We start from the raw sequence: 56,168 nt of genomic DNA, 5'->3' as shown, positions 1-56,168 counted from the left end.
GGATATATCAAGGCGTTTAGCCTCCTCTTCAAGCCAGGTGGGGAGGGGCATGCTCCAGACCTGCAGATATCTTCCGTTGGCGATAAAACTATCAATTTTTTTCTCAATATTGTCTTTTTGCTCAGCAGTCAGTGAGTCCAAAACACTATCTGGCTGATATAGGTCATCATCGAACAGTTGTAACAACCCTCGATCTTTTTCTGGTAAATCAATCCGATAGTAGTCTCTGACAAAGATACGGCGCAGAAGCGGCCGGTATTGGTTCGGGTCCAATTTTTTCCATTCCGGCCGTCGGAATGATTTTGCCTGCGGGAGTACCTGGTAAATGGCGCATGCTGTTTCAGACTTTGTCTTTGAGAAATCATGGCGCTTAAGCTCTTTGAACATGGCGTCACACATCAGGTATCCCTTGCCGGTATGCTGCTGCCAGCGTCCTTTTCCGGCCTGCGCAGGAAGCACCGTCAGGCTGAGTGCGACTAATGTGAGCAGCAATGGTTTGTAGGGTGAAGATGTTTTCATCAGACCTCCGGTGTCCTGTTTAGATTGATTAAATAAATATATTAAATGCGTTATTTCTGTCGGCCTTAATTTATGGGTGAAATATTATTGTTTTTATAAATATTGCTATCCTAAGTTTGTTTTTAGATTATGAATTAGTGTTTTTTAACTGTTGATATGATCTTATATTCCATGTCAGGGTGAAAAAATGTGGGGCGTCTCTGTTTTCTCATTTATGCATAATATGCATGATTGATGTCCTATGAAATAATAGAGCGCTTTATAAGTGGTGTTTATGAATAACATTCAGGAAGACTAAACGAAACCTATAAAGCATTAATATATGAATGGTTATCAGCACGTCTTTAAGAGCATAGTATAGAGAGTATCAGTGAAATTATTAATGGTATGCCATTTAAGTGTCATAATAAATAATTCCTTATGTTATTTAATTCTATCGTTATAGAAGATTTCACAATTGGCGTCTGGGTTAAACGACCATTTCCTGTATTTGAAGCTATAAGTACTTATTTCTATGTTATCGATAAAATAAGGTGTACCTTTATATAAATAGACATCTGAATACCAGACGGCCTGTCGAATGGCACCTGAAAGAAGCGTGTTCAGCTCGTTTTCGGAACGTATTGCTCTCGGTTCAAGCCCTGTCAGGCTGTCGTTAACAAGGATAAGTCCTTGTGCCAGAATGTCGGGCATGGGCAGCCTGAGGCTTTTGCATTCGTCCTTAATTATGCTCTTCACGGGTTCTGGAAATGGGCCAGCGTATTGCACAAAGGTTAATGGGGCGGTGGATATATCAAGGCGTTTAGCCTCCTCTTCAAGCCAGGTGGGGAGGGGCATGCTCCAGACCTGCAGATATCTTCCGTTGGCGATAAAACTATCAATTTTTTTCTCAATATTGTCTTTTTGCTCAGCAGTCAGTGAGTCCAAAACACTATCTGGCTGATACAGGTCATTATCGAACAGTCGTAACATCCCTCGATCTTTTTCTGGTAAATCAAGCCGATAGTAGTCTCTGGCAAAGATACGGCGCAGAAGCGGCCGGTATTGGTTCGGGGCCAGTTTTTTCCATTCCGGCCGTCGGAATAATTTTGCCTGCGGGAGTACCTGGTAAATGGCGCATGATTCTTCAGATTTTGTCCTCGAAAAATCATGACGTTTTAGCTCTTTGAACATGGCATCGCACATCAGGTATCCTTTGCCGGTATGCTGCTGCCAGCGTCCTTTTCCGGCCTGCGCAGGAAGCACCGTCAGGCTGAGTGCGACTAATGTGAGCAGCAATGGTTTGTAGGGTGAAGATGTTTTCATCAGACCTCCGGTGTCCTGTTTATATTGATTAAATAAATATATTAAATACGTTATTTATATCGGCCTTAATTTATGAATGAAATACTATTGTTTTTACAAATGTCTTTGTACTTAATTTGCTTTTAGGTTATGAGTAATAGTTTTTAACCGTTGGTATGATTTTATATGTCATATTGGAGTGGAAAAACGTGAGGGGTCTCAATTCTATTATTTACACATAATAGGCATGATTGATTTTATGCAGAGTAAGATGAAGTTTGATAAGGTGGAGGTATAAGTAAGATGTCGGTGAATAAATCGGAAGCTATAAATATTCATCAGCATATCTTTGATAAGCGCTTATCAATTATTTTGATACGCGCTTAGTTTTATTATTGGCGACAATAGTTCAGTAATGCAGTGCGTGCAGCATCCTGAGATGATAGTTTGACCATCCAGGGGCTGAATGCCCAAGGGGTTGCGCGCAATCCTTGTAAAATGTTCTCAAGTTCACACCATTGGTAGTCCATCACCTCGTCGCTATTTACCTGTAGTTCACTTGTTACCTGTGCGGCATAGACCGGGCAGACTTCGTTTTCCACGATGCCGTTTGGCGCCACCGCGCGATAGCGGAATTCGGTGGCGACGGGGGTGATGTCGGCAATCTCAACGCCCAGCTCAAAACGGCAGCGACGGATAATGGCCTGTTCAAAGGTTTCGCCCTGCTGCGGATGGCCGCACACCGAGTTGGTCCATACGCCGGGCCAGGCGACCTTGCTTAAGGAGCGGCGCGTTGCCAGAAACTGGCCGCGTTCGTTGAATAACCAGCAAGAGAAAGCAAGATGCAGGGGAGTGGAGAGGGTATGAGCGGCGTACTTCTCCAGAATACCTGAAGGTTTATCGTGCTCATCGAGCAAAATGACGTGTTCGCCTGTCATGACGACTCCTGAAAATGAATGATGACCCGGCATAAACCCGCCGGGCCATATACTCAGGCAACCAGCGTAGCCCATAAATGGGAAAAAGGCATTACCAAAACAAGCCCTGGCAACATGTTAGCAACCGGGAAAAGCTTAATGTTACAGATACGCAACCCGGTGGCGACCATCAGCAGCCCACCGGCGCAGGAGAAGTCGGCCATCATCGATGGGGTGATCATCGGCATCAGGAATACCGCTAGCATTGCCAGTGCCAGCTGGATCACCAACTGTGGGATGGCGATGGTCATCACCGCAAAGCCAAGCAGGGTGGCGAAAATCCCGGCGGTGAACAGATCCAGAATGGTTTTGATATACAGAATCGACGGATCGCCGCTCATCCCTTCGGTCATCGCCCCGAACACACCTGTGCCGCTGGCGCAGAACAGCACCAGAATCGCCACAAACTTCTCGGTGAACTCTTCGTGGCTTAACCCCTGCACCGGTGGAAAGACTTTGTTGATAAGGCCGCGGGTAGAGCCAGCCGCTTTACCAATACCGCTTTCCAGATGCAGCAACTCACCAATTAGCGCGCCGACGATCATCGCCAGTACCACCGCAGGCATATATTTCACCTTCAGCACCAGCGTAATACCCAGGCCTACTGAGCAAAGCCCAAAGGTCATTGGCAACGCCGTTTTCACGCGGTCCGGGAGTTTTCCCCCGGCAATGGCGCCGACCAGTCCGCCGATAATCACGGCAGACCCATTTACATAAGGACCGATTAACATGAGAGCATTTTCCTTCGTCGCACTAGCCGTCGTGGCGCAGTGATCCTTCGCCCCAGCGCGGAATGTTGTCCACGTCGATGTCGAACAGATCCAGCGCGCGATTTACGCTGTGCGTAATAATGTCGTCCGCCGTTTGCGGACGCTGATAGAGAGCCGGGACCGGCGGGAAGATAATCCCGCCCATTTCAGTCACGGCGGCCATATTGCGAATATGGCCGAGGTTGAGCGGCGTTTCACGCGCCAGCAGCACCAGACGGCGGCGCTCTTTGAGCACCACGTCCGCTGCCCGAGTCAGCAGATTATCGGTAAGACAATGTGCAATGGCGCCCAGCGTTCTCATCGAACAGGGGGCGACCAGCATCCCCAGTGTTTTAAAGGAACCGCTGGAGATCGCGGCACCCAGATTACCGATGGGATGGACAACATCAGCCATCGCCATCACCTCATCCAGACGGAAGTCCGTTTCCAGTTCACAGGTTTTTTCTGCGCCTTTGGAGACGACCAGATGAACCTCTAGCGGAAGCGGCTGAAGGAGTTCCAGCGCCTTAACGCCATACTGAAAGCCGGATGCGCCGCTGATGCCGATAATGATGCGTGGTGTCATTGTCTATTCCTCTTACTCGAAGTCCGGCAGAAAGCGTTTTACGTCCACTTCTTTGAATTTAGAACGCTCAAAGTGATGCTTCAGGTGGAACGGCACGGTGCAGTCGAAGATGGTTTTGCATGACATCCCCTGCTGGAGAATGCTTGGGCTGTACTCAGGTACCTGAGACGGATCCAGCGGGTGGCAGCGAACGCCCGGAATGGTGATGGTATCGACATCGCCCTGATAGCGGGTTTGCATCGCCCACAGCACGTCGTCACTGTCGAAGATATCCACGTCCTCATCGACCAGAATGACGTGTTTCAGTTCGGGGAAGGCTGAGAATGCCAGCAGTGCCGCCTGACGTTGGCGGCCTTCGTCCGCCGGGGAGAATTTTTTAAACTGCATGACGGCCAGCAGCTTGCCGCCGCCTGCGGAGTGGGCGAAGACGTTCAGCAGTTTGCCAGGCATCGCGCGGCCAACCATATCGAGAATGCTCGCTTCGGTTGGGATACCCGCCATGTTGACGTGTTCCTCACCAGGACCGACGGTGGTGCGCCAGATGGGGTTATGACGATGGGTGACGGCTTTCACTTTAATCACCGGCAGCGCATCTTTCGATTCACCGGTATAGCCTGGGAATTCCGGCATTGCGCGGCCGGTGTTGGTGTTCTGGTCTTCACGAACGCGCACGTTTGGCAGCAGCTCGCCTTCAATAATGATTTCCGCATGGGCAATCGCTTTTTCATTGATGGTCAGGCACTTCACCATCTCGACGGCCTGGCCGCGCAGCGAGCCCGCAATGCTCAGCTCATCAAAGCCGAGCGGGGTGGTTGGTGGTTCAAAGCAGGCGGCAATTTCAATCGCCGGGTCAACGCCGATGCTGATAGAGATCGGCAGCGGCTGCCCCATCTCTTCCGCCTTCATGCGGAAAGCATCGATATGACGGCCTGGCGTCAGCCACATAGAAAGTTCATCGCGGCTCTGGACGCACAGACGGTGAATGGTGATATCCGATTCGTGAGTTTCCGGGTCGGAGGCATAGCACAGACCCATGGTGATGTACGGGCCCGCATCCTCTTCGGTATTGGTTGGCGCAGGCAGCAGTTTACGCAGGTCGAAATCGGCATCAGTTGCCAAATGGACGACTTCCTGAGCCACGGCTTTTTCATTGGTCAAAACCGGTGGAATCGGGCTTTGTACGGAATCTTTCAGCAGATGGCCCAGTCTTTCGGGCGGGCAGTCCAGGAAGTGGCTAACGCGTTTACGGGAGCCGTTGATGCCGATCGCCACGCTGATGTCGTTAAAGCCTTTGATCTTGTTGAACACCATCACCGGGCCATTTTTGCGGGTTGGGCGCTGGCAGGTGCCGCCGGCTCCAACGTAACGATATACGCCGGATAGCTCCGCATGCGGATCCACTTCAGTATCGGTTTCAACGTATTCGCCCGGCAGCGTTTTCAGCAACGCTAGCGCGGAGCGCAGGTCGCGAACGGTTGTTGTCTTTTTCACGGTTTGTTCCTGTTGATAATCGGAAATAATGTCTGTGCTAACCCTATTCCTTACGGAAATAAGGGGCAAATACCGTTTCGCTTGGTCAGGCAAGATCAAAAAGATGTGGCTACAACAACAGGCTTCGTGCGTAAACTATAGCAAAGCGGATATACAGCGAGGGCGGCATGGATTTAAAGCGATTACGGTATTTCTGTCGGGTGGTGGAGCAGGGGTCGATAAGCCAGGCGGCAAAGGTGCTGAACATGGCACAGCCGCCGCTGAGCAAGCGTATCCAGGAGCTGGAAGACGAACTGCAAACGCCGCTGTTTTTACGCCACGGCAACCGCATTGAGCCGACCGAAGCGGGCTTTTTTCTCTATCGAAAAGCCTGTGAGATTCTGCGTCAGGTGGAAGATACCGCCAGGGAAACGATGGAGATCGCACAGAAAGACCGGCTTCAGCTGCGTTTTGGGATGAGCCATCTGTTCCAGTCCTATTTCAAACCGCTGCTGCTGGCGCTGTATCAACGTCACCCGGAAATCGAAATTAATATCTCGGTGACCGACTCCAGCCATCTGGAGATGCTGCTCAATGAAGGGGCTATCGATCTGGCGTTTATTCAGCGCCCCTACCGCAGTGAAGGGTTTGACTACGTGTCGTTTGACCCGGTGAAGCTGGTGGCGGTTATCAATAAAACATGTCTGCCAGAGTCGCCTGACAATCCGTTTGATTATGCCGCACTGGGGGCGTTGCCGCTGGTGCTGCTGCATCGGGCGAAAGACTCTGGCACCTACGAGATGCTGATCGACTTGTTTCGCAAAGCAGGCGTGAATCCTAAAGTGATTATGCATATCACCCAACCGGGGGTGATCCTCGACTGGCTGGAGTCGGGGCTTGCCGCCGCGACGCTGCTGCCGTCGTCTGAGGTCTGCGCTGAAAAGCTTAAGAACTGTTATGTCGTGGATGTGTTCCCCTCACCGCAGATTTTCTACCCTGCCATGGTGAAAATCCCGGCGGTAAACTGGTGCCCGCAAGTGATGGGGCTGGTGGCGGAAGGCTACCCGTTTCCCATTAACACCCAGGGTTGATGGTTTGGCATCCAGCGCGAGCCTGCTATTATAGGCCACCCGAACGTTTATGACCTGAGGATTCGTTTTGCGAGCAGGACGCCAACTCTCTTCCCCAATACGTCTGTTAATGTGCCTGATTATCGGGCTTGCGCTGTCTGGCTGTGCTGGAAAATCTTCCAATTCGGAAGGCAGCTATAGCGGCTCGGTTTACACCGTCAAGCGAGGCGACACGCTGTCGCGCATTTCGCGGATGACGGGCACCAGCGTCGGGGAACTGGCTCGCCTTAACGGCATCTCGCCGCCGTATAACATCAACGTCGGCCAGAAGCTCAAGGTGAACGGCTCGGCGAAATCCTCCGGCAGCAAAAAATCCAGCACGACCCAAACGGCGAAAGTCACGCCGTCTTCCGCCGTTCCGCTATCCTCATGGCCAGCAGTGGGCCAACGCTGCTGGCGCTGGCCGGCTACCGGTAAGGTGGTGATGCGTTACTCCACCTCGGAAGGCGGTAATAAGGGGATTGATATCGCAGGCAGCCGTGGTCAGCCGGTCTACGCGGCGGCGGCGGGGAAAGTGGTCTATGTCGGCAACCAGTTGCGCGGTTACGGCAACCTGGTGATGATTAAGCATGATGAAGATTACATTACCGCCTACGCGCACAACGATAAGCTGATGGTGAACAACGGTCAAAACGTAAAAATTGGCCAGCAGATAGCCACTATGGGCAACTCAGACGCCGATTCGGTAAGGCTGCACTTCCAGATTCGCTATCGCGCCACGGCCATCGACCCGCTGCGCTACTTGCCGCCGCAGGGCAGCAAGCCGAAGTGCTAAGCGGTTATTTTATCATCACTTAGCTGCCTAAAGGCTTGCCAGGCGAGGAGTAACGTTTATAATGCTCCTCGCACACCTTTGCGGGCGTAGTTCAATGGTAGAACGAGAGCTTCCCAAGCTCTATACGAGGGTTCGATTCCCTTCGCCCGCTCCAAATCTCATACTCTCGAATTCCAAAAAGTCTGATTATCCGTTGATAAATCTACGTTCGTAGCATGTATTCATTGGTCTAACTCAGCGGTGCCCCATCCGTCCTGTGCGACTGTAAGGTTATTCCGCCCTGCGTATAATTTTCCGTTCTCGACATGTAACCACTGAACCATAATCTCCGCGCAATTTACCGGTGTAGGTGTGCATATCGAAAGACTCAGTGAGCCTAGCCAGCGATGGGAGACGAAAGGAGCAGTCTGCCGTGTACTATCGATGTCTGCCATTAGCCAGGCGCTACCGCCACATTGCTTGATAATAGCCTCTTTACGCGTCCAAATTTGCCAGAAAGCGGCAAGCTGCTCATTTGAAGGCTTGGTTTCCAGTTCCGTTCGTTCTTGAGGGGTGAAGACGGCATGTGCCAGTGTCGGCCAGTTCTCACGAGGACGGACGACTTCAAGATCGCATCCGACCTCGCCTTCATCGCTTAGCAACAAGACGATAGTGTCACCGCTGTGGCTGAGGTTGAACCACAGCGGTGTTCCTGGTGAAAAAGTGGGTTTTCCCTGGGAACCGTAGATTATTTCAGGCAGCGGTGCGCGTGCGTGACAAAGCAGAGTACGGCCTGCTAGCCAGGATGCTCGTCGGGCTCCCGAGGGGGCCTGCTCAGCTAACGCCGGAGGCAGTTTACCCTCGCATAGTTCCGATATCGTTCCCAGCAACAGGCTATACATCTACTACGCCCAGCGTTTTATAATGATCGAAGTATTAATTCCGCCAAATGCGAAGTTATTGCTCTGCAGGAACTCGCAGTCAATATTTCGCGCTTCACCCATGATGTAATCCAACGCACCACAGTTCGGGTCTGGTTTATACAAATTAAGCGTTGGCGCAAACCAACCTTCTCGCATCATCTGCAGGCTCATCCAGGCTTCAAGCGCACCACAGGCGCCTAGAGTATGGCCGAAATAGCTTTTCAGCGAAGAAATTGGCACATTGTCGCCATAGATGGCCGCTGTAGCCTGACTCTCGGCGATATCACCACGCTCGGTAGCGGTACCGTGAGCAGAAATATAACCGATATCGAGCGGACTGAGCCCCGCCATTTTTAACGACTGCTCCATACAAATCTGCATGGTTTCGCGTTGTGGTTGGGTGATATGCGCTGCATCGCAGTTAGTCGCAAAGCCGATAATTTCGCCGTAAATAGTGGCTCCGCGCGCTTTTGCGTGTTCCAGTTCCTCCAGTATCAGCGTCCCTGCGCCCTCGCCAATCACCAGTCCATCCCGCTGTTCATCGAACGGAGACGGGGTTGTTTTCGGTGCATCATTGCGTTGGCTGGTAGCAAACAGAGTATCAAAGACTGCCGCTTCCGATGGGCACAGCTCCTCTGCACCGCCAGCGACCATCACGGTCTGGTAGCCGTGACGAATAGACTCCCATGCATAGCCTATCGCCTGACTTCCTGATGTGCAGGCGCTGGAGGTAGGGATCACTCGTCCACGTAGGCCAAAGAAAAGACCGGTATTTACTGCAGTAGTGTGCGGCATCATCTGCACGTAAGTGGTACCGGTGATGTTATTGGTGTGCTTTTCAGTCAGCATGGTCGCAAACTCGCTCACAGGACCCGTACTGCCGGTTGAAGATCCGTAAGCAATACCAGTTTCGCCGTTGGTAAGCACGCTGTCGCCAATCAGTCCTGCCTGCTCCAGCGCTAATTCGGTTGCCCGGGTCGACATCAGCGACACGCGGCCCATTGCACGAATGCGCTTACGGGTGTAGTGCTCCGGCAGAGTGAAATTATCAATTGGCGCGCCGAGCAGCGTATGTAGCCCATCATATATCTGCCATTCCGGCATTTTGCGTACGGCATTTTCATAGGCCAGTAGTCTGGCTGATACGTTCTGCCAGCTTTCCCCAAAGGCGGTGACACCACCCATGCCCGTGATGACGACTCGACGTGTCATAACATCCCTCCGTTGATGGAAATGACCTGGCGGGTGAGATAGCCCGCGATGTCCGACATTAAATAGCTAGCCAGCCCGGCAACTTCTTCGACCTGGCCCATTCGTTTCATTGGAATCATTGCCATCGCTTCTTTGAGCGCAGTTTCTTCCATCTCGATCATGCCCGTGTCAATGAGTCCTGGCGCGATACAGTTGACGGTGATTTTTCGTTTTGCTAACTCAATTGCCAACGCTTTAGTAGCGCCGATGATCCCAGCTTTGGCAGCGCTATAGTTGACCTGCCCACGGTTGCCCATTACGCCGGACACCGATGATAGGGTGATAATACGTCCCCCCTGTCTGGTGCCAATCATCGGCATGATGCAGGGCTGAATGACGTTGTAAAAGCTGTCGAGGTTCGTATGGATAACCGAGTCCCAGTCGTTTTCGCTAAGTGCCGGGAAGGCCGCGTCGCGGGTGATGCCCGCATTGCTTACCACGCCGTACCATGCTCCATGGGCGGTAATATCCTGTTCCAGCACTTCGCGGCACTGCTCGCGATTGCTGACGTCGAAACAGAGTAAACGTCCGACGCCGCCAGCGGCATTAATCGACGCTAGTGTCGCCTGCGCGCCATCAGTATCGCGGTGATAATGGACACCGACCACAAAGCCGTCCGCTGCCAATTGGCAAGCGATAGCGCGACCAATACCCTTGCTAGCGCCGGTAACTAAAACTGAACGACTCATGTGGACGCTCCTTGTTGAAATAGAGAATGAAGCTCTTCAGCCGTTGGCTGGAAGGTGTTGACGCGCCCCGTCGCTAGCGTCTCTTCGTCTGCCGTAATGGTGCATTCGAAGCTGCCGAAACGGTCATCTTGCATCAGCAACTGAACGCCAACCAACAACGTTTTACCTGCAGGAAACGCGCCTGCTGCGCAAGTGAGTTCGCGAGCGCCGAGCACCATCCCGAGTGAAATTGCGGCTTGAGCATGCTGGCGGCGATGCCAGCCAGACCAGACGCCAACGGTCTGGGCCATCAATTCCAGCGCATACCAGCCGGGAAGTTGACCCTGCGGGTCAAGAAACGGCGCCAGTACGCCCGTATGGTTCACGGTCACGCGGCATTCTGCGGTTTCATCAGTCACGCTGATGACGTTTTCTAGTAGCAGCATGGGGGCGTCGTGCGGCAGGTATTCCCCGGGCGATAAGTAGTGCTTCATGTGATCCTCCCGAGCAAAATGCTGGCGTTGTTGCCACCGAAGGCGAATGAATTGGACAGAATGGTCGGGCGCTCCAGCGGCTGAGGTCTGTCGATAATTCCGCAGAGCGGCAGCGACGGATCGCGTGGCGATAGGCTAAAGTCTTGTGCCGGTAACGGTAGGTTACGCTGTAAAATCAGCATGCTGATCGCGGCTTCGGTAACACCTGCAGCGCCAAGCGTGTGCCCCGTCAGGTGTTTGGTTGAGCTGCAAGGTACGTTTTCCCCGAACAGCGTGCTCACCACTTTAGATTCTATTTGATCGTTGAGCGGTGTCGCGGTGCCATGCAGGTTAATGTACCCGATGTCGGCAGGAACCATGTTGGCATCGCACAGCGCTTGTTCAATAGCGCGGATCGCCCCTTCACCTTGTGGGTGCGGGGCCGAGATATGGTGTGCGTCGCTTGACTCGCCGACACCCAGTAGCGCAATGGGGTGAGGTTCACGGGTCAGCAACATTAGCGCCGCACCTTCACCAATGGTAATGCCGCTGCGGCCGAGGCCAAATGGTTGACATTGGGTAGGGGAGAGCGATTCCAGGCTATGGAAGCCGTTAATTGGCATTCGGCTCAGCGTGTCGGCGCCGCCGACAATCGCTACGTCTGCCAACCCGGATTCAATCAGACGGCGTCCGCTGATGATTGCTCGGGCACTGGAGGAACAGGCTGTCGAGAGGGTAAACGCTGGTCCGTCAAGGTCTAGCCAGTGGCTGAGAAATCGTGACGGATCGCCCAGTTCCTGCTGTGGGTACTGCCAGGCCTCGCTTTCTCGGCCATTCAGCGTCAGGTCAACGTGTATATCGCCCTCATCCAACCCAGAGGTGCTGGTGCCTAAAACTATGGCGACTCGGTCGCGCCCATACAGGGCTATCGCTGCATCCACCTGAGGCTGAATTTGCGCCAGTGCGGCCAGCAGCAGTTGGTTATTGCGCGAGCGGTGGGCATTGAACGCTTCCGGGATAGTGGGCAGATTACCGTCTACGCCGGCCAAAACCGCGTGCGGATGTCCTTGCAGCCAACCTGCCCTGGCACGCATGCCGGGAGATATGCCGGATATCAGGTTGACGGCGACTTCGTCGGAATCGTTGCCCAGAGCGTTAATCACGCCCACAGCAGAAATGTAGATCATCTCAGTCACCTAAATATTGAATGGTGATGTGGTATTTAAAGACGTGCTGCTCGATGCTAATCGGTTCGCGCATGCCTTTTCTGTTTAAATAGGTGATTTCGGTAACCAATTTGCCTTGTGCGTTACGTAGTTCGCGTTTATCGCCGCGGTCGGTCAACGACCAACCCTTCGGCAATCGTTGCTGCCAGGCGCTAATCGGCCAGTGGCTAAGCATCACGTCAGCCAAAACCTGACTGGCTGGTGGCAGTTGTGGCACGACGATTGACTGTTCGGAATGCAGCCCGCTGTTGTCGTAGGTCACGAGGAACAGGCGAATTCCGACCGATGACAGTCCGGCCAGCGTCAGCTTGCTCGCATCGGCGTTCAGCATCACCAGTAGAGATTGGGTTTGGCCGTTAAAGCTACCGGTCAGCAGTTGCTGCGAATTAATCGCCGGAGAGATACTCGGAGCGGGTAGCATGACGCGAGTGCCGGGTTCCAGCCACGCCTGCGGGTGAGTAGATTGATCCTGTTGCGAGTGGCTGCAGCCGGCCAGGATGAATGCGGCAACCATCACGGCAGTATTCCTGATGGCGCCGTGTTTATCAGGCCTACGGAGGACGTGGACAACCCGGATTAGCTGTGGCCACCATCCGGCAAGTTTGCTTATATTTATCATCTTTTTTTCTTCTCTTTTTTACCTGGCATCGCGAGCGGTGACAGCAGGAAGGCGGTAAAAATGCCGCTTACCAGCACGATGCCAAAGCTGCTAATGGCTTGGGTGGAGCTAAAAACGAGCATGCCGAGCGTCATCAGGGTGGTCAGCATGGCCAGGGTGATCGCCAGTAATGATGTCAGCGGTGTGCCGCGAGGATTGCTGAAAAATAGCGTGTAGTTAATGCCGATTCCCAGTACTAGCACTAACGCCAGCAGTGAAAAGAGGTTGAGCGAGTGTCCGCTGAAAGTCAGAACCGCCACCCCACAGCCCAAAGAGAGCACCGACGGCACGAGACTGATGAGACCTTTCCGCCAGCCGAGTCGGACGACAGCGCCGCAGGCAATGACGGCGATTGCTACACCGAGCAGGCCGGTCAAAATATGGCGGTACAGGGCAAATAATGCATCGAAGGTACTTTTACGATCTACCCATGCGACGCCGGAATATTTTGCGCCGAGGCCGTTCAACGCCTTGCTATCCTTTACTCCTTCAACTGGCACCAGTACGCCGCTTTCGCCATCAGGCAACGTCAGCCACAGCAGTCGCCAGCCTTCGCTAACGGGGCTACTGAGCCAGTTATCGACCGTGACGGGCATTGGTTTCAGGTCTGGATTTACCGCCGTTACCCCAGCCTCGGCCAGTACTTTAGCGACGGTTGGGGCAGCATTTTTTAATAGCTTAAGATCCTGCTCCTGTCGTGCCAGTGAGTTCAGCGGGATCGTGCGGTAGCCGTTCAGCCAACCTTTGGCTTTAGCCTGTTCCAGCGCGGGGATAAACATTTCTAACCGTGCGAGCGTTTGCTGAGCGGAGGTTCCGTACACCACGAACCATTTCTGGTCTACGCTCTGGCCGGTTAACCTGGTGATAGTTTTTTCCTGCGCCAGAAGGTGGTGTGGCAACGCCTGTAGTTGCGAAATATCGTCGTCGACGCGCAGTGCGGTGAGGCCTGGCAACGAAAAGATGGCTAGCGCTACCGGTAGACCAATGGACAATTTTCTATTGCGGCGCCATGCGGCAAGCCAGCGTAGCATCAACACCATGGCCGGAACCGGACGTACCGGCAGCCCGCGACACAGCCACGGATGCCAGAATACTACCGTCAGGCAGGAGGCGCTTAGGCCCGCCGCGGCAAATACCGCCATCTGGCGAATGCCGGGGAAGGGGGCAAGCACCATGATCAGGTATGCTGCAACGGTAGTCAGCAGCGCAAGTAGTAGCGCATTCCGCACTTTATCAAGGCTTTGCCATGGCGTGGCCTCTGAGCCATGTACCATGCGTTCGGTCAGGTAATATAACGTGTAGTCGGCGGAAATTCCGATGATGCTCATGCTCATCACCAGCGTCATTAAATGCAGCTCACCGAAAATAAGCAATGTGGTAACGGTACCCGCCAGGGCGCCGATGCCGATTGATATCAGACACAATAGCAGTGGGCGCAGCGAACGAAAGGTGGCGATAATCAGCAGTAACACGCCCAGTAAGGTTGCCACGCCAAGGGTAGAAATATCCTGTTTGGCCTGTTGGCTGGCGTAGTCGCTGTAGAAAACCGTACCGCGCGACAGCACTTGAGCTTGTGGGTGACGTACTTTTAGCTCTCCTTCCAATGTGCTTAGCATCGTGACTAACCGGTGCGTTTGCTGCATATCGAATGATGAACCGGCTAGTTCACCATGTAGCAGATACCAGTAATTCCCCTCGCTGTCTTGCGTGACCAACCAGCCGTCCATCAGCCGCAGACGTTGCCCATTTTTTGCCATTGCCAGCTGCGAGCCACGCATCAGCATTAGCGGATCGTTTTGCAGCTCTTTACCGCTGACGCCAGAGAAGGCTGAATAGAGCTGGGAGAGGATCCACTGTGCTTGTGCCGTTCCGCCGTTTTGTAGTCGTGTGCGAGTGTCCGGGTCAATCAGACCGTTGCGATGTTGCCAGAAAAAGGTACCCCATGCTTGCTGGCTAGCGGCATCTATTGGCCCTTTTACTTCCGTTAACGGGGGTGATTTTTCCAGCATCGTCAGCCAGTCGCGGGCGATCTGAGGGTTCGCCTGTTGGCCGGGGCTAACCAGCCAGACCAGTTGGCGATCGAGACGCTGCATAAAGCCATCGTTCAGGCTGGGAGGAATGGCCCCCATCGTCTGTTTAGGCAGCATCGCCAGTACGCTATTGTTGAGCTTCGCCTGAGGCAGCAGCGTCAGCATCGCCCCCAGCAGTATCAGGCAGACTATGCCCCACAGTAGCGCGGGTCGTTTACTGTGCGGCAAAACGTTGGCGTTCGTCATCGGTCAGTTGGGCGGGCATCAGTTGGTGTTGGGAAAGGGCGATCTCTGTGCGATCGCCCTGTTTGTCATTGAGTGCAATGCGCTCCAGATAGTCCTTACCGGCTAAATTAATAGTGGCGAAGATTTTATCCAGCGGCGTGGTGGTTGGTGTAAGACGTAGCGTCCAGTTGCCTTCCCCCATGTCTTTAAACTCAACGCGAAAGTTTTGCTCCAGCACCGTGCGGTCGGCCTGGAACAACGCGCGAAGCAGATGGTTAAACTGGAACATCTGCGGGTTGTTTTCCGCTGTGATGGTCTGCGGTGGCTGACCGTTTATGGCCTGCACCATGCGTTTATCATCCAGCAGCAACTGCATGGGGAAGGGGCTCGTTTGATCCCACAGTAACCCCTGGTCGCGAGCGATCAACATTGTGCCCTGAGATCGTAGCGGCTGCGGTAGATCCTTAATTGTGCGGGTCTGCGAGAAGTGCGCGCGAATGACCGGTTGTTCGGTAAAGCGCTGCTGCAACGTGTCGAGCGTCAGAGCGTTGACGAAGGGGCTTATCAACATCGCGATCAGCGGCAGGAATCTCATGGTGTTACTCCCATTCGTTCAAACAGAATATCAGGGCTGACAAAACACATCTCGCGGCTGGTTTCTTCGACGGCAACCTGGATGGTGTATCCGGTCGTGGTACGTTTGCCTGATTCGGCATCGAAAATGTCGTAGCCAATACGCAGACGGTTCTCGAATTCTTCAATACGGGCGCGCACGCGAATGTGCTGCTCGAAGGTTAGCGGGTGACGGTACTTCACGCGGGTATCGACCACTGGCCATAAGTAGCCTGATGCTTTCATCTGGCGATAGCCATAGTCGAATTGGTTCAGCAGCGCTTCGCGGGCAATTTCGAAATAGAGAAAATAGTTACCGTGCCAGGCCACGCCCATCATATCGACGTCATGAAAGGCAATCTTCAACTCAACTTCAGCCGTAAAACGGGGATCGTTTAGCACCTTTTACTCCTTGCTTTGTGGGGCCGGCAATTGCCAGAAATCGAAAAAGTTAAACCAGTCGAGCGGGGACTGTAGGGCATAGTGCTCCAGGCGTTTGGCATAGCGGTCAATGGCTTGCTGTAAGGCAAACTGGCGTTCGGCACGAGGTAGGAGCAGCGGGTTGGCAAAAGATTCGCAATGAATATGCAGCTTGCCATCCTGACGCAGGGCAAAAAGTAGGTCGACCGGGCAGCGTAAAATAGAGGCAAGAATAAATGGCCCCTGCGGGAACGGTGCTGGCTGGCCCATAAAGTGACTCCAGCATATGCGCCATCCGCCGCCGCGCTGGGGATTAACGGCAACGCGATCGCCAACAATGGCGATCCACTCGCCGCGATCCAACTTCTCCTTGAGCAGCATTGCGGTATCCGGGCCAATATTGGTAACTGGCAGCAGATTAATCCCGGCCTGAGGCGCCATTTCCTGCATAATCTGCTTAAAGCGCTGTGCGTTATCGCTGAATATCAGCGCATTGATGGTCCTGCTCCCTTCCAATTGCGCTAGCGCTCGGCAGACTTCCACATCACCAAGATGAGAAGCGAGAAGCAGTTTGCCACGATCGCCGCTGTGGTTGAGCGCCGCTTCTGCCCCCTGGGCGAAGACCACATCGCGCCCCAGTTTAAGTTCACCGCGCCAGCTGGCGATTTTATCGAGCATTGCATTGCCAAAGCGTAGGAAGTGCTGATAGCTAGAGAGATTTTTCGGTATCGGCAACTGATGTGCGATGAGTCGCTCACGAACGAGGGCTACCCATTGCCGTGAGGCATTTCGCGCGCGCGTTGCGGTTAGCCAGTAAACACCGACCACCGGGTAGAGCAGCAGTGCGAATGCCGTTCGTCCTAATAGATGCCAGACCAGCAGCATCAGACGCATCCCCCAAAGCCCCTTAACCTCTTGCTGCTGCGCCCAGTGCTGTGACGAACGGCGAAAGAGTAGCGAAGGGATACGCGGCAACATGCCAAAGAACAGGCGTGTATGCATGCGGGAGATGCGCAGGTTGTCCTTGAGGGCATCGAAATGCGACAGCCCATCGAGCGGATAGGTGACGTGAGTTGGGACAAAATAGCTGTCATTCCCCTGCCAGTAGAGACGTACCATTACTTCGGTATCGAAGTCCATTCGCTTGCCGAGCATGACACGCTGGGCCAGTGTAAGCGTTGGGGCTATCGGGTAGACGCGAAAACCACACATACTGTCTTTCAACTGGAACGATAGAGTCTCAATCCAGACCCAGACGTGGGTGACCCAGCGGCCGTATAGGCGCGAGCGGGGAATCGTGTCATCGTAAATGGGCTGCCCAGAAATGAGCGCTGTCGGATGTTTTTCTGCCAGTGCCAGCAGTTGTGGAATATCTTCAATGGCATGTTGACCGTCGGCATCCACCTGCACAGCATGGCTAAAACCAGCCTCGGCGGCAGCTTGTAAACCCCGAATCACCGCGGCACCTTTGCCCGCATTCTCACTCAAACGAATCAGGATCAAATTCGTTGTTTGCGCCGCCAATTGCTCCAGCGTTTTGCGAGTGCTGGCATCGCTACCATCGTCCACGACGATACAGGGTAGGTTAAATGGCCGCAGGCGCGCGAGTACCTGTGGCATCATCGCGCCGTGATTGTAGCAAGGGATCAGGATGCAGGGCGAAATGGTCAACGACATAGATGAACCTTCCCGCTACTGGCTGTATGACGAGCATCTCCATCGTGGCGTTGATAGTTAAACGTCAGTATCTGACGTGCCTCTTGCCAGTTTAGCGTGAGTGTGACGGTATTTTTGGGTAGCAGCGGCGCCTGAAACTTAACGTTCTGGATGCTGTGGAAGCGCCAGCCTGGGCCGAGTAGCAGTGGAGCGTAGCGCATTACCCAGTCCATCTGAGCGACGCCGGGAAGCAACGGTTGTATGGCAAAATGGCCTTTGAACCAGAACAGCGTTGGGTCCAGATACAGTACAATCTCAAGCTGCTCTGGCAATGTCTGATGACGCTCAATTTCTTGGGGTATCATGGAACAACTCCTGTAATTGCGCATAGACACGCTTGTTCATACTGTTGACGGGTATCCCGTCAATGATGCGCCAGTAACGAGGAATAGCGACCGGCTCCAGCCACGGTTGCAGCGCTCGCCGCCATGACAGTATCTGGGAATTATGACTGCCGCTTTGCCAGCGCTGGCGGGCCTCACTGTCCAGGACTAGCAGAACCCCAACGGCCTGACGCCCAGCACGAACTACCTGCAGCGCAGCGGCTTCGCAGATGCCTTCCAGTTCCAGCAGTCGTTGTTCGATTTCACAAAGTGAAACCCGTTTTTCTTCTATTTTTACCACCCGTCCACGGCGTTTCATTAGGTGGAACCGCCCATCGGAATCGAAATGCAAAATATCGTCGAGTAGTAAGCCGTCAGTATCGGTAATCAGCGGTGAGGTAACGCGAAATAGTTCATTCTCAGCGGTAAAATGTACGCCGGGGAACGGCTGCCAGCTCACGTCATCCCGGCGACGATAACGCCAGGCCAGGACGCCGGTTTCAGTACTGCCGTAGATTTCATCCGGCCAAATTTTAAGCCATTCGGCGGTCTGCAACGCCTCCAGCCAGGATAGCTTGCCGCCTGCTGAGAGCAGCATCGCGATGGGCGGCGGCGTGAGGCATGGATCAAGACGCTTTAAAAAAGCAGGGCTGCTAATAAACGTGTAACGATGCTGGTGGTCAAGCGTCGCCAACTGTTCAGCGTAGTGCAGCATTGCTGCGTGCAGCGGCAGGCTCAGGGACATTGGAAGAAATATACGAAATGTCAGGCCATACAGGTGCATCGGCACGACGGATGCCACTACCCGGCAACCTGCCAGTTGCTTATCAAAACGGGTAGCCAGTAGTTCCACTTCGCGATCCAGGCTCGTAATGGATTTAATAATGCATTTTGGCTGCCCGGTGGAGCCGGACGTAAACATTTCTATTGAGGCATCGTGACGAATGTCGAGAAAGACAGAGCATTCGCTGGCAGGTGTCATGGAAGAGCGGACAACCCACAGTGGTCCTTGCCACTCCAGAGCCTTATCACTCAACACGCCGTCGAAGAATGCACGCTGTTCATCCAGCAGCAAAGCGCGGCTATGCCCCAGTATTACCGGCGTTTTACCTGCATGGAGGGTTGCCAGCAGCGCAACAATGAATAAGTAGCTATTTTCAAAGCATAGCGCCCAGCGCTCTCCTTCCTGCTGTTGCAGGTGTTCTATCAACCGTGCTACATCATGGCGTAAGTGGCCGAGCGTCCAGGTGTGTTTATCCAACCAGGCGATAGGTGTTGATGCCGGGCGAGGCGCAGTGAGCCATTCAAGCAGCTTTAAAGGCGGCTTCATCGTGAATCTCGTTTCATCATATGGCGTCGTACAAGCCACTCACTACCCATGAGCAGCCCCATTAGCAGATAAGCGATCATGCCGTTCCATGCGGTCCACAGGGACATATCGCCGCGAAGAGCGGTATAAAACGCGATGCTACCGTTGGCGATGAAAAAGACACACCATACTTGCGTGACGCGGCGAGTGTAGCGCACCCCAGCCACGGGCAGGTGCGGATCGCGCAGACGCGCCAGTCGCTCAACAATCGGCATTGCAGACCACAGTGAACCGCCAAATACCGTCAGCATCACTACGTTTACCACTACCGGGTAAAACAGAAGCCACTGGTGGGTTTTAAGCAAGTAACTGGCAAGGCACAGCGCGATGCCCGCAATGGCGACCACCTGTGTGATGATACGCATTGGTCCCATTCTTCGCCGTGTCTGACGAAAACGTAAGAAGAGAAGTAGAGCCATCAGCGGTAGCAACCAATGCAAACCGTTGTGTGCTAACCCAAACCCAATTAAAAAAGGCCAGGCCAACAGCAACAGTCCGGTCAGGAGCGGTACCGCAGGCAACGAGCGAAGGCTCGGCATCACGTATTACGCTTCTTTAAGTAGACGTTCAACCGCGTCCACAACATCTTGCACGGTACGCACTGCTTTGAACTCTTCCGGTTTGATTTTCTTACCGGTTTTCTTTTGCAGGTGTACGATCATATCAACTGCATCGATGCTATCGAGATCAAGGTCTTCGTACAGTCGTGCTTCAGGTCGGATATCCTGCTGTTCAATGTCAAACAACTTAACCAGCAGCGCGGATACTTCTTCGTAAATGGCTTTTTGTTCGGTCATAACGGGCTATCCTTAGGCTCGTTGCGTATGAATGAACGATGCCAGCGTGGCGACCGAAAAGAAGTGCTGACGCATCTCTTCGCTTTCTGCGGAAAGTACAACACCGTACTGATTTTTTACCGCCAACCCCAGTTCCAGGGCATCAATTGAGTCCAGCCCCAGACCATCGCCAAAAAGCGCTGCCTCGGTGTCGATATCATCGGCGGTGAGCTCATCGAGGTTTAATGTGTTTATGATGAGATTTTTAATTTCAAGATGAAGCGCTTGCATCATTAATTCCTATGTCTTTTATGGTATTTGGTTGTAATTTAAGCAAAATGTGCCGGGTTAACTGTCTTGCTGCCAGTGCCGGTTCTTGTAAATCTGCATTGTAAAACTGATGAAGTGGTATCCGTTCGCCAACCTCGATGGTAAAGATGGGCTTGGTGGGCGGTGCGTCGTACCATTTCCTCTGTTTGCTCAACATGTGCTCGGTGCAGGCGATCACGACCACCCGCAGATCGCTATTGCAGCGTACCGCAATATTTGCTGCGCCACGCTGAAGCGTCATTTTCTCTCCGGGGACGCTGCGTGTACCTTCGGGGAAAATTAAAATGGTGTCACCTTGCAGCAGGCGTTGGCGACTGGCCGGTAGCAGTGCGTCGGCCTGATCGTTAATTAGATAATCGGCCGCACGAATTACGCCACTGAGAAAGGGATTACTCAGTAGTGCGCTTTTTACCAGGCAATCAGTCTCGGGCATGATAGAAGCCAGCATGACGTAGTCAATCAGACTTGGATGGTTGGCGACGATCAGACAGCCACGCTCCTGACGTAGCAGGTCGGCACCTATGATGCGGTAATCCAGTACGCCGACGGTTTTTGCTATCGTTAAGAAAAAGCGGAAACTGGCGGAGATACTGCGCCGTGCCACGCTTCTGCGCCGTGCTTTATTGCGCACGATAACCAGCAGCAAGTTGAACCAGATGAGGGAGAGCAGAAGCCCGCCAATACCAAATAGCATGAAGCAAAAGCCGGTCATCGCCGCCCGCCAGAGACGGTTTACACGTAAAAATAATGTACTCATGTTCGGCTCCAGCGCCACTGTGTACGCTCGCCGGGGAGGGTGAATTCTTCGACATTCTGTAAATAGTGCTGGAGAAACTGCAGGCTTTGCGGCAGTGAGTCTTCTTCTCGTGCCGCGCCGCGCTGGGTTTCGCACTGCCAGTTGATGCCAGCCTCCAACACGAACCCCACGGCAAAAGGCCAGGTTGGCATCGTTGAAGGCAGATAAGCGTGATAAAACTCGGGCAAGAACCCGTCAAAATCGACCATCAAAATACGTGAGTATCCCGCTTGCATCAGGCCAATAGCTTCGCAGAGGCCTTGTTGAAAAGTATCACGACCAGCAGAAAGTGAGGACGACACAAGAGGTTTTTTGGCGGCAATGGTCAAGTTGCCTATCGAGGAATTATGCACCGACAGCGCGAAATCGGTCGGAGAGATAGGCTGTTCTGTGGCTAGAGCCTGCAGTATACGGAAGTTCCGTTCAAGTTCTCCGTGGCGACTGGTGAACAATATTGCATCAATGTGATGGCGGCGCAGGAGCGCGAGGCCACATTCTACGGCCAGTTTGCTACCTGAACTAAGGCGACGAGCAGTCATCATCGGCAACTCTTTCGGCTTTCCGAGCGGTGCGTCGGAATCTATAGCATGCGGATGCTGTGACCAATGTCGCCATTGTTCCGCATTATCGATGCCCGGCGCGCTGGCCTGCCAATCAATGATATTTAATGCAAATTTCATCCACTCGCGCCTAATCAATGAGTAAAGCGGCACTCAAATGAATGCCAAAGCAAGATATTGATGCCATCTTCAAATTATTTTTTATTACAGATCAACAAGGTATGACCAATGCCCAGATTGTCGTAACGTTCATCAACCTGAAATCCTGCGCAGTCCAGGTACTGATAAAACTTCTCTGCGCTGTAGAATCGACTATTGCCATTAGCCATACAGGTAAAGTAGAGCGATGTTGCATTCAGGCTAAACGCAGCGGCTTCAAATTTCTGCGCATCCCAGAAGAGTTCCATAATGCACAGTCTGGCTCCTGGTTTCATTGCCTGCGCAATATTGCCCAGCATGGTGATAATCTGTTCAGGTGAAAAACAGTCAAGAAACTGGCTCATCCACCAGATGTCGGCTTCGTTGGGTAATGGTGCATTACTCAGCATGTCGACGGCATGAAGTTTAACCCGCTGTGATAGACCGGCATTATCAATATTCTCGCGTGCCAGTGCAATTTGCTGCGGTAAATCTAATACAGTTACAGTTACATTGGCATCATATTGACAGCAATGCAGTGCCCATTTTCCTGTATTTCCACCCACATCGTACAGCGTTGCTGGGCGACTAGCGAAAACGTGAGGCAGCGCAGCTGTGAAGGCGCCGTCAGAGTAGTAATGATCAAAGGCAAACCAACTTTCACGTGTGGTTTCTGGAAGTACTGAAAGTGCGGGATAAATTGTCGGCCAATCACCAAAAACTTTCAACCCTGATGGTTTTCCTTCTTTTAACGCATGCTCCAGGTAGAATAATCCCTGGTAGCAAACATGCTGTGTGAAATCCATATTCACATTGGTCATTTTATCGTGCAGCAAAAAGTGGCCTATTTTGGTTAAATAATAGGCATTGCTTGCTGATGTCATGATTCGACCACTAAGGCCCATATCCAGAAGAATACTGACTGCATACTCGTCCAGAGAGCACCTTGTTGAAATATCTTCCAGCGTAGCGCCGTTTTTTCCCTGCTGATCTAAATAAGACAGTATCCCGGTATTCCGTAGGCTGATAGCAGCCTGAAACAGCATCGGGGCAAAAGCAATTTTTTGCGCTTCGGTAATCGCATCCAATGCACTTAGTGGATCCTGTGTATACATATTATTATAAGCTATTAAGTCTGTCAGAAAGATACTGAACCCTTTTTAAGCAGCTCGGCGTGAAACTCAATTAGTACATTGCTGCAAGGTTAAGGCGGATATCTTTGTCAAGATTTCTCACCCAACGATTATAATTTTTGTGAATTTTCCCGCCTGAAGCCTTTAAATTGATGCTGCTGACATAACTAATTGAATAGCTTGTAGATGTATAGTTTATGTTAACTATGGCGACATGACCATTTGTGCTCTGCGTCGCTTTGATAGTGCCTGGCGCGGATTCACTCATAAGCCATTCACGCTGAACACCTGCGTGTAAAATGGCATGCTTAACCTGATCGGTAGTATGGCCTGCCGCCACAACGGAACGAACCTGTTCTATCGGTGCGGTACGCGCGCAACCTGCGAGTACGCTGATGAAGGTGATAACCGCAAACCACTTAGCTGTTCTATTCATGCTGATTTCCTATCATATTCCATTAATTATTTTGTTATGTTGTGGTAGAGCCAGATTTATCCATTATGTATATCCCATGCATAATGGGGATGTGCTGCAATTTGGGTGAGTATATATCACTTATTGAGTGGTGAGTAAAATTAATATATGGCAACTGCTCTATAGGATAGATGTGAATTAGTTGTGGAAATTGTTTGCGGTTATGTATCTCAACCTGTTTCGATTAATCATATTTATAAAATGATTTAATTATTTATCCGAATGATTAACACTCTAAATATTTTGATTGTTAATATAAGAGGTTGCTTTATATGGCGATTGGTTTGAATGGTCTGGTCAATTGGATGGGAGTTAAGGCCGATCATGTTCAGTTGTATTATTTTTTTTAATGGGATAACGGATAGTGGTAATTTTTGGCTTTAGCGCACAGTGGGGCGTTTCCCACGCCGAGAAAATCAGTATTCTCGGCGTGGGAAGTGCCAGAAGCTGGGGAAATATAGCGGTGGCCTGCCTGTGTGTGACCGCTACTTTTTTCGGTAGGTTCCGGCTAATCGGCAACGGTTCAAAGCCATCTGTCATATGCCAAGTTTATTGTTATCATTAAAGGCTCCGCCCATACCTGCCTTATCAGGCGTTACGACCCGCCATCACGCCACCATCAACGTCCCAGATAGCGCCGGTAACCCAGCCTGCTTTATCAGACAGCAGGAAGGAGACGGCTTCAGCTACATCGGTAGGCGTACCGACGCGACCAATCGGGTGGAAGCTGTCAAAGCTGCTCATCACCGTGCCGACCTCTTCTTTCGGAATGAAGCCTTCGTAGATCGGGGTGTGTACCACTGCCGGAGAGACGGCGTTTACGCGGATCCCTTTACTACCCAACTCAATAGCCAGATTTTTAGTCAACGCGTGCAGGCCCGCTTTCGCCATGGAGTAGGCAGAAGACGGCGTTGCGCCAATGGCCTGCTGCGCCCACATCGAACCGATATTAACGATAGCGCCCTGGATACCAGCATTCACCATGTTGCGCACCACGTCACGGGTAATAAAGAAGGTCGCACGGTTGATGCTCATATACATGTCGTAGTCCGCCATCTCATGCTCGGTGAACGCTTTCGGGAAGAAGACACCTGCGGCGTTGACCAGCAGACTAATGTCCTGATGTTCTGCGTTAATGGTGTTAATGACGTGCTGCATTCCTTCTTCTTTCATCAGGTCGGCAATGATGATGGAGACCTGACCATCGGCCATCAGTGCCTGGCGAGCCTGCTCTGCTTTATCCTGGCGATTACCCACCAGAACCACGCTGCCGCCGTTTTTCAGTACCAGTTTTGCGGTTTCAAAACCCATACCGCTGGTACCGCCAACCACTAATAATTTTTTACCGGAGAATAATGCGCTCATTGCTGACCTCGATGGGTTGTTCATTTCACGGCGACATGCCGTTTGCTGTGGAGCCATGATGGCAGCGAGCGCCGAGCGTGACGAATCAGAAGAAATCGCGTGTCGATAAAGAAAAACTATCTCGTGATGCAGCACTGGTGTTTTTAAGCAGGGAAGGAGGAGGTGGGTATTACGGTGGAGCGTTAAATCACCATGGTTAAGGTCTGCCTGGTCGAGCGTCTAATAGCCTACCAAAAATGGCTGATTCTTATTCTGAAATAGGCAGATAAATAGGAAGAAATGTAACTAGTTATAGCGTTAACGCTTAATGTTCATATTGTTAGATAGTGTCATTATTAATCTGAAATAAATAACGTGAGTGACTAATTGCATTATCTAATTGATTTATAATGATAAATTATAATTATAAAGATATGTAAATTTAATGTAAGGTAATCTTTGATGTGATCTGTGACACTATTTCTGGAAAGTCAACGGCTAATTACTTGAGGCTCATCACGTCCTGGTAATCAATATATTCATGAAATAAATCTTTACGATCTCGATCACTAAAACAAATCACCTAAAAAAATAAAATGCAATTCCATAAAAATGAAACATAATTTCAATTGAGGGTTATTGCATGTTTAAGAAATCTCTGGTCATGATGGCTTTGTGCGGCGCCTCTTTCGCAGCATCTGCAGTCACTGTCGATCTTCGTCATGAATTTATTGATGGTGGCAGCAAAGATAAGACCAACGCAGACCGTGTTTCCGTATCTCACCGCTTTGCTAATGGGTTAGGTTTCTCTGTTGAAGCAAAATGGAAATCTGGCGGCGATCATACTGATAGAGCTTATAATGACTTTGTGGGCAACGGCCACGAAGAAACGATCAGCTACCAGTGGAAAGCTAATAAGAATTTCTCTGTGACGCCGGGCTTTAATATTGAAAGTAACGACAGTCGTACTATTTACAAGCCAAACCTGCGCGTGCAGTACAGCTTCGATAATGGCTTCTACGTAGCAGCTCGCTACCGCTATGACTACACCCGTTACCCTTCAACCTCTACGTCTCCGGATGACAAAGTCAACCGTGGTGATGCGTGGGCGGGTTATGTGTTCGGCGATTGGCGTGCAGAGCTGAACTATGTATATGCCCGCAGTACGGTTGCGGATGAGCAGAATAAGAGCCTGTATCGTAACAATAACAAACCGTATTCTCAGGAATATAACCTCAAAGTCGCGTACAAAATCGATAGTAACTGGGCACCGTACGGCGAAATTGGTAACGTCGGTGTGAAAACGACTGACGAACGCCAGACCCGTTTCCGTGTCGGCGTAGCATACTCGTTCTAATATATTTCGCGCTGGTAAAACCCCGGCATTATTGTCGGGGTTACGCCTTTTCATTAAAGCGCATTAGATAATGCTCACTCTTTATTATTTTGGCATTCGCACCAGCTATTTTTAATTATTTTCATCGTATCGACACCTTTCCCCTCCCACGTATGAAAACTTTCTCGCTGTGGTTTTTTGCCGTAAGTGATGAATCTCCCCCCCAGACAGGTCTATGCTTAGTCTCGAACCCATATAAAAAATAGAGGCAATGTCATGGATAAGGAACTACTGGACGCAGGTTATCGTGTCTATACCGGGGAGAAGATTGATGTCTACTTCAACACGACGATGTGCCAGCACTCGGGGAACTGCGTTCGTGGGAGCAGCAAGTTGTTCAATTTGAAGCGCAAACCGTGGATCATCCCGGACGAGGTTGACGCGCAAACGGTGGTGCGCGTTATCGACACTTGCCCGAGCGGGGCGCTGAAATACCGTCATCACGATTAAGAGAGGGAAACATGGACATTCTGGAAGGCCATAATAAGTTCTACGTTAACGACAGCGACGGTAATCAGGTGGCGGAAATCGTCTTTGTTCCCACCGGCGAGCATCTGAGCATCATTGAACACACTGATGTAGACGCGAGTCTGAAGGGGCAGGGCGTTGGCAAACAGTTAGTGGCTAAGGTGGTAGAGAAGATGCGTCAGGAACAGCGCAAAATCATCCCGCTGTGCCCATTTGCTAAACATGAATTTGATAATACCCGCGAGTATGACGATATTCGCGCCTGAAACGCCGCGCCAGCGTGAGCTGGCGCATCTTCACTAGCGAAGCTGTTCGAACAGCAGCGCCACGGCGATAAGCACCATCAACCCACCTGAAAAACGGCTGACAGCCCGCGCCGCCTGCGGGCGACTTGCCAGTAGCGCGCGTGAACCGTATCCCACCAGTAAATAGATAATCGTGCAGGTGATGAGATGCATTACCCCGAGCGCCGACATCTGCATTGCCACCGACCACTGGCCGTGCGGGTCAGTAAACTGCGGCAGCAGCGCCAGAAATAGCAGAAAGACTTTCGGGTTGAGGCCGCTGATGCACATGCCTTTCAGCGCCCACTGGTTCCAGCCGCCGCTTTGCTGCGCGGCGCTGGACACCGTTGCTGGATGGCGTAGCAGCGACACACCGAGCCACAGCAGATAGCATGCTCCCAGCAGCGTAATCGCCGACAGCGCCAGCGGATGCCCCGCAATCAGCACGCCAACGCCCGCCACCACAATAATCGTCGCCAGCAGGTGACCGGACATCAGTCCCGCCACCGCAGGCACAATGGTTCGCCCGTGGATCCCGGCGCTGATGGTGTAGGCCCAATCAGCCCCCGGCGTCATGATAAGCAAAAACGAAACCAGCCAGAATCCCGCCACCAAACTCATTTCCATACCCGAATTGCCTCGCGTTTGCTCATCACGTTAACCCCGAAAACCCTCACTGAATGTCAGGAAAGAATATCGATATTGCCGCGCAATGAGCTTTCAATGTTATGCTGAAAACCCGGCCTGAAAGAGAGAATCTTCTAAATGGACAGTATCGATCGAAAAATTCTTGCGCAGCTACAGGCCGATGGCCGTTTATCTATCACTGAGCTTGCTGAACGGGTAAATCTGAGTCTGTCGCCGTGCCATCGACGCCTGCGGGCGCTGGAGCAGGAAGGGGTGATTACCGGCTACCGCGCTAACCTCGACCCTGGAAAAATGGGCTTTAACTTCGTCGCGCTGGTCTTTGCGACCCTGAAAGAGGGCGACAGGAAGGCGGTTAGCGCGTTTGAAGAGGCAGTGGAAGAGATCCCGCAGATCGTGATGGCCCAGCGGCTGTTCGGCGACCCGGACTATCTGATGCAGGTGGTGACGCGCGATCTCTCCTCATTCCAGAAGCTCTACGATCAAAAGCTGTCGGCGATGCCGGGCGTGCAGCATCTGCGCTCAACGCTGGTGATGAAAACGGTGGTGCAGGATCGGCCTTTCCCGCTGGAGACGCTGAAATAACCCCGGCCACAAAGTATTTGGCTGAAACGATTCGTGTGCTAATATTCATTCATAGGGGATGGCATTCCCCCTTGAACCGCCGTGTGGCTGATGATGCCTGTTTGTATTCCTGGACCGGGAATGAACAGGCACACCTCTACTGCGTCCAGGATGATTAATTCATCTAAGGATGCGTCAATGCTCTCTGAACACTTCGCTCGTAAAAACTCGCTTTTCTTTCTGATACAGTGGCTTCTGCTGGCTGTGGTTATTGCCGCGCTCGTCGGCTCGGCATCTGCTTTATTTCTCTTCTCGCTCGACTGGGCAACCGCCACGCGCCTTCAGCATCACTGGCTTATCCTGCTGCTACCGTTCGCCGGCTTTGCCGTGGGCTGGATCTACCTGCGCCTCGGCCGTTCGGTAGAGGCGGGGAACAACCTGATACTGGAAGAGGTACATAGCCCGGCGAACACCATTCCACTGCGGATGGCGCCGCTGGTGTTTATCGGCACGGTGGTGTCCCATCTGTTCGGCGCGTCGGTCGGCCGTGAAGGCACGGCGGTACAAATGGGCGCCTCAATTGCCGACCGGTTCACGCCGCTGTTAGGGCTGGATAACGATGCGCGCCGCATGGTGCTGATGGCGGGCGTCAGCGCGGGCTTTTCTTCCGTGTTTGGTACACCGCTTGCCGGGGCAATTTTCGGCCTTGAGGTGATGGCGATAGGGCGCATGCACTACACCGCGATTTTCCCCTGTCTGGTCGCGGCGGTGGTGGCGGATCAGGTCGGTCTGATGTGGGGCGTGCACCATACGCACTATGCGATGTCATCTATTCCGGCGATGTCGGCCTGGGTGCTGGGTTCGGTTATTGTGGCGGGCTGCTGCTTCGGCCTGGCTTCCCGGGTGTTTGCCGATGCCACTCACCTGATTGGCGGCATGATGAAAAAACGGATTGCCTATGCGCCACTGCGCCCGTTTATCGGCGGGGCGGTGGTCGCTGCGGCGGTCTATCTGCTGCATGCTGACCGCTACATCGGTCTTGGTATTCCGGTGATTGTGGATGCGTTCCAGCACCCGCTGGCACCGTGGGATTTCCTCGGCAAACTGATTTTTACCGTCACCTCGCTCGGTAGCGGATTTAAAGGCGGGGAGGTGACGCCGCTATTTTACGTCGGCGCTACGCTTGGCAATGCGCTGGCCCCGCTGCTGCATCTGCCGTTTGCTTTCCTTGCAGGGTTGGGATTTGTGGCGGTGTTTGCCGGCGCGGCGAATACACCAATTGCCTCGACGCTGATGGCGATTGAACTGTTCGGCGCGGATATCGGCGTGTATGCCGCGATGGCCTGCGTGGTGGCCTATCTGGTCTCGGGCTATACCGGTATTTATCGTTCCCAGCGGGTAGCCTGCCTGAAGCACAGCGTTGTGCCGGAAGGAATAAAGTTGGCGGACCTTCCTGCCTGGCAGCGTGAAAGTCACCGTCCTGAAACCGTCGTTGAGGAAACGAAAGCATCATGACGTCGCTAGCGCCGCTAACTGGTTTATTGCAAAAATGTAAATAACTAACTCAATATTTGTTATTTCAGAATGGCTGCGCATTCTGGCTATCTTGGTTTCAGCCCACTTTCGGCATCGAATCAGGAGAAACCAGAATGAGCAGACAGATCAAATTAGGGGCTTTCCTTCCCGGCGGCGGCCAGCATATCGCGGCGTGGCGTCACCCTGACGCTCCCGCCGATGGCGCGACCAGCTTTGAATTCCATAAGCAGCTTGCCCAGACCGCCGAGCGCGGCCTGTTTGATGCCTACTTCCTGGCTGACGGCCTGGCGATCCCCGCTTCCGGTGTGACCGACGGTGGTACTGCGAAAGTGGCGGGCTTCGAGCCGGTTACCCTGTTTTCGGCGCTGGCGCCATTGACGCAAAATATCGGCTTTATCGCCACCGCCTCCACCACCTACGAAGAACCCTACAATCTGGCGCGCAAGTTTGCTTCGCTGGATCTCATCTCCGGCGGGCGCGCGGGCTGGAACGTGGTGACCACCGCTACCGAAGCGGCGGCTCACAACTTTAATCTGGATACCCAGCATCCCCATGAGTACCGCTACCAGCGGGCGAAAGAGCACGTCGAAGTGGTTAAAAAGCTGTGGGACAGCTTTGAAGACGACGCGTTTTTGCGTGACAAAGCCTCAGGCCAGTTCTTTGACCGCAGTAAGGTGCACAACACCGATCACGTCGGCAAATTCTTTAAGGTCCGTGGGCCGCTGAACGTGCCGCGCTCGGCGCAGGGTCAGCCGGTGATTGTGCAGGCGGGGCAATCTGAGAGCGGCCGAGCGCTGGCTGCCGCGACGGCCGAAGTGATCTTTACCTCGCATCAGCATCTCGACACCGCGCAGGACTTCTATCGCGATATTAAATCACGCGCTCGCGCCGTCGGCCGTAACCCGAACCATGTGCTGATTATGCCAGGTGTCGCGCCGTTCATTGGGCGAACGGAGGAAGAGGCGAAGGAGAAGTACCACAAGCTGACTTCGCTGATTGTCGAAGCCGACGGCATCGCCCTGCTGAATGGCCTGGCCGGTGGCGGTATCGATCTCGGCAAATTCGACCCAGACGGCCCGCTGCCACCGCTGCCGGTAACTGAAGGGATGAAATCGCGCCCCGAGCTGATTCGCCAGATTGCCGATGAAAACAACTTCACCATTCGCCAGCTGTACCAGTGGGTGGCGACCGCGCGTGGTCATTTCACCGTGGTGGGCAGCGCCGAACAGGTGGCAGATACGCTGCAGGCGTGGTTTGAAAACGAAGCCGCCGATGGCTTCAACGTGCTGCCGCCGTGGCTACCGGGCGGCCTGGACGACTTTATTGAACTGGTGGTGCCGATTTTACAAAAACGCGGGCTGTTCCGTACTCAGTATGAGGGCAAAACGCTACGTGAAAATCTGGGGCTGCCGTTTGCCAGCAACCGCTACAGCGCCGTGCGTAACAGCAAAGTGGCTTAAGGAGGCGCAATGTTCTATTCCACGACCCGAATTCGCCTGAAGGCGCGCGTACAGGCTAAGCCTGCCTACCAGGTGTGGTATCAGCGCAGCCTGTCGTTGATTGCGCGCTACGGCCTGCTGGTGTTGTTCTTTGCCGGCTGGCAGATTGCCAGCACCGCCGGTTGGCTGAACGCGGCGATCATCCCGCCGCTGGATAAAATCTTTGTTGCTTTGTGGAACGGCATCACTCAAGGCGCGCTGCTGGGTGATATTACTATCAGCCTTCAGCGTGCGGGGTTGGCTTTCGCTGCCGCCATCGTGGTGGGGATCCCGCTGGGGCTGTTTATGGGCCAGATTCGCCCGCTGGAGCAGGCGCTGGATCCTATCTTACAGCTGTTCCGCCAGACCTCGGCGCTGGCGCTGTATCCGATCTTTATCCTGCTGCTGGGCTTAGGGGAAACCTCCAAAGTGTTCGTGATCTTCTGGGCGGCGCTGTTCCCGATTCTGCTGTCGACCATCAGCGGCGTGAAAGAGGTGGATACCAAGTTGCTGGAGATGGCGCGCACCTTTGGCGCCGGACGCCTGACGCTGTTCTACCGGGTGATCGTTCCCGCCTCCGTTCCCTCTATTTTTATCGGTCTGCGCCTGTCGGCCACCACCGCGCTGCTGCTGCTGATTGCTGCCGAAATGATCGGGGCGAATCAGGGGATCGGTTTCAGGGTGATGAATGCGCAATATAACTTCCAAATACCCATGATGTTTGCCGCGATATTTTTGCTGGCGTTTGCCGGGTTATTAGCGAACGCGATTCTGGTGGTACTGCAACGTCGCCTATGTCGATGGAATATCCGTAGCCGTTAATTTTGTACGTTATTTTGCGTTTTTACTTATCGCTATAAAGGAATTTTTATAATGAAAAAACAGTTCTATTCAGCGTGGGTTGCGGTGCTTTTCTTATTGGGTGTTAGTGCGTCTGTTCGTGCTCAGGATGAAGTGACGATGCGCTATATGGCGAGCTATGGCGGTATTTCCGCTCACGAACTGGCGGAAGCGCTGGGATATTTTAAAGGCACCGGCGTGTCGATTAAAAATGCCGGCTACGCCAGCGGCGGCCCGGAGTCTTTATTTGCACTGGCTTCCGGCAGCATTGATGTTGGTTCAGCGGCGACGCCAGCGGTGATTAATGCCATCGCTAACGGTAACGACTTTGTGGCGGCTTACCCGACCAACGGCATCAACGAAACCACCAAATCTATCTTCTATGTGAAGGAGGACAGCCCGATTAAGTCCATCAAAGATTTAGTCGGAAAAAGCGTGGCGGTAAACACCCTGGGTGCGCATCTGGACTATACCCTGCGTGAAGCGCTGCACCAGGCGAATCTGCCGGAAAACGCCGCCAAACCGGTCGCGGTTCCGGGCCCGCAGCTTGAGCAGACATTGCGTTCAGGTCAGGTCGACGTGGCTGCCTTTGGCTACTGGCAGACCACCTTCGAAGGCGTGGCGCGCAGCCACGGCGGCCTGCGCCCAATCTTCAACGATGCGGACGTGCTGGGGCCGATTGCCGGTGGCTTTACGGTGCTGCGTTCCGACTTTGTCAAACAGCACCCGGATGCGGCGCGCATCTTCGTGGTTGAATCGGCTCGTGCGCTAGATTATGCCCGCGATAACCCGGCGCAGGTGCGTGACATTATGGCGAAGATCCTGAAAGAACGCGGCGAGAACCCTGACGTGGCGCAGTACTTCACCGGCTACGGTGTCCGCAAAGGCGGTCTGTCGGAACCTCATGATGTGCAGTTCTGGCTGGATATTCTTGAGCGCGACGGCGTGCTGAAAAAAGGCCAGCTTAAAGCGTCAAATATTTTGCTGAAAACGGAAGGTGTATGATGACATCAACCACGCAGATTGCCCGCGGCGATATCTCGATTCGCCGCTTACGTAAGACTTTTTCCCTTGAGGGGAAGCCGTTTGATGTCTTCCGCGACCTTAACTTACAGATTGAAAGTGGGCAGAGTATCGCCATCGTCGGGCCCAGCGGCTGCGGAAAAACCACGCTGCTGCGAATACTTGCGGGGCTGGAAGCGCCGGATGCGGGCGACGTGGTGATTGACGGCCAGGCGGTACACGGCATGAGCCGCGAGCGGGCAGTGATTTTCCAGGAGCCGCGTCTGCTGCCGTGGCTGACGGTGCTGGAAAACGTCAGCTTTAGCCTCGACGTGCAGGGCGTGCCGCGCAAGCAGGCCAGGGCGCGGGCGAAAGAGGCGATTGAGCTGGTGGGGCTCAGCCACTGCGAGCAGGCGCTGCCCAACCAGCTTTCCGGCGGCATGGCCCAGCGTGTCGGCATTGCCAGAGCGCTGACCATTCAGCCGGAAATTCTGCTGCTGGATGAACCGCTCGGGGCGCTGGATGCGATGACTAAAATCACTATGCAGGAGGAGCTGGCGCGCATTCGTGATGCGGAAAAGATGACGATGGTGCTGGTGACGCACGATCTGGAAGAGGCGATTTACCTTGCCGATCGGGTGATTATTTTGCCAAAAATGAAAGGCGACCCGATTCGCACCATTGAGGTGACATTACCGCGACCGCGTGAACGTAGCAGCACGGATTTTGTTCTGTTACGCCAGCAGCTTATGGCGGAATTCGGGCTGCATTAATTGCTGAATTAAAATTAAATTATTTGAGTTTTATTTCCACGCAAATAATGCGGATGCTTTTTTTAATTAAAAAAAGCAAAGAAAGTAATTTGTTAATAACTCTAAGTGGAAAGTAAGTGGTATTTTAAAATAATGTAAAAGTGCGCTACTATTAGCGCACACATTACATTTAGCTATGCGAATATCATCATTATGCCTGCTATTAATAAAAAACTATTTACTCTGGCGACCATCGCGCTGCTGGTCAATTCAGCGGCTTACGCAGATACCAATACCACTGAAAAAACCGACGTCCTGCTGATTGGCGGCGGGATCATGAGCGCCTCACTGGGCACCTGGTTACAGGAATTACAGCCTGACTGGAAACAGGTGATGGTGGAGAAGCTCGATAAAGTCGCGATGGAATCTTCTAACGGCTGGAATAACGCCGGTACCGGCCACTCCGCTAATATGGAGCTGAACTACACGCCGGAGCGCCCGGACGGCACCATCGACGTGACTAAGGCGCTGGAAATTAACGAACAGTTTATGATTTCCCGCCAGTTCTGGTCCTCGCAGGTGAAGCGCGGCATTCTGAATAATCCCCATGCCTTTATTAACTCCACACCGCACATGAGCTTCGTCTGGGGCGATAAAAACGTGGAGTACCTCGGCAAACGCTACGACGCGCTGCAAAAAACCACCCTGTTCCAGGGCATGAAATTCTCCACCGATCATCAGCAAATTGCCCAGTGGGCGCCGCTGGTGATGGCCGGTCGTGACCCGCAGCAAAAGGTCGCTGCCACCTGGACGCCGGTCGGCACCGACGTTAACTACGGCGAAATTACCCGTCAGCTGATCGGCAGCCTGCAGAAGAACAACCACTTCACGCTGCAAACCTCCTCTGAAGTAACTGAATTCAAACGCAACGGCGATAACTCCTGGCACGTCACCATTGAAGATGTGAACAGCGGTAAACAGCACGCGATTGACGCGAAGTATGTCTTTATCGGTGCGGGCGGCGGGGCGCTGAAGCTGCTGCAGAAAACCGGCATTCCGGAAGCAGACAACTACGCGGGCTTCCCGGTCGGCGGCTCTTTCCTGATGACCGAAAACCCGGACGTCACTCGTCAGCATATGGAAAAAGTTTACGGTCAGGCCTCCGTGGGTGCGCCGCCGATGTCGGTGCCGCATATCGATGCGCGCTTTATCGATGGCAAGCGCGTGGTGCTGTTTGGGCCATTCGCGACCTTCTCCACCAAGTTCCTTAAGCAGGGGTCATTCTTCGACCTGCTGAGCACTACCACAACCAGCAACGTGATGCCGATGACGCATGTGGGCCTGGATAACTTCGACCTGGTGAAATACCTGGTGAGCCAGGTGATGCTGAGCGATGACGACCGCTTTGCCGCGCTGAAAGAGTACTACCCCGAGGCGCGTAAAGAGGACTGGAAGCTGATTCAGGCAGGCCAGCGCGTGCAGATCATCAAGAAAGATGCGGACAAAGGCGGCGTGCTGAAGCTGGGGACCGAAGTGGTGGTTGACCAACAGCGCACTATCTCTGCGCTGCTGGGCGCATCGCCGGGTGCCTCTACCGCTGCGCCAATCACGCTGAACGTGATTAAAAAGCTGTTCCCTGAGCAGTTCAACTCACCGGAATGGCAGAGCAAAATTCGCGGTATCGTCCCGAGCTTTGGCCAGAACCTGAACGGCAACGTTGCGCTGACCCAGCAGGTTTGGGATGACACCGCCGCCACGCTGGAGCTGACCAAGCCGCCGGTGATTCAGATGCCAGCAGCCCCAGTTGCTCAGGCAAAACCGGCAGAGCAACCTGCGAGCGCGTCACCGCAGCACGACATGGCGCTGTAATAGCATTGTGATTGCCGGATGATGGCTTCGCCTTATCCGGCCTACAAAAAAGCCTGCCAGGTTACCCTGGCAGGCTTTTTTACATCCGTGATGCGCTTACCCGAAGAACATCACCGACACGCACAGCAGACCGACAATCAGCGTAATCAGGCTACCGATAGAACGGTAAGGCTTGAGCGACGGAATAAGGTAGGTCGACAGCGTTGGCATGATAAACAGAATCATGGCAATCAGCGGGCCGCTGATGGCGTAGATCATCGAAATCGCATTTGGGTTAATGCAGCAGACGATAAAGGTCACCGCTGACACCAGCAGGATAGAGAGCCCGCGGTTAAACGAGCGGCTCTTGCGAACGCCGACCTGGTTCAGCGACGATTTCACCATCTCGCTGGCCCCTTCAATCACCCCGAAATAGGTGCCGAGGAACGATTTCGACATCGCGACCACGGCGACCACTATCCCGGAAATCGACAGCCAGCCAGGAGAGTTCGGCATCATCGACAGCGCGGAAAGGATGGTCACGCCTTCCGCTTTCGCCGTATTGATATAGGACGGCGGAATCGACATCAGGCAGCTGAACACAAAGAACAGCACGCTCAGGCAGATGACCAGATACGCCACCTTCATGATTTTTTTGCATTTACCCATGGCCTGCTCGCCATATTTCTCCCGCCGGTCGATGGCGAAGGTGGAGATAATCGGCGTATGGCTAAAAGCGAAAACCATCACGGGAATGGATAACCACACCTGGTGCAAGGTATGCGTGCTGACTTCCATCTGCGTGGTCAGCAGCGACGGCTGCCAGCTTCCGGTCAGATAGATAGACAGGAACAGGAAGTAGGCAATCAGCGGGAAGACCAGCATGCCCATCACCTTGATGGTGGTCTGACGGCCCGTCAGGAAAATCAGGTTCAGCAACAGTACGACGCCAAGACTGACCAACGCTCGTGTCGTGAGGTCGACCGGCATATGGTGACCAATCTGCTCGGTCAGCGAGTTAGTAATGGCGACGGCGTAAATCAATACCACCACGAAAAAGGCAACGAAGTAGAGCGTGGTAATCAGGTTGCCGATTTTTTTGCCGTAATAGTGGCTGACGGCACCGGTGATGCCAACGCTTGCCGGGGTGTTAGCGGACAGGATGAACTGACATAAGGCGCGATGCGGCCAGTAAGTCAGGGGCCAGGCGACGAGGGCGGTAATAAACAGCACCACGGCACCTGCGGCGCCAAGCTGGATGGGCAGGAAAAGGGTCCCCGCGCCGACGGCTGTGCCATATAAGGCAAAGCTCCATAGCGTCTCTTCTTTAGACCAAATTTTAGACATTATCTGAATATATCAACCATAAAACCAAAAAAATGGCGGATAATTTACCATAATTAGCTTTTCGTGTGGCTGAACATTTTCAGACCGATTGTTATCGGCCTGAAAAGTGGATTAATTTCTCGCGTAAAGGTTCTGTTGACGGCGCTTGATGATGCGCTCGCGCAGGGTGTCGTAAACCCAGTTGTAGAGCATGGTGTAGGGCAGGAAGAACAGGAAGAAGCCAATCTCCAGCGTCAGCGCCTGCAGAAGCGTCACGCCCAGCACCAGCGACACGATGCTTACCCCGATGACGATAAACCCGCACTCGAAGCCGAGCGCGTGCAGCGCACGGACTTTAGCGGTACGGATAACGCGGGTCACCGGCCAGAAGCGGTCGAAACCAGCGTTATAGATGATATTCCAGATCATCGCGGTGGTGGCCAGAATGACCGTCAGCCCGCCCATTTCAAGTACGGATCGCTGCATCAGGTAGGCTGCGGTAGGAGCGAGGATCGCGGTGGCGATCCCCTCGAAGCACACGGCATGGAAGATACGCTCCGGGAGTTTTCTGCGATGTAATGAATCGTTTTGCATCTTGTGACCTTTGATTTATGGAATGCGATAGTGGGCATTTTATGGATAAATATGATAAGTAAAAGATAGAAACCATCGATAAAGTAGATACATCATGCGCTATTCTCCCGAAGCCCTGACCGCGTTTGTCGAAACCGTCTCCTGCGGCTCTTTCTCAGCGGCGGCGCGCCGTTTGCGGAAAAGCCAGTCCACTATCAGCACCGCGATTGCTCATCTTGAGGCGGATCTCGGCGTGACGCTGTTTGACCGTTCCACGCGTCAGCCGCTGCTGACCGCCGAAGGGCAGCGGGTGCTGAGCTACGTACAGGCCATTCTGAGCGCCAGCGAACGGCTGGATGAGTTGGCGGTGTCGCTTAGCGGTGAGACCGAAGCGCGGCTGACCTTTGTGCTTTCCGATACGCTGCATCCCGACGTGCTCGAAGATCTGCTGGCCCAGTTTGACCGCCGTTTTCCGCACACGGAGTTTGAGTGCCTGGTCGGGGAAGATGACGACGTGGTGGATCTGCTGCAAAAAGGGCGTGCGCAGGTTGGCTTAATTGAAGCGCGGGATAGTTATCCTACCGATATTGGCCACACCCGTTTGCCGATGCAGACGCGTATGGCGATTTACGTGTCGCCGACGCATCCCTTGGCTGCCGAGCGAGGGCTGGAGTGGGAGCAGTTGAGCACCTGGCGTGAGTTGCGACTCAATACTTATCTGGAGAACCACACTACCCCTGCGCGTGGGCCCGTGTGGTCTGCACCAAACTACCTGATGCTGCTGAGCATGGCGGCGCAGGGGCTAGGTTGGTGTGCATTGCCCTGCGCGCTGGTGGACGAATTTGCACGCTCGGCGGAGCTGACTATGCTGGATATTGTGGGCTGGCCAATCTCGGTATCGACCGACCTTCTATGGCATAAAGCCTCGCCGCTGGGGGCGGCGGGAAGCTGGCTGCGTCAGTATTTGCAGCAGGTTTCAGCCTGAATGAAACGGGGTGAATTTCCTTTGTGATAAAACTCACTTTTTTTAAACAATTACGAAAATAGTTGATAACAATCATCTACTATACGCGGATAATTTTGCGCTGAGGTCGAGATGAAAGACGTCGTTATCGTAGGTGCTGTCCGTACGCCCATAGGCTGTTTTCAGGGGGCGCTTGCCCGCCATTCCGCCGTGGAGTTGGGGAGCCTGGTGATTAATGCCCTGGTCGAACGTAGTGGAATTTCCGCCGCGACCATCGATGAGGTGATCATTGGTCAGGTATTAACGGCGGGAACCGGACAGAACCCGGCGCGACAGTCTGCGATTAAAGGCGGCCTGCCGAATACCGTCTCGGCGATTACCATCAATGATGTGTGTGGTTCAGGTCTGAAAGCGCTGCATCTGGCCACGCAGGCGATTCAGTGCGGTGAAGCCGACGTGGTGATTGCCGGTGGGCAGGAGAACATGAGCCGCGCCCCACACGTGCTGACCGATAGCCGCACCGGCGCGCAGCTTGGCAACAGCCAACTGATTGACAGCCTGGTGCACGACGGCCTGTGGGATGCCTTCAACGATTACCATATGGGCGTGACGGCGGAGAACCTGGCGCGCGAGTATGGTATCAGCCGCGAGCAGCAGGATGCGTGGGCGCTTAGCTCACAGCACAAGGCCCGTCGGGCCATCGACTCTGGACGTTTTCGCGATGAAATTGTCCCGGTCGTCAATCTACAGCCTGGCGGTTCACACATTGTCGATACCGATGAACAGCCGCAAACCGATGCCAGCGCCGAAGCGTTAGCGCGTCTGGTTCCCTCTTTTGATCAGTCGGGTTCCGTGACCGCGGGCAACGCGTCGTCCATTAATGACGGCGCAGCGGCGGTGCTGATGATGAGTGAAAGCAAAGCGCTGGAGCTGGGGCTACCGATCCTTGCCAGGATCCGCGCTTTCGCCAGCGTTGGCGTCGACCCTGCGTTAATGGGCATCGCGCCGGTCTATGCGACTCGCCGCTGCCTTGAACGAGCTGGCTGGCAGCTGAGCGATGTCGATCTGATTGAAGCCAACGAAGCGTTTGCCGCACAGGCGATCTCGGTAGGCAGAATGCTGGAATGGAACGAGCAGAAGGTCAACGTCAACGGCGGGGCAATTGCATTAGGGCATCCTATCGGGGCTTCGGGCTGCCGTATCCTGGTGTCACTGGTTCACGAAATGGTGAAACGCGATGCCCGTAAAGGACTGGCCACGCTGTGCATCGGCGGCGGTCAGGGTGTGGCGCTTGCCGTCGAACGTGATATTCAGTAATAACGCTTTAGTTTCCCCTTAATTCCCCCCCCCTTCCAGAAAGACCTCAATCGAGGTCTTTTTTGTTTATACGCCTGAATTTATGAGAATAGAAATGGACTTCTGTCTAGTTCATTCCCTTATGCATTTATGTTTATTTGTATCAGTTGTAAATGGTGCGTATGAGATGACGCTTAGGTGGATTATTAGTAAAACATAAATTATTACTATTGCTAAGAATAACTATGGTTATTTGTTTTTGTGTAAGTTGCTGTTATTAATGGATTTTAATTTAATTAAAAATACAATTATATAAAAGTTTGTGATCTGCGTTTTATTTTTAAGGGGCATCTTCGATTTTTTGTTGAGCTTTATCACGTCCTTCGTGTGCCGGATTTTCTGAAACAAATAATTACGATCTTGATCACTAAAATGCAAAACCGGAAAAAATAAAATTCAATTTCATAAAAAAGAAACATAATTTTAATTGAGGGATGGCAAATGTTTAAGAAAACTCTGGCCCTGGCCGTATTATCTGGTATGTCTTTCGCTGCATCTGCGGTAACCGTTGACCTGCGTCATGAATATATTGACAGCGGCTCCAACGCAGACCGTGTTGCGGTATCCCATCGTTTTGATAACGGTCTTGGTTTTGGCGTGGAAGCAAAATGGAAAACGGGTGGTGATGCTGATAAACAGGATCGTCCGTTTAACGAAGTGGTGGGTAACGGTCACGAAGAGTCCATTAACTGGCGCTGGAAGGCGACAGATAACTTTGCCCTGAACCCAGGCTTTAACATTGAGAGTAAGGACAGCTTCTCAATCTACAAACCTTATCTGCATGCGCAGTACAGCTTTGATAACGGTTTCTACGTCGCAGCTCGTTACCGTTATGAATACACCCGCGTACCGGCAAGTGGCGGCGTTGACGATAAAGTTAACAAAGTGGATACCTGGGTTGGTTGGGCGATGGGCGACTGGCGTGCAGAGCTGAACTACGTGTATGCACGCAGTACGGTAGCCGACGATCAGCATAAGAGCCTGTATCGTAACAACAACAAACCGTACAGCACCGAATATAACGCTAAGCTGGCGTACAAATGGGATAAGAACTGGTCCCCGTACTTTGAAGTGGGTAACGTGGGCGTGAAATCTACCGATGAGCGTCAGACCCGTTTACGTGTAGGTGTTGCTTACTCCTTCTAAATAAAATCGGACCCTCATCCGTTTTCCCCCCGGAGCATTTAGCCGGGGGGTTTTCGTTTTTGTGGCAGTGTGCGGTTTTCCCCTCACCCTAACCCTCTCCCCAAAGGGGCGAGGGGACCGTTGGGTGCAGTTATTCATTCCCGCACGGAATATACCCTCTCCCTTTTTAAGGGAGAGGGTTAGGGTGAAGGTTCCTGCTCCAATCGAAAAAACAGCCAAAAAAAAGCCCTCCAGAGGAGGGCAAGGCCAGTTACAGAAACACAAAACTTAGATTTATTACGCTTTTACTAACACACGTTCGGCAGGCAGTTTGGCAATGTACAGCGCCGGCTTACCGTCTTTGTCAGAGCTGAACAGCACTGCGCTGTCGTCTGGGGTAAAGGACGGATGCGGGTGCGTTACCTGACGGCTGTTTTGTACCGTTGCCCATGACGTATCGTGACGAGCAATGCGGAAGTAAGCCTGTTTCGCCACGTCGAACGCATACAGGTAGGGATCGTTATCGATGGTGTAGCCGCTGGTGTCTTTCACATCAACCGGCGTACCGGAACCGTCGCCAACCAGCATCGTGCCGTCGAAGTTGCTCATCAGGTGAGAACAGGCCGGCATCTGCATCAGCGCTTCGTTTACGTTGGTGTCCGGGTTAAAGCGGTAGATGGTGCGACCCTGCTGCCCTTTCAGGTAAGAGACGTACACCAGCGCGGAGCCGTTTGGCACCCAGAATTCGTGCGTGCAGCTTTCGCCTTCCGCGTGTTCTTTGACTTTACGAACGTTACTGCCGTCTTCATTAACTAGCCACATACGCGCGTTGACCAGGTCGTGCGGGCCTTCGTGGCAGAAGGCTACGGTACTATCGTCAAACGGACGATAGATTGGGTGGCCGAGCCAGATTTTTTCTTCGTGGATCGTCGCGCTTTCACCGGTTTTCAGGTCAACGCGCAGCAGGCGGCAGTGTGGGCCTTTATGGAAGAAATCGTGGAACAGTTGCCAGTCGTTCAGCGGCGTCCAGTCGCTCTTAGCGATTTCGATGCCAACCAGCTTGGTGCAGTCGCTGTTTGATACCCAGGTGCCGTAGCCAACCCACTCATCCGGCACGCGGTACACTTCACGCTCGACCAGGGTTTTCAGGTTAACTTCCAGCAGGGTACGGTCGTTCTTCACATAGTAGAGTGATTTATCGTCCGGAGAGAGGAAGCCGCCAAAAGTGTTATCACCCGCGCCTTCGGTCAGCTGTACGGCTTCGGCGTTAGCGACATCCAGTAAATAGTAGTTCCAGTGGCCATCGAACTCGCCAGCAAATAACAGGTGGCTGCCATCATTAAAGAAACACTTCTGATAGAAGTAGTTACGATGACACGTTACTTCCGGTGGCGTTAAGCGGGTGACCTCCGCGCCGGTATCTGGGTCGCGGCTGACCTCATAGTTCAATTTAACCCGCATGCCTTTAGCCATGTTGCTCTCCTTTCACTCACTCTAGCGGTCGCAGGGTGCTATCTCCCGTGCTGGCCGATTCTGATGTTATTTTAAAAATTGGGTATCAATTTATCAAAACAGCGTTTCATTGTTTGTGATGTCAGACTCACTTTATACGAAAAATCATCATTTCTGCTACTTTTTTGTGTAGCCAATCTGCCGCTTGTCAAGCTTGCCTTTGTTTTCACGACATCCTTTCTACTAAAGTGGTAATTTTTCAAAGAAACCTGTAACTGGATGAATAATAGTGTTTTTTGTTTTTTTGCAACGCGACAAAAGTGCATATTCGTGATCTCTTTTGCATTTTTGATATTATTACTCAGAAAAAATGAAATGATGTTTTATTTGTAATTGAAAACCCATTTCATCAGGGATAAGATACAAGCATTAAACAAAGCGGAACGCAGTTTCGTTTCTAAGATAGAAGACAAAACCACATTTTCCTGGAGGTTCAGGTGGAAGTAAGACAGAGCATTCATAGCGCTCATGCTAAGACGCTGGATACGCAGGGCCTTCGAGACGAGTTTTTAGTTGAACAGGTTTTCACTGCTGATGAATACACCATGGTGTATAGCCATATCGACCGCATTATCGTTGGCGGCATTATGCCAGTGGCGAAAACGGTCTCCGTCGGCGGTGAAGTCGGCAAGCAGCTTGGCGTAAGCTATTTCCTCGAGCGCCGCGAGCTGGGCGTCATCAATATTGGCGGCGCGGGCACGATTACCGTTGACGGTAAATGCTACGAAATTGGCCATCGTGATGCCCTGTATGTCGGTAAAGGCGCGAAAGAAGTGGTGTTCGCCAGCATTGATGCGGCGAAACCGGCGAAGTTTTACTATAACTGCGCACCGGCCCACACCACTTACCCGACCAAAAAGGTCACACCTGCAGACGTTGCGCCGGTTACGCTTGGGGATGACCTCACCAGCAACCGCCGTACCATCAATAAATACTTTGTTCCTGATGTGCTGGAAACCTGCCAGCTCAGCATGGGCCTGACCGAACTGGCGCCAGGTAACCTGTGGAACACCATGCCGTGCCATACCCACGAGCGCCGCATGGAAGTGTACTTCTACTTCAACATGGATGAAGACAGCTGCGTGTTCCATATGATGGGGCAGCCGCAGGAAACGCGTCACATTGTTATGCACAATGAACAGGCGGTGATTTCACCGAGCTGGTCAATCCATTCCGGCGTCGGTACGAAGGCTTACACCTTCATCTGGGGAATGGTGGGTGAGAACCAGGTCTTTGATGACATGGATCATGTAGCAGTTAGGGATCTGCGCTAGTCGCGGACAGCAAGCATTAGATTAATGATGCCTGTCCGGTACAGGCGCAAAACGACAAGGAATATAAAATGATTTTGGATTCATTCTCTCTGCAGGGCAAAGTTGCCGTGGTTACTGGTTGCGATACCGGTCTGGGTCAAGGTATGGCGTTGGGTCTGGCGGAAGCGGGCTGCGACATCGTTGGTATCAACATCGTTGAGCCAACCGAAACCATCGAACGCGTTACCGCACTGGGCCGTCGCTTCCTGAGCCTGACCGCTGACCTGCGTAAAATCGATGGCATTCCAGAACTGCTGGAGCGCGCGGTGGCTGAATTCGGCCATATCGATATCCTGGTAAACAACGCGGGTCTGATTCGTCGTGAAGACGCGATCGACTTCAGCGAAAAAGACTGGGATGACGTCATGAACCTGAACATCAAGAGCGTGTTCTTCATGTCTCAGGCTGCGGCTAAGCACTTCATCGCGCAGGGTAACGGCGGCAAAATCATCAACATCGCCTCCATGCTCTCCTTCCAGGGCGGCATCCGCGTGCCGTCTTACACCGCGTCTAAAAGCGGCGTAATGGGCGTAACCCGTCTGATGGCGAACGAGTGGGCGAAACACGGTATCAACGTGAACGCGATTGCACCGGGCTACATGGCCACCAACAACACCCAGCAGCTGCGCGCTGACGAAGAGCGTAGCGCGGCGATCCTTGACCGTATTCCGGCGGGTCGTTGGGGTCTGCCAAGCGATCTGATGGGGCCAATCGTCTTCCTGGCTTCTCCGGCATCTGACTACATCAACGGCTACACCGTCGCGGTGGATGGCGGCTGGCTGGCTCGCTAAGTTAGCGTCTGGATGTGAAAAAACCTGCTTCGGCAGGTTTTTTTATGCCTGTAGGATCCCAGGTGTCGCTTTGCCCGGCCGGGCTACGGATGGCACAGGCAACGTCGGGGTCTTTAATCATCCATATCCACATATTCATATCGTCCATTCACCTTCACCTATCAAAAAATAGTAACGCATGTGTTGTAGGGTTTTTTGACGATATGTAACGGGTTTCACTTCCATGCGAAAGTCGAATGTCCATCACAAAACCGACCTATGCAGCAATATCATCCATATTAATAACGTTTATGGCCTGACGGTCTGGTGCGCCTATCTCGTATTTTCATTCCATGTCTTACTTTGTCTGGCAGGAAAAAAATGACTTCAATCAGCAACGATTCAACGTTAATGCCGAACGCCCAGCGCGATACCCGGCGCATGAATATGTTTGTTTCCTTTGCCGCTGCGGTGGCGGGGCTGCTCTTTGGTCTTGATATCGGGGTGATTGCCGGGGCGCTGCCCTTTATCACCGATCACTTCGTGCTCTCTAACCGCCTGCAGGAGTGGGTGGTCAGCAGTATGATGCTGGGGGCCGCCATCGGTGCGCTCTTCAACGGTTGGCTGTCGTTCCGCCTGGGCCGTAAATACAGCCTGATGGTCGGCGCCGTGCTGTTCGTGGCCGGTTCACTGGGCTCCGGTTTTGCCGTTAACGTCGAAATGCTGCTGGTCGCCAGGGTTATCCTCGGCGTTGCCGTGGGTATCGCCTCGTATACCGCGCCGCTGTATCTGTCCGAAATGGCGAGTGAAAACGTGCGTGGCAAAATGATCAGCATGTACCAGCTGATGGTGACGCTGGGTATCGTGATGGCGTTTCTCTCCGACACCGCATTTAGCTACAGCGGCAACTGGCGCGCGATGCTCGCCGTGCTGGCGCTGCCAGCCCTGGTGCTGATTGTGCTGGTGGTGTTCCTGCCGAACAGCCCGCGCTGGTTGGCGGAAAAAGGCCGTCATATTGAAGCCGAAGAGGTGCTGCGAATGCTGCGTGACACGTCTGAAAAAGCGCGCGACGAGCTGAATGAAATTCGTGAAAGCCTGAAGCTGAAGCAGGGCGGTTGGGCGCTGTTTAAGGTGAATCGCAACGTGCGCCGCGCGGTGTTCCTCGGCATGCTGCTGCAGGCGATGCAGCAGTTTACCGGCATGAACATCATCATGTACTACGCGCCGCGCATCTTCAAAATGGCGGGCTTCACCACGACCGAGCAGCAGATGATTGCCACCCTGGTGGTCGGTTTAACCTTTATGTTCGCCACCTTTATTGCGGTGTTTACCGTCGATAAAGCCGGACGTAAACCGGCGCTGAAAATTGGCTTTACGGTGATGGCTATCGGTACGCTGGTGCTGGGCTACTGCCTGATGCAGTTTGATAATGGCACCGCGAGCAGCGGGCTCTCCTGGCTCTCCGTCGGTATGACCATGATGTGCATTGCGGGCTATGCGATGAGCGCGGCGCCGGTAGTGTGGATCCTCTGCTCTGAAATTCAGCCGCTGAAATGCCGCGACTTCGGTATCACCTGTTCTACCACCACCAACTGGGTGTCGAACATGATTATCGGCGCAACCTTCCTGACGCTGCTGGATTCCATCGGCGCAGCGGGAACGTTCTGGCTCTATACCGTGCTGAACGTGGCCTTTATCGGCGTGACCTTCTGGCTGATTCCGGAAACCAAAGGGGTTACGCTGGAGCACATTGAACGTAAGCTGATGAAAGGCGAGAAATTGCGGGATATCGGCGTCTAATCAGGAACCCGGCGGCGCTGCGCCGCCGGGCAAGCTCAGTTCTACACCTTCGCTAAATACAATGCCGGCATTCCCTCAGCGTCCGAGGTATACAGCACCCACTCACCGTCCGGCGAAAACGACGGATGCGGATGCGTAACCTGACGGTCGCCGTCCAGTACCTTCCAACTGCTGTTATGCTGGCAAATCGCCGTCTTCTCCCCGGTTTTCAAATTGAATACCCAGATAAACGGATCGTTCAGGCTGATGTCGCCGGTGTTATGCGGCGCACCGTCACCAACCACCAGGGAACCGTCGTGGTTACTCATCAGGTGCGAGCAGGGCGGGATCGCCATCAGCTGGTGATTTTCCAGCGTCTGCGGGTCGGCGCTGTAGAGATAACGGTGCGGGCTGTTCTCCTGGTGCGCCACGTAGTAAAGCGCGGAGCCGTCCGGCACCCAGAATTCGTGGGTAAAACTTTCCCCTTTTTGATGCTGACGTACGCAGCGAATGTTGCTGCCGTCTTCATTGACCAGCCACATGCGCGCGTCGATGGCGTCACGCGGGCCTTCGTGACAAAACGCCACGGTCTTATCGTCAAACGGGCGGTAGATAGGGTGCCCGAGCCAGCGTTTTTCCTGCAGGATGGTCCGCTGTTCTCCGGTTTTCAGGTCGATGTTAATCAGACGGCATTCCGGGTTGGTAAAGTAGTAGGCGCGGAACTTCGACCAGTCGGTTAACGGCTGCCAGTCGCTTTTTTTAATTTCGATGCCGACGAGTTTCGTGCAGTCAGAGTTCGCAACCCACGTGCCGTAGGCAACCCACTCATCGTCCACTTCGTAGACCACGTACTCTTCCAACGTCGAGAGATCCAGGCGTCTCAGCTGGCGCGTGTCTTTCACGTACCATAAGGATTGATCGTCGTCAGACAGGAAGCCGCCGAAGGTGTTATCCCCCGCGCCATCGGTAAGCTGGGTCGCCTGCTGAGCGGCAATATCCAGTAAATAGTAGTTCCAGTGCCCCTCGAATGCGCCGCCAAAAATCAGCTTGCCGCCGTCGCGGGTAAAGCATTTTTGGTAGAAGTAGTTTCGATGGCAAATAATGTGCGGTGGCGTCATCCGGATCACCTCGTGACCGGTTTCGCTGTCTTTCTGCGTACGGAAATTCAGCGGGATGATTTTGCCTTTCATGTGCTTTCTCCTTGAATAAAAAAATACCCCGCAACCGGAAGTTGCAGGGTATTGATAGCTAAATCGCGATTAGCGCATAGCGCGTTTCAGAATACGCTCGCCCTGGCGCTGGAAGTCCGCTGCCGCTTCTTCTACGGATTTCTGGCCGTAGTCGATGTACTGCAGCGTGGTGCCGAACTGGGCAACGATCTGCGGATCGTCAAAGTAAGGAGAGACGCTCAGCTTCGCTGGCAGAGACTGCGCCAGACGCAGGCCCGCAACGGAAGGATCGCTCTCTTTCAGGATGCCGTCTTCGGTCAGGTATTTCACCGCGACTTTGCTCAGCGGCACGCCACGTTCCAGACCTAAGGTATCGACACCTTCTTTGCTGTTCAGCAGGAAGTTGATGACTTTCGCAGCGGCTTCCGGGTTCTTGGTGGATTTGCCGATGGAGAGCATCTGTGCTGGTTTGAAGAACAGACCCGCGTCGGTAGCGCCCGGCAGCATTGGATAGCTACCCAGCTCCAGCTTCGCTGGTGGCTTCAGGTTATCGGAGTACTTGTTAATGGTGGAGTTCCACATGTAAGTACCGCCCCATTCGCCCTGGATCCACGGCTTCATTTCATACATGTTGCTCTTACCAAAGGACGCGTAGTACTTGGTATCAGGCATCACGTGGCTGTCGACCAGCTTTTTGTACATCTGGAAGAACTCAACCCACTGCTCTTTGGAGTAGGAGAACTTCTTGGTGTCCGTGTTGATGGCCGGAATGTTGTACTTCTGCGTCATATAGGAGTTCAGCAGCGCCAGGGTATCCTGGTGCTCCAGAACCACCGGGAAGTACTGTTTGCCCAGCTTGCTTTCGAAGGTTTTACCCGCCGCCAGCAGATCGTCCCAGGTTTTCGGGTAGGCTACGCCTGCCTGTTTCCAGGTCTCATCGTTGAAGTAGAACACGCGAGCGGTAACGGAGATTGGGATCCCGTTCAGCTTGCCGTTCACGGTGGTGGACTGCAGCTCTTTGGCATCGAACTGGCTTAAGTCGATCACGTCCTTCATTTTGTTCAGATCGTAGAAGCCGTCGCCGTTTTTCGAGAAGATCGGCAGCCAGTTCCAGTTAGTCTGCATCACGTCCGGTTCAGTGCCGCCAGCAATCTGAGTGGTCAGACGGGATAAGTGACCGTCCCAACCGGTGTACTCGGCCTTCACGTTAATGTCCGGGTTCTGCTTGTGGAACTCTTCCAGCGCCTTCAGAGTCACCTGGTGACGGCCGTTGCCGCCCCACCAGGACATACGAAGGTCAACATCCTTTGCCATCGAAGGAAGGGCGGTCAGACCCAGAGTGGCGGAGATTGCTGCGCTTAAAAGCACTTTTTTCATTTTAATACTCCAGATTATAGGGAGAGGTTCTGTTCAGTTTTAGCATCAAAGATATGGCATTTATTCATATCAAACTTGAAGTACACCTTACGATGAAGCCCCTTATCAATCATTGGTTTAGCTTCATCTGAAGGGATTCGTGCCGTCAGCTCGTAGTTCGCCACTTTCAGGTAAACGAAGAACTCATGGCCCATGTTTTCCACGCGAACCATTTCACCGCTGCAGCCGCCTTCAGCAAACGGCTCGTCGGACAGCGAGACGAATTCAGGACGGATACCGTAGAACACTTCTTCATTGTCATGACCGGCCAGTTTCTGGTTCAGCCCTTCGCTGAGCGCCATGAACTCATCGCCAATCGCCAGGTTCAGAGTGCCTTCTTTATTCACCAGCTTGCAGGAGCGGATGTTCATTTCCGGTGCACCGATAAAGCCGGCGACGAACATGTTTTTCGGCTTGTGGTACAGGTTGTCCGGAGTGTCTACCTGCATGATGTGGCCCAGCTTCATCACGCAGATGCGGTCGCCCATGGTCATCGCTTCGGTCTGATCGTGGGTCACGTAGACGGTGGTCGCTGGCTTGCCGGATTTCTTCAACTGCTTGTGCAGGTCGGAAATACGGATACGCATCGACGCACGCAGCTTGGCATCCAGGTTAGACAGCGGTTCATCGAACAGGAACACGTCTGGCTTTTTCACAATCGCACGGCCTACGGCCACACGCTGCGCCTGACCGCCGGAGAGCTGGCGCGGCAGACGGTCGAGCAGCTCTTCCAGTTCGAGGATTTTCGCCGCTTCGTTAACCTGTGCGTCAATCTGCGCTTTCGGCAGCTTGCTCAGCTTCAGGCCGAACGCCAGGTTTTCACGCACGGTCATGTGCGGATACAGCGCATAGTTCTGGAACACCATCGCAATCCCACGCTCTTTTGGCGCGAGGTTGTTAACAATTTTCTCGCCGATGCGGACTTCGCCGCCGCTAATGGTTTCAAGTCCTGCCAGCATACGCAGGGTGGTGGACTTGGCGCAGCCGGATGGACCGACGATCACCATGAACTCACCTTCAGCGATTTTCAGGTCGATACCATGTACCGCTTTGAAGCCGTTGGAGTACACTTTTTCCAGTTTGTTGAAAATAACTTCAGCCATGATATATCCCTCTTAACCTTTAATTCCGCTGCTGGTAACGCCCTGTACGAAGTAGCGCTGCGCCAGGAAGAACACAATGATAGATGGCAGAATGGAGATGCTCGCCATTGCCAGAATTTCGTTCCACGGCGCGCCTTCGGTCACGTCGATGGACATTTTAAGTGCCAGTGCAATCGGATACTTATCAACGCTATAGACGTAGATCAGCGGGCCGATAAAGTCGTTCATGGACCACATGAACTGGAACAGTGCGACAGAGATAATCGCTGGCTTCAGAATCGGTACCACTACGTACCACAACACCTGGATGGAGTTACAGCCGTCAATCTGCGCCGCTTCTTCCATGTCACGCGGTACGCCGCGCAGGAACTGAATCAGCATGAAGACGAAGAACCCTTGCGTGGCGAAGGCCAGCGGCAGGTACAGCGGCATGTAGCTGTTCAGCATGCCCATTTCGCGGAACATCAGGTACTGAGGAATCAGCAGTACGGTGCTCGGCAGCAGCATGGTGGTGATGAGCGTAGCGAACCAGAATTTCTTCCATGGAATCTCGAAGCGAGCAAAGCCGTACGCCACGATGGTGGAGGAGATAATGGTCAGAATGACCTTAGGAATCACATACTTGAACGTGTTCAGCATGTAATGACCGAAGGTGTACTCGGTACCGGTTTTCCAGCCGTTAATAAAGCCATCCCAGGTGGCGTGTGCTGGCCACAGGCTCAGCGTGGTGAAGATCTCGTGGTTCGGTTTGAACGACGCCGAGAACATCCAGGCCAGCGGGTAGAGCATTAACAGACCGACGATCAGCAGGATGACGTAACGGATCCAGGCGTTGATCTTCTCGCGACGAAGGGTGCGGGCAACCTCACGCTCTGCGATGGTTCTTGCGTCGGAGATTTGTTGGATATCAGCCATTTTTGCCTCCCTTATCGGCGGAGTAGAACACCCAGTATTTTGAAGACTTAAAGGCGATGCCTGCGAAGACAGCAACCACCAGGAACAGAACCCATGCCAGCGCGGCGCCATAACCCATATCGAAGTACTTGAACGCCGTGTCGTAGATGTACAGCGAGAACAGATACGTCGAGTAGGTTGGGCCGCCGCCGGTAATCACGTACGGGCCGGTAAACTCCTGGAATGCCTGGGTGGTCTGCATGATAAAGTTGAAGAAGATAACCGGCGTAATCAGCGGCACGGTCACTTTCATGAACATCTGCCATTTGGATGCGCCATCGATCATCGCGGCTTCATACTGGGACTGCGGTACGTTTTGCAGTGCGGCCAGGAAGATAACCATCGCGGAACCGAACTGCCATACGCGCAGCAGGGTAACGGACATCAGCGCCAGTGACGGTTCGCCCAGCCAGTTAACCGGATCGAAGCCCAGCACGCCGATAAAGCTGTTCAGCAGGCCGTCGATGGCGAAGAGTGCGCGCCACAGTACGGCGATAGCCACGGAGCTACCGAGGATAGACGGAATATAGTAAGCCGTACGGAAGAAGCCGATACCGCGTAATTTAAAGTTCAGAACAAACGCAATCCCTAAAGCAAAAGCGAGCTTTAATGGGATAGTTAAAAATACGTAGGCGAACGTGACGCCCATGGATTTCCAGAAGAGGGCATCTTCTGTAAACATGTAGCGATAGTTCTCAATGCCGTTAAATACCGGCGGACTCATCAAGTCATACTCAGTAAAACTGAGGAAGAAAGATGAAACGAACGGGAAGGCCGTGAAGATTATCAACCCAATGATATAGGGTGAAATCCAGGCCAATCCCAACATTCTGTTTTCATTCATACATACCTACCTGGCGAACAAGTGTGTCAAACGGATTGGGTGTCTGTTACATCCCCCGCGCCTGTTGGCGCCTGGGTGTTTAAAGTGTTAGCTTGTTATCGGTCATTCAGCCTTTCCCTGTAAGTAAATGTAATTCAAAATCTTTTTTCGCTATCCATTGTCTGGTTCGTTGGTGTTTTAAAATCTTGCTCTTTGTGAGGGCTTTTTTATAAAACGCCGTTTTAAATTTATTTTATTGCGATTTGTTTCTGCGTCATTCGATTAATCGTGAAAGTGTGATCGAAGTCGAAACGATGTTTCATTAAAGTGATGGCGATGGCGTTTTTGCAGGTATTACAGCGCTTTCAGGGAGATCTGGTATGGAAGTTGACGGCCTAAAAAAAACGATATAGTTGATCGTTCAAATGATTAACCCACTAATTTTTAGCGGTGCAGGAAATAGCGTGCCGCAGCAATAAATATGAAGTTGAGCAAGGTAATGAATACCGTTTGTCGGTATGCGGATAATGATTAGACGTGATAGGTTTCGTCGGAAATAACGAATATTTAACGCGTAAACAAGCAGGGCCAGGACGAATATAGTAATAAAAAAACAGCCGGGGATCGTGAAACGACACCCGGCTGTTTTTATACGATATCAGGCTTTAAGGAAATCCTGGCGCATCGGCGTAAAGGTATCCAGCAGCGTACCCGCTTTCAGGCACACGCAGCCGTGCATGATGTTCGGCTGCTTATACAGCGTGTCGCCTGCGGCAACGACGTGCTTTTCATCACCAATGGTGAATTCGAATTCGCCGGACAGCACGTAGGTTAACTGCTCGTGCGGGTGGTTGTGCATCGGGCCGATGGCGCCCTGCTCGAAGTTCACCTCAACGGCCATCATTTTGCCATCGTGCGCGAGAATGCGGCGGGTTACGCCATTGCCCAGATCTTCAAGGGTGGTTTCTTTATGAAAAATAAACATCAGGCGGTCCTGTTGGTATGTTGAAACGTTGTTTCATTAAATTTATCTCAGAAACGATCAAAAAGAAATCTATCGCCGCAGATGTGGAAAGTTGATCACAACTTTGGTTCACTAGCGGTACGACACCAAACAAGGTAAACGGCATGAAAACGATCGGTCTTCTGGGCGGCATGAGCTGGGAATCCACTATTCCTTACTATCGCCTGATTAATGAAGGGGTGAAGCAACGACTGGGCGGCCTGCATTCGGCGCAGATCCTGCTGCACAGCGTGGATTTCCACGAGATTGAGCTTTGTCAGTCTCAGGGTGACTGGCAGAAAGCGGGCGATATTCTGGCTCAGGCGGCGGTAGGTCTTCAGCAGGCGGGAGCCGAAGGTATCGTGCTGTGTACCAACACCATGCATAAAGTTGCTGAGGCTATCGAAACCGCCTGTGACGTGCCGTTCCTGCACATCGCCGATGCGACCGGCCGCGCTATCAGCCAGCAGAAGATGACCAACGTGGCGCTGCTCGGCACGCGCTATACCATGGAGCAGGATTTCTATCGCGGGCGCTTACAGCAGGAATTTGGCATTAACACGCTGATTCCTGAGCAGGATGAACGTCAGAAGATTAACCAGATTATTTTCGATGAGCTGTGCCTGGGCGAGTTCAGCGACACCTCGCGCGACTATTATCTCAGCGTGATTGAAACCCTGGCGCGTCAGGGGGCGGAAGGGGTGATTTTCGGCTGTACGGAGATTGGCCTGCTGGTGCCGACAGCGCTGAGCCCGCTGCCGGTGTTTGATACCGCGGCGATTCATGCAGCGGATGCGGTTGAATTTATGCTCTCTTAACGCTCGCTCAGCACCGCCTCCAGCGGCGTCGTTATCTGCGACAGGCTCTGTTGCAGGTGGGCCATAAAGGCCTCGACCAGCGCGGAGCGGGGGCGGTGTATCGGGCGAACCAGGCTGACGGTAAACGGCACATCGATGCTAAAGCGTCGAATGACGACGCCGCTGTTGGCGTAGTCGAGTGCGGTCAGCGGGTTGACCACCGAAATGCCGACGCCCGCTCTGACCATCGCACAAATAGAAGCGGCGCTGTGCGTCTCCACCACCATCCTTCTCTTCACCTGCTGTTCATTAAACAGCGTGTCCAGCAGCTGGCGATAGCTGTCGGTGCGCGACAGGCTGATGTAGTTCTCGCCCTGAAAATCGGCGGGCGTCAGCACCGCTTTTTCCGCCAGTGGGTGATCCTGCGGCAGCACGCACACTTCATTTAGCGTCAGCAGCGGCATACGCTCGGTGCCTGCTGGCGTATGCAGCGTCTCGGTAATGCCCAAATCATGGCGCTGCGCTGACAGCCACTCTTCCAGCAGCGGTGACTCCTGCGGCACGATCTGAATATTCACCTGCGGGTAGCGGGTCAGAAACGGCTGTAGCAGCGGCGGCAAAAAGGATTGGGAAAAGACCGGCAGGCAGACAATCGACAGCTCGCCCTGGCGGAACTCGCGCAGGCTTTCCGCAGCGCTGACGATCCTATCCAGCCCGTACCAGGAGCGTTGTACCTCTTCAAACAGCCGCAGCCCCTGAACGGTAGGATGCAGACGACCGCGGCTGCGCTCAAACAGCTTGAGCCCCAGCACCTGCTCGAAGCGCGCCAGTTCGCGGCTGACCGTGGGCTGTGAGGTGTGCAGCAGGCGGGCGGCTTCCGTCAGGTTACCTGCCGTCATGATGGCGTGAAAAATTTCGATATGGCGCAGGTTAACGGCTGGCATGGGCGACCCTCAGGCTACGTATTCCATATCATTTTTGCATAGACTCGCGATAAAACGATATTTTTTATTCGGTTCGCGCTGTGGTGTAATCATAAAAAAGATGATTACCGGAGTCCGCCCATGCCACGCCCGCTCAACAATACTGAAACCGACCTCACTGCTGACAACCTGCTGCGCCTGCCTGCTGAATTTGGCTGCCCGGTGTGGGTGTATGATGCGCAGATTATCCGCGCGCAGATTGCCAAACTGCATCAGTTTGACGTGGTACGTTTTGCCCAGAAGGCGTGCTCGAATATCCATATTCTGCGCCTGATGCGCGAGCAGGGCGTAAAGGTGGACTCTGTTTCTTTGGGGGAAATCGAACGTGCGCTGGTTGCCGGTTACGAAGCGGGTAAGGACGATATCGTCTTTACCGCCGATACCCTTGATGAGGCCACGCTGGCCCGCGTGCGCGAACTGCACATTCCGGTCAACGCCGGCTCTATCGATATGCTGGAGCAGCTTGGTCAGGTTTCCCCAGGGCACCGCGTGTGGCTGCGCGTCAACCCAGGCTTTGGTCACGGCCACAGCCAGAAAACGAATACCGGCGGTGAAAACAGCAAGCACGGGATCTGGTATAGCGACCTCCCGGCGGCGCTTGAGGTGATCCAGCGTCATCAGCTGAAGCTGGTGGGCATTCACATGCACATTGGTTCCGGCGTGGACTACGGCCATCTGGAGCAGGTGTGCGGCGCGATGGTGCGCCAGGTGATTGAATTCGGTCAGGATCTTGAGGCGATCTCCGCGGGCGGTGGTTTATCTATCCCGTATCGCGAAGGGGAAGAGGCGATCGACACCGATCACTACTTCGGTTTATGGAACGCCGCGCGTGAGCAGATTGCGAAACACCTGGGCCATCCGGTGAAGCTAGAGCTGGAGCCGGGCCGTTTCCTGGTGGCGGAATCCGGCGTGCTGGTGGCGCAGGTGCGTAGCGTGAAAGAGATGGGCAGCCGTCACTTTGTGCTGATCGACGCGGGCTTTAACGATCTGATGCGCCCAGCGATGTACGGCAGCTATCACCATATTTCCGCGCTGGCGGGCGATGGTCGCGCGCTGGACGCAGTGCCGCAAATTGAGACCGTCGTGGCCGGGCCGCTGTGTGAATCAGGTGACGTCTTTACCCAGCAGGAGGGCGGTAAAGTTGAAACGCGCCTGTTGCCTGCGGTGGTACCGGGGGATTATTTGGTGCTGCACGATACCGGCGCGTATGGCGCGTCGATGTCATCGAACTACAACAGCCGTCCGCTGCTGCCGGAAGTGCTGTTTGATAACGGCGTGGCGCGGTTGATTCGTCGTCGTCAGACGATTGAAGAGCTGCTGGCGCTGGAGCTTATCTGATAGCAAGAATTCCCGGGGTCGCTGCGGTACAAACCGGAAACATAGGTAACACTTTAGACCGGATACATGGGTAACAGTTATAACTGGCATAGAAGAGGAGACTCGCTATGCCCTGGACTGAGACCCGACCTATGCA

Annotated in this window: 56 protein-coding genes, 1 tRNA gene, 1 pseudogene and 1 riboswitch (1 of these 59 running past the window's edge); of the genes and pseudogenes, 21 read left to right on the top strand and 37 right to left on the bottom strand. The window is 53.2% G+C overall.

The annotated features are described in order from the left end of the window. From FHC49_RS08265 to FHC49_RS08240, 6 genes are all read right to left on the bottom strand, one after another. Positions 1 to 519 carry the 5' portion of a hypothetical protein gene (locus FHC49_RS08265; RefSeq protein WP_220439506.1) on the bottom strand. Its footprint begins 363 nt before the window's first position, so only the first 519 of its 882 coding nucleotides appear in the window; it begins with the start codon at positions 517 to 519; its stop codon lies beyond the left edge, outside the window. Positions 520 to 942: 423 nt separating this feature from the next. Next, a complete protein-coding gene (locus FHC49_RS08260; protein WP_220439505.1) occupies positions 943 to 1,824 on the bottom strand; it encodes a hypothetical protein in 882 nt (293 codons plus the stop codon). A 371-nt stretch (positions 1,825 to 2,195) separates the two neighbouring features. Then, the gene (idi, locus tag FHC49_RS08255) at positions 2,196 to 2,741 is read right to left on the bottom strand and encodes an isopentenyl-diphosphate Delta-isomerase (protein ID WP_185670156.1); all 546 of its coding nucleotides are present in this window, start codon (positions 2,739 to 2,741) and stop codon (positions 2,196 to 2,198) included. Between the two features lie 53 nt (positions 2,742 to 2,794). Beyond that, positions 2,795 to 3,511: a DUF554 domain-containing protein gene (locus FHC49_RS08250; RefSeq protein ID WP_185670155.1), complete on the bottom strand. Its 717-nt coding sequence runs from the start codon at positions 3,509 to 3,511 to the stop codon at positions 2,795 to 2,797. A gap of 22 nt (positions 3,512 to 3,533) precedes the next feature. Then, positions 3,534 to 4,115 carry a UbiX family flavin prenyltransferase gene (locus FHC49_RS08245; RefSeq protein WP_185670154.1) on the bottom strand — a complete coding sequence of 194 codons (582 nt, stop codon included), beginning with the start codon at positions 4,113 to 4,115 and terminating at the stop codon, positions 3,534 to 3,536. Between the two features lie 12 nt (positions 4,116 to 4,127). After that, complete coding sequence (locus FHC49_RS08240; protein WP_220439504.1) at positions 4,128 to 5,606, bottom strand: UbiD family decarboxylase; 1,479 nt, start codon at positions 5,604 to 5,606, stop codon at positions 4,128 to 4,130. Positions 5,607 to 5,773: 167 nt separating this feature from the next. On the opposite strand from FHC49_RS08240, the gene FHC49_RS08235 reads away from it, so the two are divergent. The 3 genes from FHC49_RS08235 (at position 5,774) to FHC49_RS08225 (ending at position 7,644) form a co-directional block, all read left to right on the top strand. Next, entirely contained in the window at positions 5,774 to 6,676 is a 903-nt protein-coding gene (locus FHC49_RS08235; protein WP_220439503.1) for a LysR family transcriptional regulator, read from the top strand. Positions 6,677 to 6,743: 67 nt separating this feature from the next. Next, positions 6,744 to 7,490: an amidase activator ActS gene (gene actS, locus FHC49_RS08230; protein WP_370631758.1), complete on the top strand. Its 747-nt coding sequence runs from the start codon at positions 6,744 to 6,746 to the stop codon at positions 7,488 to 7,490. Positions 7,491 to 7,570: 80 nt separating this feature from the next. Next, positions 7,571 to 7,644: transfer RNA gene (locus tag FHC49_RS08225), tRNA-Gly, on the top strand. A 163-nt stretch (positions 7,645 to 7,807) separates the two neighbouring features. On the opposite strand, the pseudogene acpT reads toward FHC49_RS08225, so the two are convergent. From acpT to FHC49_RS08125, 20 genes and pseudogenes are all read right to left on the bottom strand, one after another. Then, a pseudogene (gene acpT, locus FHC49_RS08220) lies at positions 7,808 to 8,371 on the bottom strand (4'-phosphopantetheinyl transferase AcpT); the annotation flags it as partial. A gap of 3 nt (positions 8,372 to 8,374) precedes the next feature. Next, positions 8,375 to 9,604 carry a beta-ketoacyl-ACP synthase gene (locus tag FHC49_RS08215; RefSeq protein WP_220439501.1) on the bottom strand — a complete coding sequence of 410 codons (1,230 nt, stop codon included), beginning with the start codon at positions 9,602 to 9,604 and terminating at the stop codon, positions 8,375 to 8,377. After that, complete coding sequence (locus tag FHC49_RS08210) at positions 9,601 to 10,332, bottom strand: 3-ketoacyl-ACP reductase FabG2 (protein WP_220439500.1); 732 nt, start codon at positions 10,330 to 10,332, stop codon at positions 9,601 to 9,603. Before FHC49_RS08210 ends, FHC49_RS08215 begins: the two co-directional genes overlap by 4 nt. Beyond that, positions 10,329 to 10,805, bottom strand: a complete 477-nt coding sequence (locus tag FHC49_RS08205; RefSeq protein ID WP_220439499.1) for a 3-hydroxy-fatty acyl-ACP dehydratase — start codon at positions 10,803 to 10,805, stop codon at positions 10,329 to 10,331. Before FHC49_RS08205 ends, FHC49_RS08210 begins: the two co-directional genes overlap by 4 nt. Then, positions 10,802 to 11,971, bottom strand: a complete 1,170-nt coding sequence (locus FHC49_RS08200) for a beta-ketoacyl-[acyl-carrier-protein] synthase family protein (protein ID WP_220439498.1) — start codon at positions 11,969 to 11,971, stop codon at positions 10,802 to 10,804. Before FHC49_RS08200 ends, FHC49_RS08205 begins: the two co-directional genes overlap by 4 nt. A 1-nt stretch (position 11,972) precedes the next feature. Continuing rightward, positions 11,973 to 12,524 (bottom strand): DUF3261 domain-containing protein, encoded by a 552-nt coding sequence (locus tag FHC49_RS08195; protein WP_220439548.1) that lies wholly within the window; start codon positions 12,522 to 12,524, stop codon positions 11,973 to 11,975. 101 nt (positions 12,525 to 12,625) lie between these two features. Continuing rightward, positions 12,626 to 14,944, bottom strand: a complete 2,319-nt coding sequence (locus tag FHC49_RS08190) for an MMPL family transporter (RefSeq protein ID WP_220439497.1) — start codon at positions 14,942 to 14,944, stop codon at positions 12,626 to 12,628. Further along, positions 14,913 to 15,518 (bottom strand): outer membrane lipoprotein carrier protein LolA, encoded by a 606-nt coding sequence (locus tag FHC49_RS08185; RefSeq protein ID WP_220439496.1) that lies wholly within the window; start codon positions 15,516 to 15,518, stop codon positions 14,913 to 14,915. The genes FHC49_RS08190 and FHC49_RS08185 overlap by 32 nt, the downstream gene beginning before the upstream one ends. Then, the gene (locus tag FHC49_RS08180) at positions 15,515 to 15,937 is read right to left on the bottom strand and encodes a thioesterase family protein (protein ID WP_220439495.1); all 423 of its coding nucleotides are present in this window, start codon (positions 15,935 to 15,937) and stop codon (positions 15,515 to 15,517) included. Before FHC49_RS08180 ends, FHC49_RS08185 begins: the two co-directional genes overlap by 4 nt. Positions 15,938 to 15,940: 3 nt before the next feature. After that, a complete protein-coding gene (locus FHC49_RS08175; RefSeq protein WP_220439494.1) occupies positions 15,941 to 17,632 on the bottom strand; it encodes a glycosyltransferase in 1,692 nt (563 codons plus the stop codon). Further along, entirely contained in the window at positions 17,623 to 17,976 is a 354-nt protein-coding gene (locus tag FHC49_RS08170; protein ID WP_220439493.1) for a hydroxymyristoyl-ACP dehydratase, read from the bottom strand. The genes FHC49_RS08175 and FHC49_RS08170 overlap by 10 nt, the downstream gene beginning before the upstream one ends. Continuing rightward, positions 17,957 to 19,324, bottom strand: coding sequence for an AMP-binding protein (locus tag FHC49_RS08165; protein ID WP_220439492.1), 1,368 nt, complete (start codon positions 19,322 to 19,324; stop codon positions 17,957 to 17,959). The genes FHC49_RS08170 and FHC49_RS08165 overlap by 20 nt, the downstream gene beginning before the upstream one ends. Next, on the bottom strand, positions 19,321 to 19,902 hold the full coding sequence (locus tag FHC49_RS08160; protein ID WP_220439491.1) for a hypothetical protein: 582 nt from the start codon (positions 19,900 to 19,902) through the stop codon (positions 19,321 to 19,323). The genes FHC49_RS08165 and FHC49_RS08160 overlap by 4 nt, the downstream gene beginning before the upstream one ends. 6 nt (positions 19,903 to 19,908) lie before the next feature. Then, positions 19,909 to 20,160, bottom strand: a complete 252-nt coding sequence (locus tag FHC49_RS08155) for an acyl carrier protein (RefSeq protein ID WP_220439490.1) — start codon at positions 20,158 to 20,160, stop codon at positions 19,909 to 19,911. A 12-nt stretch (positions 20,161 to 20,172) separates the two neighbouring features. After that, a complete protein-coding gene (locus FHC49_RS08150; RefSeq protein WP_220439547.1) occupies positions 20,173 to 20,430 on the bottom strand; it encodes a phosphopantetheine-binding protein in 258 nt (85 codons plus the stop codon). Further along, entirely contained in the window at positions 20,411 to 21,226 is an 816-nt protein-coding gene (locus FHC49_RS08145; RefSeq protein WP_220439489.1) for a 1-acyl-sn-glycerol-3-phosphate acyltransferase, read from the bottom strand. Before FHC49_RS08145 ends, FHC49_RS08150 begins: the two co-directional genes overlap by 20 nt. After that, on the bottom strand, positions 21,223 to 21,945 hold the full coding sequence (locus FHC49_RS08140; RefSeq protein ID WP_220439488.1) for a beta-ketoacyl synthase chain length factor: 723 nt from the start codon (positions 21,943 to 21,945) through the stop codon (positions 21,223 to 21,225). Before FHC49_RS08140 ends, FHC49_RS08145 begins: the two co-directional genes overlap by 4 nt. A gap of 74 nt (positions 21,946 to 22,019) precedes the next feature. Further along, complete coding sequence (locus tag FHC49_RS08135; RefSeq protein ID WP_220439487.1) at positions 22,020 to 23,078, bottom strand: methyltransferase; 1,059 nt, start codon at positions 23,076 to 23,078, stop codon at positions 22,020 to 22,022. 70 nt (positions 23,079 to 23,148) lie between these two features. Then, positions 23,149 to 23,532: a hypothetical protein gene (locus FHC49_RS08130; RefSeq protein WP_220439486.1), complete on the bottom strand. Its 384-nt coding sequence runs from the start codon at positions 23,530 to 23,532 to the stop codon at positions 23,149 to 23,151. Between the two features lie 627 nt (positions 23,533 to 24,159). After that, positions 24,160 to 24,936, bottom strand: coding sequence for an SDR family NAD(P)-dependent oxidoreductase (locus FHC49_RS08125; RefSeq protein ID WP_220439485.1), 777 nt, complete (start codon positions 24,934 to 24,936; stop codon positions 24,160 to 24,162). A gap of 622 nt (positions 24,937 to 25,558) precedes the next feature. Here FHC49_RS08125 and FHC49_RS08120 point away from each other — a divergent pair. From FHC49_RS08120 to FHC49_RS08110, 3 genes are all read left to right on the top strand, one after another. Next, positions 25,559 to 26,272, top strand: a complete 714-nt coding sequence (locus FHC49_RS08120) for an oligogalacturonate-specific porin KdgM family protein (RefSeq protein WP_185670003.1) — start codon at positions 25,559 to 25,561, stop codon at positions 26,270 to 26,272. A gap of 255 nt (positions 26,273 to 26,527) precedes the next feature. Continuing rightward, positions 26,528 to 26,761 carry a 4Fe-4S mono-cluster protein YjdI gene (gene yjdI, locus FHC49_RS08115; RefSeq protein ID WP_220439484.1) on the top strand — a complete coding sequence of 78 codons (234 nt, stop codon included), beginning with the start codon at positions 26,528 to 26,530 and terminating at the stop codon, positions 26,759 to 26,761. 11 nt (positions 26,762 to 26,772) lie between these two features. Further along, complete coding sequence (locus FHC49_RS08110; protein ID WP_185670005.1) at positions 26,773 to 27,045, top strand: GNAT family N-acetyltransferase; 273 nt, start codon at positions 26,773 to 26,775, stop codon at positions 27,043 to 27,045. A gap of 33 nt (positions 27,046 to 27,078) precedes the next feature. On the opposite strand, the gene FHC49_RS08105 is transcribed toward FHC49_RS08110, so the two are convergent. Then, complete coding sequence (locus FHC49_RS08105) at positions 27,079 to 27,690, bottom strand: LysE family translocator (protein ID WP_220439483.1); 612 nt, start codon at positions 27,688 to 27,690, stop codon at positions 27,079 to 27,081. Positions 27,691 to 27,828: 138 nt separating this feature from the next. Here FHC49_RS08105 and FHC49_RS08100 point away from each other — a divergent pair, with 138 nt between their 5' ends. From FHC49_RS08100 to mqo, 7 genes are all read left to right on the top strand, one after another. After that, on the top strand, positions 27,829 to 28,293 hold the full coding sequence (locus FHC49_RS08100; protein ID WP_185670007.1) for an Lrp/AsnC family transcriptional regulator: 465 nt from the start codon (positions 27,829 to 27,831) through the stop codon (positions 28,291 to 28,293). 45 nt (positions 28,294 to 28,338) lie between these two features. After that, positions 28,339 to 28,400, top strand: a riboswitch (Fluoride riboswitch). 70 nt (positions 28,401 to 28,470) lie between these two features. Next, a complete protein-coding gene (locus FHC49_RS08095; protein ID WP_220439482.1) occupies positions 28,471 to 29,787 on the top strand; it encodes a voltage-gated chloride channel family protein in 1,317 nt (438 codons plus the stop codon). Between the two features lie 134 nt (positions 29,788 to 29,921). Continuing rightward, entirely contained in the window at positions 29,922 to 31,268 is a 1,347-nt protein-coding gene (locus FHC49_RS08090; protein WP_220439481.1) for an LLM class flavin-dependent oxidoreductase, read from the top strand. A gap of 9 nt (positions 31,269 to 31,277) precedes the next feature. Continuing rightward, positions 31,278 to 32,108 carry an ABC transporter permease gene (locus tag FHC49_RS08085; RefSeq protein ID WP_220439480.1) on the top strand — a complete coding sequence of 277 codons (831 nt, stop codon included), beginning with the start codon at positions 31,278 to 31,280 and terminating at the stop codon, positions 32,106 to 32,108. A gap of 51 nt (positions 32,109 to 32,159) precedes the next feature. Further along, positions 32,160 to 33,131 (top strand): ABC transporter substrate-binding protein, encoded by a 972-nt coding sequence (locus FHC49_RS08080; protein WP_185670011.1) that lies wholly within the window; start codon positions 32,160 to 32,162, stop codon positions 33,129 to 33,131. After that, entirely contained in the window at positions 33,128 to 33,901 is a 774-nt protein-coding gene (locus FHC49_RS08075) for an ABC transporter ATP-binding protein (RefSeq protein WP_255581257.1), read from the top strand. The genes FHC49_RS08080 and FHC49_RS08075 overlap by 4 nt, the downstream gene beginning before the upstream one ends. 192 nt (positions 33,902 to 34,093) lie before the next feature. Beyond that, positions 34,094 to 35,749 carry a malate dehydrogenase (quinone) gene (gene mqo / locus FHC49_RS08070; RefSeq protein ID WP_185670012.1) on the top strand — a complete coding sequence of 552 codons (1,656 nt, stop codon included), beginning with the start codon at positions 34,094 to 34,096 and terminating at the stop codon, positions 35,747 to 35,749. 96 nt (positions 35,750 to 35,845) lie between these two features. Here the strand turns inward: mqo and FHC49_RS08065 are convergent, their stop codons facing one another. Both FHC49_RS08065 and FHC49_RS08060 read right to left on the bottom strand, forming a co-directional pair. Next, positions 35,846 to 37,075, bottom strand: coding sequence for an amino acid permease (locus FHC49_RS08065; protein WP_220439479.1), 1,230 nt, complete (start codon positions 37,073 to 37,075; stop codon positions 35,846 to 35,848). Between the two features lie 111 nt (positions 37,076 to 37,186). Beyond that, the gene (locus FHC49_RS08060) at positions 37,187 to 37,648 is read right to left on the bottom strand and encodes a multidrug/biocide efflux PACE transporter (protein ID WP_185670013.1); all 462 of its coding nucleotides are present in this window, start codon (positions 37,646 to 37,648) and stop codon (positions 37,187 to 37,189) included. 94 nt (positions 37,649 to 37,742) lie between these two features. Here FHC49_RS08060 and FHC49_RS08055 point away from each other — a divergent pair, with 94 nt between their 5' ends. The 3 genes from FHC49_RS08055 (at position 37,743) to FHC49_RS08045 (ending at position 41,093) form a co-directional block, all read left to right on the top strand. Next, positions 37,743 to 38,612 (top strand): LysR family transcriptional regulator, encoded by an 870-nt coding sequence (locus FHC49_RS08055; RefSeq protein WP_035897651.1) that lies wholly within the window; start codon positions 37,743 to 37,745, stop codon positions 38,610 to 38,612. A 111-nt stretch (positions 38,613 to 38,723) separates the two neighbouring features. Continuing rightward, complete coding sequence (locus FHC49_RS08050) at positions 38,724 to 39,908, top strand: acetyl-CoA C-acetyltransferase (protein WP_220439478.1); 1,185 nt, start codon at positions 38,724 to 38,726, stop codon at positions 39,906 to 39,908. Between the two features lie 480 nt (positions 39,909 to 40,388). Next, complete coding sequence (locus FHC49_RS08045) at positions 40,389 to 41,093, top strand: oligogalacturonate-specific porin KdgM family protein (RefSeq protein WP_185670015.1); 705 nt, start codon at positions 40,389 to 40,391, stop codon at positions 41,091 to 41,093. 276 nt (positions 41,094 to 41,369) lie between these two features. Here FHC49_RS08045 and FHC49_RS08040 read toward each other — a convergent pair whose 3' ends face one another. Beyond that, positions 41,370 to 42,545: an oligogalacturonate lyase family protein gene (locus FHC49_RS08040; RefSeq protein WP_220439477.1), complete on the bottom strand. Its 1,176-nt coding sequence runs from the start codon at positions 42,543 to 42,545 to the stop codon at positions 41,370 to 41,372. Positions 42,546 to 43,021: 476 nt separating this feature from the next. On the opposite strand from FHC49_RS08040, the gene kduI reads away from it, so the two are divergent. From kduI to FHC49_RS08025, 3 genes are all read left to right on the top strand, one after another. Next, positions 43,022 to 43,858, top strand: a complete 837-nt coding sequence (gene kduI / locus FHC49_RS08035; RefSeq protein ID WP_185670017.1) for a 5-dehydro-4-deoxy-D-glucuronate isomerase — start codon at positions 43,022 to 43,024, stop codon at positions 43,856 to 43,858. 68 nt (positions 43,859 to 43,926) lie between these two features. Further along, the gene (gene kduD / locus FHC49_RS08030; protein WP_185670018.1) at positions 43,927 to 44,688 is read left to right on the top strand and encodes a 2-dehydro-3-deoxy-D-gluconate 5-dehydrogenase KduD; all 762 of its coding nucleotides are present in this window, start codon (positions 43,927 to 43,929) and stop codon (positions 44,686 to 44,688) included. Positions 44,689 to 45,048: 360 nt separating this feature from the next. Next, positions 45,049 to 46,467, top strand: coding sequence for a sugar porter family MFS transporter (locus tag FHC49_RS08025; RefSeq protein ID WP_185670020.1), 1,419 nt, complete (start codon positions 45,049 to 45,051; stop codon positions 46,465 to 46,467). A gap of 41 nt (positions 46,468 to 46,508) precedes the next feature. Here the strand turns inward: FHC49_RS08025 and FHC49_RS08020 are convergent, their stop codons facing one another. The 6 genes from FHC49_RS08020 to FHC49_RS07995 all read right to left on the bottom strand — a co-directional run bounded on the left by FHC49_RS08020 (position 46,509) and on the right by FHC49_RS07995 (position 52,896). Continuing rightward, a complete protein-coding gene (locus FHC49_RS08020; protein WP_220439476.1) occupies positions 46,509 to 47,636 on the bottom strand; it encodes an oligogalacturonate lyase family protein in 1,128 nt (375 codons plus the stop codon). A gap of 69 nt (positions 47,637 to 47,705) precedes the next feature. After that, on the bottom strand, positions 47,706 to 48,992 hold the full coding sequence (locus FHC49_RS08015) for an ABC transporter substrate-binding protein (RefSeq protein WP_185670022.1): 1,287 nt from the start codon (positions 48,990 to 48,992) through the stop codon (positions 47,706 to 47,708). 14 nt (positions 48,993 to 49,006) lie between these two features. Further along, on the bottom strand, positions 49,007 to 50,134 hold the full coding sequence (locus FHC49_RS08010; protein WP_185670023.1) for an ABC transporter ATP-binding protein: 1,128 nt from the start codon (positions 50,132 to 50,134) through the stop codon (positions 49,007 to 49,009). A 12-nt stretch (positions 50,135 to 50,146) separates the two neighbouring features. Continuing rightward, positions 50,147 to 51,049 (bottom strand): carbohydrate ABC transporter permease, encoded by a 903-nt coding sequence (locus FHC49_RS08005; protein WP_185670024.1) that lies wholly within the window; start codon positions 51,047 to 51,049, stop codon positions 50,147 to 50,149. Beyond that, the gene (locus FHC49_RS08000) at positions 51,042 to 51,932 is read right to left on the bottom strand and encodes a carbohydrate ABC transporter permease (RefSeq protein WP_185670025.1); all 891 of its coding nucleotides are present in this window, start codon (positions 51,930 to 51,932) and stop codon (positions 51,042 to 51,044) included. Before FHC49_RS08000 ends, FHC49_RS08005 begins: the two co-directional genes overlap by 8 nt. A gap of 637 nt (positions 51,933 to 52,569) precedes the next feature. Then, positions 52,570 to 52,896, bottom strand: a complete 327-nt coding sequence (locus FHC49_RS07995) for a cupin domain-containing protein (protein WP_106925892.1) — start codon at positions 52,894 to 52,896, stop codon at positions 52,570 to 52,572. 143 nt (positions 52,897 to 53,039) lie between these two features. Here FHC49_RS07995 and FHC49_RS07990 point away from each other — a divergent pair, with 143 nt between their 5' ends. Further along, entirely contained in the window at positions 53,040 to 53,732 is a 693-nt protein-coding gene (locus FHC49_RS07990; protein WP_185670026.1) for an aspartate/glutamate racemase, read from the top strand. Here FHC49_RS07990 and FHC49_RS07985 read toward each other — a convergent pair. Further along, on the bottom strand, positions 53,729 to 54,655 hold the full coding sequence (locus tag FHC49_RS07985) for a LysR family transcriptional regulator (protein WP_220439475.1): 927 nt from the start codon (positions 54,653 to 54,655) through the stop codon (positions 53,729 to 53,731). The genes FHC49_RS07990 and FHC49_RS07985 overlap by 4 nt on opposite strands. A gap of 120 nt (positions 54,656 to 54,775) precedes the next feature. Here FHC49_RS07985 and lysA point away from each other — a divergent pair, with 120 nt between their 5' ends. Then, positions 54,776 to 56,032: a diaminopimelate decarboxylase gene (lysA, locus tag FHC49_RS07980; protein ID WP_220439474.1), complete on the top strand. Its 1,257-nt coding sequence runs from the start codon at positions 54,776 to 54,778 to the stop codon at positions 56,030 to 56,032. Positions 56,033 to 56,168: the final 136 nt, after the last annotated feature.

The sequence above is a fragment of the Kluyvera sp. EC_51 genome (assembly GCF_019584505.1).
In the GTDB taxonomy this organism is placed as follows: domain Bacteria; phylum Pseudomonadota; class Gammaproteobacteria; order Enterobacterales; family Enterobacteriaceae; genus Kluyvera; species Kluyvera sichuanensis.
Note: the sequence above shows the minus strand (reverse complement) of the source record. Positions and strands in the feature narration are given on the sequence as shown.

Excerpts from the sequence above, each read along its gene's own strand:
- FHC49_RS08260 (WP_220439505.1), bottom strand. The coding sequence starts at position 1,824 with ATGAAAACATCTTCACCCTACAAACCATTGCTGCTCACATTAGTCGCA.
- idi (WP_185670156.1), bottom strand. The coding sequence starts at position 2,741 with ATGACAGGCGAACACGTCATTTTGCTCGATGAGCACGATAAACCTTCA.
- FHC49_RS08250 (WP_185670155.1), bottom strand. The coding sequence starts at position 3,511 with ATGTTAATCGGTCCTTATGTAAATGGGTCTGCCGTGATTATCGGCGGA.
- FHC49_RS08245 (WP_185670154.1), bottom strand. The coding sequence starts at position 4,115 with ATGACACCACGCATCATTATCGGCATCAGCGGCGCATCCGGCTTTCAG.
- FHC49_RS08235 (WP_220439503.1), top strand. The coding sequence starts at position 5,774 with ATGGATTTAAAGCGATTACGGTATTTCTGTCGGGTGGTGGAGCAGGGG.
- FHC49_RS08215 (WP_220439501.1), bottom strand. The coding sequence starts at position 9,604 with ATGACACGTCGAGTCGTCATCACGGGCATGGGTGGTGTCACCGCCTTT.
- FHC49_RS08210 (WP_220439500.1), bottom strand. The coding sequence starts at position 10,332 with ATGAGTCGTTCAGTTTTAGTTACCGGCGCTAGCAAGGGTATTGGTCGC.
- FHC49_RS08205 (WP_220439499.1), bottom strand. The coding sequence starts at position 10,805 with ATGAAGCACTACTTATCGCCCGGGGAATACCTGCCGCACGACGCCCCC.
- FHC49_RS08200 (WP_220439498.1), bottom strand. The coding sequence starts at position 11,971 with ATGATCTACATTTCTGCTGTGGGCGTGATTAACGCTCTGGGCAACGAT.
- FHC49_RS08195 (WP_220439548.1), bottom strand. The coding sequence starts at position 12,524 with ATGGTTGCCGCATTCATCCTGGCCGGCTGCAGCCACTCGCAACAGGAT.
- FHC49_RS08190 (WP_220439497.1), bottom strand. The coding sequence starts at position 14,944 with ATGACGAACGCCAACGTTTTGCCGCACAGTAAACGACCCGCGCTACTG.
- FHC49_RS08185 (WP_220439496.1), bottom strand. The coding sequence starts at position 15,518 with ATGAGATTCCTGCCGCTGATCGCGATGTTGATAAGCCCCTTCGTCAAC.
- FHC49_RS08175 (WP_220439494.1), bottom strand. The coding sequence starts at position 17,632 with ATGTCGTTGACCATTTCGCCCTGCATCCTGATCCCTTGCTACAATCAC.
- FHC49_RS08170 (WP_220439493.1), bottom strand. The coding sequence starts at position 17,976 with ATGATACCCCAAGAAATTGAGCGTCATCAGACATTGCCAGAGCAGCTT.
- FHC49_RS08165 (WP_220439492.1), bottom strand. The coding sequence starts at position 19,324 with ATGAAGCCGCCTTTAAAGCTGCTTGAATGGCTCACTGCGCCTCGCCCG.
- FHC49_RS08160 (WP_220439491.1), bottom strand. The coding sequence starts at position 19,902 with ATGCCGAGCCTTCGCTCGTTGCCTGCGGTACCGCTCCTGACCGGACTG.
- FHC49_RS08155 (WP_220439490.1), bottom strand. The coding sequence starts at position 20,160 with ATGACCGAACAAAAAGCCATTTACGAAGAAGTATCCGCGCTGCTGGTT.
- FHC49_RS08150 (WP_220439547.1), bottom strand. The coding sequence starts at position 20,430 with ATGCAAGCGCTTCATCTTGAAATTAAAAATCTCATCATAAACACATTA.
- FHC49_RS08145 (WP_220439489.1), bottom strand. The coding sequence starts at position 21,226 with ATGAGTACATTATTTTTACGTGTAAACCGTCTCTGGCGGGCGGCGATG.
- FHC49_RS08140 (WP_220439488.1), bottom strand. The coding sequence starts at position 21,945 with ATGAAATTTGCATTAAATATCATTGATTGGCAGGCCAGCGCGCCGGGC.
- FHC49_RS08135 (WP_220439487.1), bottom strand. The coding sequence starts at position 23,078 with ATGTATACACAGGATCCACTAAGTGCATTGGATGCGATTACCGAAGCG.
- FHC49_RS08130 (WP_220439486.1), bottom strand. The coding sequence starts at position 23,532 with ATGAATAGAACAGCTAAGTGGTTTGCGGTTATCACCTTCATCAGCGTA.
- FHC49_RS08125 (WP_220439485.1), bottom strand. The coding sequence starts at position 24,936 with ATGAGCGCATTATTCTCCGGTAAAAAATTATTAGTGGTTGGCGGTACC.
- FHC49_RS08120 (WP_185670003.1), top strand. The coding sequence starts at position 25,559 with ATGTTTAAGAAATCTCTGGTCATGATGGCTTTGTGCGGCGCCTCTTTC.
- yjdI (WP_220439484.1), top strand. The coding sequence starts at position 26,528 with ATGGATAAGGAACTACTGGACGCAGGTTATCGTGTCTATACCGGGGAG.
- FHC49_RS08110 (WP_185670005.1), top strand. The coding sequence starts at position 26,773 with ATGGACATTCTGGAAGGCCATAATAAGTTCTACGTTAACGACAGCGAC.
- FHC49_RS08105 (WP_220439483.1), bottom strand. The coding sequence starts at position 27,690 with ATGGAAATGAGTTTGGTGGCGGGATTCTGGCTGGTTTCGTTTTTGCTT.
- FHC49_RS08100 (WP_185670007.1), top strand. The coding sequence starts at position 27,829 with ATGGACAGTATCGATCGAAAAATTCTTGCGCAGCTACAGGCCGATGGC.
- FHC49_RS08095 (WP_220439482.1), top strand. The coding sequence starts at position 28,471 with ATGCTCTCTGAACACTTCGCTCGTAAAAACTCGCTTTTCTTTCTGATA.
- FHC49_RS08090 (WP_220439481.1), top strand. The coding sequence starts at position 29,922 with ATGAGCAGACAGATCAAATTAGGGGCTTTCCTTCCCGGCGGCGGCCAG.
- FHC49_RS08085 (WP_220439480.1), top strand. The coding sequence starts at position 31,278 with ATGTTCTATTCCACGACCCGAATTCGCCTGAAGGCGCGCGTACAGGCT.
- FHC49_RS08080 (WP_185670011.1), top strand. The coding sequence starts at position 32,160 with ATGAAAAAACAGTTCTATTCAGCGTGGGTTGCGGTGCTTTTCTTATTG.
- FHC49_RS08075 (WP_255581257.1), top strand. The coding sequence starts at position 33,128 with ATGATGACATCAACCACGCAGATTGCCCGCGGCGATATCTCGATTCGC.
- mqo (WP_185670012.1), top strand. The coding sequence starts at position 34,094 with ATGCCTGCTATTAATAAAAAACTATTTACTCTGGCGACCATCGCGCTG.
- FHC49_RS08065 (WP_220439479.1), bottom strand. The coding sequence starts at position 37,075 with ATGTCTAAAATTTGGTCTAAAGAAGAGACGCTATGGAGCTTTGCCTTA.
- FHC49_RS08060 (WP_185670013.1), bottom strand. The coding sequence starts at position 37,648 with ATGCAAAACGATTCATTACATCGCAGAAAACTCCCGGAGCGTATCTTC.
- FHC49_RS08055 (WP_035897651.1), top strand. The coding sequence starts at position 37,743 with ATGCGCTATTCTCCCGAAGCCCTGACCGCGTTTGTCGAAACCGTCTCC.
- FHC49_RS08050 (WP_220439478.1), top strand. The coding sequence starts at position 38,724 with ATGAAAGACGTCGTTATCGTAGGTGCTGTCCGTACGCCCATAGGCTGT.
- FHC49_RS08045 (WP_185670015.1), top strand. The coding sequence starts at position 40,389 with ATGTTTAAGAAAACTCTGGCCCTGGCCGTATTATCTGGTATGTCTTTC.
- FHC49_RS08040 (WP_220439477.1), bottom strand. The coding sequence starts at position 42,545 with ATGGCTAAAGGCATGCGGGTTAAATTGAACTATGAGGTCAGCCGCGAC.
- kduD (WP_185670018.1), top strand. The coding sequence starts at position 43,927 with ATGATTTTGGATTCATTCTCTCTGCAGGGCAAAGTTGCCGTGGTTACT.
- FHC49_RS08025 (WP_185670020.1), top strand. The coding sequence starts at position 45,049 with ATGACTTCAATCAGCAACGATTCAACGTTAATGCCGAACGCCCAGCGC.
- FHC49_RS08020 (WP_220439476.1), bottom strand. The coding sequence starts at position 47,636 with ATGAAAGGCAAAATCATCCCGCTGAATTTCCGTACGCAGAAAGACAGC.
- FHC49_RS08015 (WP_185670022.1), bottom strand. The coding sequence starts at position 48,992 with ATGAAAAAAGTGCTTTTAAGCGCAGCAATCTCCGCCACTCTGGGTCTG.
- FHC49_RS08010 (WP_185670023.1), bottom strand. The coding sequence starts at position 50,134 with ATGGCTGAAGTTATTTTCAACAAACTGGAAAAAGTGTACTCCAACGGC.
- FHC49_RS08005 (WP_185670024.1), bottom strand. The coding sequence starts at position 51,049 with ATGGCTGATATCCAACAAATCTCCGACGCAAGAACCATCGCAGAGCGT.
- FHC49_RS08000 (WP_185670025.1), bottom strand. The coding sequence starts at position 51,932 with ATGAATGAAAACAGAATGTTGGGATTGGCCTGGATTTCACCCTATATC.
- FHC49_RS07995 (WP_106925892.1), bottom strand. The coding sequence starts at position 52,896 with ATGTTTATTTTTCATAAAGAAACCACCCTTGAAGATCTGGGCAATGGC.
- FHC49_RS07990 (WP_185670026.1), top strand. The coding sequence starts at position 53,040 with ATGAAAACGATCGGTCTTCTGGGCGGCATGAGCTGGGAATCCACTATT.
- FHC49_RS07985 (WP_220439475.1), bottom strand. The coding sequence starts at position 54,655 with ATGCCAGCCGTTAACCTGCGCCATATCGAAATTTTTCACGCCATCATG.
- lysA (WP_220439474.1), top strand. The coding sequence starts at position 54,776 with ATGCCACGCCCGCTCAACAATACTGAAACCGACCTCACTGCTGACAAC.